Source organism: Pseudomonas sp. 25 R 14 (assembly GCF_900004755.1).
Classification (GTDB): Bacteria; Pseudomonadota; Gammaproteobacteria; order Pseudomonadales; family Pseudomonadaceae; genus Aquipseudomonas; species Aquipseudomonas brenneri.
This window is the reverse complement of the sequence record NZ_CVTS01000068.1, coordinates 224,839-270,198: the sequence shown is the minus strand read 5'-3', so window position 1 is coordinate 270,198 and position 45,360 is coordinate 224,839. Positions and strand designations below refer to the sequence as shown.

Annotated in this window: 35 protein-coding genes, 1 pseudogene and 1 riboswitch (1 of these 37 only partly in view); of the genes and pseudogenes, 23 read left to right on the top strand and 13 right to left on the bottom strand. The window is 61.6% G+C overall.

Annotated features, from left to right (window positions below):
* Both BFQ03_RS27625 and BFQ03_RS27620 read left to right on the top strand, forming a co-directional pair.
* The coding region (locus tag BFQ03_RS27625; RefSeq protein ID WP_139115752.1) for a non-ribosomal peptide synthetase at nt 1-5,657 on the top strand (5,657 nt) is incomplete at its 5' end.
* A gap of 47 nt (nt 5,658-5,704) precedes the next feature.
* Nucleotides 5,705-6,664: an alpha/beta hydrolase gene (locus BFQ03_RS27620; RefSeq protein ID WP_032857539.1), complete on the top strand. Its 960-nt coding sequence runs from the start codon at nt 5,705-5,707 to the stop codon at nt 6,662-6,664.
* 41 nt (nt 6,665-6,705) lie between these two features.
* On the opposite strand, the gene BFQ03_RS27615 is transcribed toward BFQ03_RS27620, so the two are convergent.
* From BFQ03_RS27615 to BFQ03_RS27605, 3 genes are read right to left on the bottom strand one after another with little or no spacing between them, the layout of a single operon-like run.
* A complete protein-coding gene (locus tag BFQ03_RS27615; RefSeq protein ID WP_065944445.1) occupies nt 6,706-8,100 on the bottom strand; it encodes an efflux transporter outer membrane subunit in 1,395 nt (464 codons plus the stop codon).
* A 7-nt stretch (nt 8,101-8,107) separates the two neighbouring features.
* Nucleotides 8,108-10,081: a MacB family efflux pump subunit gene (locus BFQ03_RS27610; RefSeq protein WP_032857534.1), complete on the bottom strand. Its 1,974-nt coding sequence runs from the start codon at nt 10,079-10,081 to the stop codon at nt 8,108-8,110.
* Nucleotides 10,082-11,254, bottom strand: coding sequence for an efflux RND transporter periplasmic adaptor subunit (locus BFQ03_RS27605; protein ID WP_032857532.1), 1,173 nt, complete (start codon nt 11,252-11,254; stop codon nt 10,082-10,084).
* A gap of 387 nt (nt 11,255-11,641) precedes the next feature.
* Here BFQ03_RS27605 and BFQ03_RS27600 point away from each other — a divergent pair, with 387 nt between their 5' ends.
* The 5 genes and pseudogenes from BFQ03_RS27600 (at nt 11,642) to BFQ03_RS27575 (ending at nt 19,163) form a co-directional block, all read left to right on the top strand.
* Nucleotides 11,642-12,979: a lysine N(6)-hydroxylase/L-ornithine N(5)-oxygenase family protein gene (locus tag BFQ03_RS27600; protein ID WP_032857530.1), complete on the top strand. Its 1,338-nt coding sequence runs from the start codon at nt 11,642-11,644 to the stop codon at nt 12,977-12,979.
* A 324-nt stretch (nt 12,980-13,303) separates the two neighbouring features.
* Complete coding sequence (locus tag BFQ03_RS27590) at nt 13,304-14,020, top strand: MgtC/SapB family protein (protein ID WP_032857526.1); 717 nt, start codon at nt 13,304-13,306, stop codon at nt 14,018-14,020.
* A gap of 319 nt (nt 14,021-14,339) precedes the next feature.
* On the top strand, nt 14,340-14,966 hold the full coding sequence (locus BFQ03_RS27585; protein WP_032857524.1) for a response regulator transcription factor: 627 nt from the start codon (nt 14,340-14,342) through the stop codon (nt 14,964-14,966).
* A 1-nt stretch (nt 14,967) separates the two neighbouring features.
* Nucleotides 14,968-18,607, top strand: a pseudogene (locus BFQ03_RS27580) (transporter substrate-binding domain-containing protein).
* 121 nt (nt 18,608-18,728) lie between these two features.
* Complete coding sequence (locus tag BFQ03_RS27575) at nt 18,729-19,163, top strand: ANTAR domain-containing protein (protein ID WP_032857519.1); 435 nt, start codon at nt 18,729-18,731, stop codon at nt 19,161-19,163.
* A 1-nt stretch (nt 19,164) separates the two neighbouring features.
* Here the strand turns inward: BFQ03_RS27575 and dkgB are convergent, their stop codons facing one another.
* The 4 genes from dkgB to BFQ03_RS27555 form a co-directional block, all read right to left on the bottom strand.
* Nucleotides 19,165-19,968: a 2,5-didehydrogluconate reductase DkgB gene (dkgB, locus tag BFQ03_RS27570; RefSeq protein ID WP_065944444.1), complete on the bottom strand. Its 804-nt coding sequence runs from the start codon at nt 19,966-19,968 to the stop codon at nt 19,165-19,167.
* A gap of 212 nt (nt 19,969-20,180) precedes the next feature.
* Entirely contained in the window at nt 20,181-21,095 is a 915-nt protein-coding gene (locus tag BFQ03_RS27565) for an ABC transporter substrate-binding protein (protein WP_065944443.1), read from the bottom strand.
* The gene (locus tag BFQ03_RS27560) at nt 21,092-21,451 is read right to left on the bottom strand and encodes a (2Fe-2S) ferredoxin domain-containing protein (RefSeq protein ID WP_065944442.1); all 360 of its coding nucleotides are present in this window, start codon (nt 21,449-21,451) and stop codon (nt 21,092-21,094) included. The genes BFQ03_RS27565 and BFQ03_RS27560 overlap by 4 nt, the downstream gene beginning before the upstream one ends.
* Complete coding sequence (locus BFQ03_RS27555) at nt 21,451-23,391, bottom strand: TonB-dependent receptor plug domain-containing protein (protein WP_065944441.1); 1,941 nt, start codon at nt 23,389-23,391, stop codon at nt 21,451-21,453. Before BFQ03_RS27555 ends, BFQ03_RS27560 begins: the two co-directional genes overlap by 1 nt.
* A 90-nt stretch (nt 23,392-23,481) precedes the next feature.
* Nucleotides 23,482-23,687: riboswitch (cobalamin riboswitch) on the bottom strand.
* A gap of 102 nt (nt 23,688-23,789) precedes the next feature.
* On the opposite strand from BFQ03_RS27555, the gene BFQ03_RS27550 reads away from it, so the two are divergent.
* Complete coding sequence (locus BFQ03_RS27550; protein ID WP_032857512.1) at nt 23,790-24,341, top strand: histidine phosphatase family protein; 552 nt, start codon at nt 23,790-23,792, stop codon at nt 24,339-24,341.
* Between the two features lie 47 nt (nt 24,342-24,388).
* Nucleotides 24,389-25,147, top strand: a complete 759-nt coding sequence (cobF, locus tag BFQ03_RS27545) for a precorrin-6A synthase (deacetylating) (RefSeq protein WP_032857510.1) — start codon at nt 24,389-24,391, stop codon at nt 25,145-25,147.
* A gap of 59 nt (nt 25,148-25,206) precedes the next feature.
* Here the strand turns inward: cobF and BFQ03_RS27540 are convergent, their stop codons facing one another.
* Together BFQ03_RS27540 and BFQ03_RS27535 are read right to left on the bottom strand one after the other, a co-directional pair.
* Nucleotides 25,207-25,872: a response regulator transcription factor gene (locus BFQ03_RS27540; protein WP_029296512.1), complete on the bottom strand. Its 666-nt coding sequence runs from the start codon at nt 25,870-25,872 to the stop codon at nt 25,207-25,209.
* A 27-nt stretch (nt 25,873-25,899) separates the two neighbouring features.
* Nucleotides 25,900-26,454 carry a PQQ-dependent catabolism-associated CXXCW motif protein gene (locus BFQ03_RS27535; protein ID WP_032857506.1) on the bottom strand — a complete coding sequence of 185 codons (555 nt, stop codon included), beginning with the start codon at nt 26,452-26,454 and terminating at the stop codon, nt 25,900-25,902.
* A gap of 275 nt (nt 26,455-26,729) precedes the next feature.
* Here BFQ03_RS27535 and BFQ03_RS27530 point away from each other — a divergent pair, with 275 nt between their 5' ends.
* The gene (locus BFQ03_RS27530; protein ID WP_032857504.1) at nt 26,730-27,356 is read left to right on the top strand and encodes a response regulator; all 627 of its coding nucleotides are present in this window, start codon (nt 26,730-26,732) and stop codon (nt 27,354-27,356) included.
* A 20-nt stretch (nt 27,357-27,376) separates the two neighbouring features.
* On the opposite strand, the gene BFQ03_RS27525 is transcribed toward BFQ03_RS27530, so the two are convergent.
* The gene (locus BFQ03_RS27525) at nt 27,377-28,024 is read right to left on the bottom strand and encodes a pentapeptide repeat-containing protein (RefSeq protein ID WP_032857503.1); all 648 of its coding nucleotides are present in this window, start codon (nt 28,022-28,024) and stop codon (nt 27,377-27,379) included.
* Nucleotides 28,025-28,083: 59 nt separating this feature from the next.
* The gene (exaA, locus tag BFQ03_RS27520) at nt 28,084-29,988 is read right to left on the bottom strand and encodes a quinoprotein ethanol dehydrogenase (protein ID WP_083204925.1); all 1,905 of its coding nucleotides are present in this window, start codon (nt 29,986-29,988) and stop codon (nt 28,084-28,086) included.
* A gap of 254 nt (nt 29,989-30,242) precedes the next feature.
* Between exaA and pedF the strand changes: the two genes are divergently transcribed.
* The 7 genes from pedF (at nt 30,243) to BFQ03_RS27490 (ending at nt 36,902) form a co-directional block, all read left to right on the top strand.
* Complete coding sequence (gene pedF / locus BFQ03_RS27515) at nt 30,243-30,704, top strand: cytochrome c-550 PedF (RefSeq protein WP_032857500.1); 462 nt, start codon at nt 30,243-30,245, stop codon at nt 30,702-30,704.
* Between the two features lie 3 nt (nt 30,705-30,707).
* Complete coding sequence (locus tag BFQ03_RS27510) at nt 30,708-31,463, top strand: quinoprotein dehydrogenase-associated SoxYZ-like carrier (RefSeq protein ID WP_032857499.1); 756 nt, start codon at nt 30,708-30,710, stop codon at nt 31,461-31,463.
* Entirely contained in the window at nt 31,460-32,386 is a 927-nt protein-coding gene (locus tag BFQ03_RS27505; protein WP_065944439.1) for a quinoprotein relay system zinc metallohydrolase 1, read from the top strand. Before BFQ03_RS27510 ends, BFQ03_RS27505 begins: the two co-directional genes overlap by 4 nt.
* Before the next feature lie 27 nt (nt 32,387-32,413).
* On the top strand, nt 32,414-33,934 hold the full coding sequence (locus tag BFQ03_RS27500; RefSeq protein ID WP_065944438.1) for an acetaldehyde dehydrogenase ExaC: 1,521 nt from the start codon (nt 32,414-32,416) through the stop codon (nt 33,932-33,934).
* Nucleotides 33,935-34,200: 266 nt separating this feature from the next.
* On the top strand, nt 34,201-34,272 hold the full coding sequence (gene pqqA / locus BFQ03_RS29445; RefSeq protein WP_003243383.1) for a pyrroloquinoline quinone precursor peptide PqqA: 72 nt from the start codon (nt 34,201-34,203) through the stop codon (nt 34,270-34,272).
* 103 nt (nt 34,273-34,375) lie between these two features.
* Nucleotides 34,376-35,539, top strand: coding sequence for an alcohol dehydrogenase-like regulatory protein ErcA (ercA, locus tag BFQ03_RS27495; RefSeq protein WP_065944437.1), 1,164 nt, complete (start codon nt 34,376-34,378; stop codon nt 35,537-35,539).
* On the top strand, nt 35,523-36,902 hold the full coding sequence (locus tag BFQ03_RS27490; protein WP_065944436.1) for an ATP-binding response regulator: 1,380 nt from the start codon (nt 35,523-35,525) through the stop codon (nt 36,900-36,902). The genes ercA and BFQ03_RS27490 overlap by 17 nt, the downstream gene beginning before the upstream one ends.
* Nucleotides 36,903-37,013: 111 nt before the next feature.
* Here BFQ03_RS27490 and BFQ03_RS27485 read toward each other — a convergent pair whose 3' ends face one another.
* The gene (locus tag BFQ03_RS27485) at nt 37,014-37,910 is read right to left on the bottom strand and encodes a helix-turn-helix domain-containing protein (protein ID WP_065944435.1); all 897 of its coding nucleotides are present in this window, start codon (nt 37,908-37,910) and stop codon (nt 37,014-37,016) included.
* A gap of 138 nt (nt 37,911-38,048) precedes the next feature.
* Between BFQ03_RS27485 and BFQ03_RS27480 the strand changes: the two genes are divergently transcribed.
* From BFQ03_RS27480 to BFQ03_RS27465, 4 genes are all read left to right on the top strand, one after another.
* Nucleotides 38,049-39,407, top strand: a complete 1,359-nt coding sequence (locus BFQ03_RS27480) for a glutamine synthetase family protein (protein WP_032857562.1) — start codon at nt 38,049-38,051, stop codon at nt 39,405-39,407.
* A 62-nt stretch (nt 39,408-39,469) separates the two neighbouring features.
* On the top strand, nt 39,470-40,558 hold the full coding sequence (locus BFQ03_RS27475; RefSeq protein WP_032857492.1) for a polyamine ABC transporter substrate-binding protein: 1,089 nt from the start codon (nt 39,470-39,472) through the stop codon (nt 40,556-40,558).
* Nucleotides 40,555-41,850 (top strand): NAD(P)/FAD-dependent oxidoreductase, encoded by a 1,296-nt coding sequence (locus tag BFQ03_RS27470; RefSeq protein ID WP_032857491.1) that lies wholly within the window; start codon nt 40,555-40,557, stop codon nt 41,848-41,850. Before BFQ03_RS27475 ends, BFQ03_RS27470 begins: the two co-directional genes overlap by 4 nt.
* A 97-nt stretch (nt 41,851-41,947) precedes the next feature.
* Nucleotides 41,948-43,303, top strand: coding sequence for an MATE family efflux transporter (locus BFQ03_RS27465; RefSeq protein WP_065944434.1), 1,356 nt, complete (start codon nt 41,948-41,950; stop codon nt 43,301-43,303).
* Between the two features lie 19 nt (nt 43,304-43,322).
* On the opposite strand, the gene BFQ03_RS27460 is transcribed toward BFQ03_RS27465, so the two are convergent.
* Nucleotides 43,323-43,937: a hypothetical protein gene (locus BFQ03_RS27460; RefSeq protein ID WP_065944433.1), complete on the bottom strand. Its 615-nt coding sequence runs from the start codon at nt 43,935-43,937 to the stop codon at nt 43,323-43,325.
* A gap of 145 nt (nt 43,938-44,082) precedes the next feature.
* Here BFQ03_RS27460 and BFQ03_RS27455 point away from each other — a divergent pair, with 145 nt between their 5' ends.
* The gene (locus BFQ03_RS27455; RefSeq protein ID WP_032857487.1) at nt 44,083-44,583 is read left to right on the top strand and encodes a sigma-70 family RNA polymerase sigma factor; all 501 of its coding nucleotides are present in this window, start codon (nt 44,083-44,085) and stop codon (nt 44,581-44,583) included.
* 32 nt (nt 44,584-44,615) lie between these two features.
* Nucleotides 44,616-45,360, top strand: the 5' portion of a protein-coding gene (locus BFQ03_RS27450; RefSeq protein ID WP_032857559.1) for a FecR family protein. The gene runs 224 nt beyond the window's last position; 745 of the gene's 969 nt are visible here — the first part of the coding sequence; the start codon lies at nt 44,616-44,618; the stop codon falls past the right edge of the window.

Below are 45,360 nucleotides of genomic sequence, written 5' to 3'. Positions count from 1 at the left end.
CCCGGGCCAACCAGTGGGCGCACCGCCTGCTGGAACTGGGCGTCGGCCCGGACGTGCTGGTGGGCGTGGCGGTTGAACGGTCGCTGGAAATGGTCATCGGTTTGCTGGCGGTGCTCAAGGCCGGTGGCGCCTATGTGCCGCTGGACCCGGAATACCCGCAGGATCGCCTGGGCTACATGATCGAAGACAGCGGCCTCAAGCTGCTGCTGAGCCAGGCTCATCTGGCCTTGCCAATCCCGGCTCACGTGCAGGCGTTGGACCTGGGCCAGGCCCTGAGCGGCTACAGCAGCGCAAACCCACAGGTAACGCTGGACCCGGAAAACCTCGCCTATGCGATCTACACCTCCGGCTCCACCGGCAAGCCCAAGGGCGTGATGGTGCGCCATGGCGCGCTGACCAACTTCATTGTCAGCATGGCCGCCGCGCCGGGGATCGGTGCGCAGGATCGCCTGCTGTCGCTGACCACGTTCTCTTTCGACATCTTCGGCCTGGAGCTGTACACACCGTTGATGGTCGGCGGGCGTGTGGTCCTGGCCAGCCAGGACACCCAGCGCGATCCCGAGCTGATCCTGCAACAGGTGCAAGCGCAGGGCATCACGCTGCTGCAAGCCACGCCGTCGACCTGGCGCATGCTGCTGGAAAGCCCTAACGCAGGTGCCCTGGCGGGTCGTCGCTTCCTGTGCGGCGGTGAAGCGCTGGCCGATGAACTGGCCGTGCGCATGACGGCCCTGGGGGCGCAAACCTGGAACCTCTATGGCCCGACCGAAACCACCATCTGGTCGGCCTTGCAGCCGTTGAGCAGCGAACACAGCCACCCATACCTGGGCAAGGCGATCCACAACACCTCGCTGTACATCCTTGGTGAAGACCTGGCGGCCAACCCAGTGGGGGTGGCTGGCGAGTTGCTGATCGGTGGCGATGGCCTGGCGCGGGGTTATTTCGAACGTCCGGCACTGACCGCCGAGCGCTTCCTGCCCAACCCGTATGGCGAGCCGGGCGGGCGTTTCTACCGTACTGGCGACCTGGCGCGGTATCGCGCGGACGGGGTGATCGACTACATCAGCCGGATCGACCATCAGGTGAAGATCCGCGGTTTCCGTATCGAACTGGGTGAGATCGAAGCGCGCTTGCTGGAGCAGGTCAGTGTCGTCGAGGCTGTGGTGGTTGCCGTTCCCGGCCCCACCGGGCCGCGCCTGGTAGGTTATGTGGTGCCTCAGGACCGCTTGTTGCTGGCGGCCGAACAGTCGCGCCAGGCGGATTTCGTCAGCCAGTTGAGCGAGCAATTGAGCATCCACCTGGCCGACTACATGGTGCCATCCTCCCTGGTACTGCTTGAGCGTATGCCGTTGACCCCCAACGGCAAGCTGGACCGCAAGGCGCTGCCAGTGCCGGATCAGGCACTGGCCCAACAGGCTTTCGTCGCGCCGGGCAGTGAGGTCGAACGTATCCTGGCTGATATCTGGCAAGACGTGCTGGGGCTCCGTCAGGTCGGGGTAACGGATAACTTCTTTGCCTTGGGTGGCGACTCCATCAGCTCGATCCAGGTAGTCAGCCGTGCCCGTCAGGCCGGCCTTGAGTTGAGCCCAAGGGATATTTTCCAGCACCGTAGCATCGAGGTCCTGGCCCGGCATATCCGTTGGGCGGTACCGGCGGTTGCTGCTGATAACACACTCAGCGAACAACCGTTGCATGGGCTCAACGATGAGCAGTTGCACAGCCTGGGGCTGCCTTTGGCGCGGGTCGAGCATCTGTATCCCTTGTCGCCAATGCAGCAGGGTATGTTGTTCCTGGGTCTGAACGCGCCAGATGCCGAGCTCTACATCAACCAGTTGAGCATTGCGGTGCAGGGCCTGGATGTGGAGCGCTTCAAACGCGCCTGGGGCGCGGCCTGCGAGCGCCATGCCATATTGCGCACCGGCTTTGTCTGGCAAGGCCTGGAGCAACCGCTGCAATTTGTCATGGACAGTCTTGAGTTGCCATTGGTCGAGTTGGACCTGCAAGGTGCCCACGACTTGCCCCAACGCCTGGAGCAACTGGCCCGCGATGAGCGTGAGCGCGGGTTCGATCTGGAGCGCCCGCCGTTGCAGCGCATTGTCCTGGCCCGTCTGGGTGCGGACAGCTACCAGATGGTCTGGACCTATCACCACTTGCTGATCGACGGCTGGAGCGTGTCGCAACTGTTGGGCGAAATCTTGCAGCACTACTCGGGCGTAGCGTTGCCGGAGCCTGTGGCTTATCGCAATTACATCGCGTGGCTGCGCCAGCAAGACCCGCAGGCCAGCCAGGCGTTCTGGAGCCAGCAGTTGGTACGCCTGGACGAGCCGACCTACCTGGCCAATGCGTTTGCAGGCAAGCAGCGCGGCCAAGGCCATCATGCGCTTTACAGCCGGCTGGGTGAGGCTGCGACCGAGCGTTTGAAGGGGTTTGCGCAAACCCAGCACGTCACGCTCAATACCCTGGTGCAAGCCGCTTGGCTGATGTTGCTCAGTCGCTACAGTGGCCAGAGCAGCGTGGCTTTCGGCGCCACTGTCGCCGGGCGTCCTGCGCAACTGGCCGATTCCGAACGCATGCTGGGGTTGTTCATCAACACCTTGCCCGTGATTCAAGTGATCGACCCGTCGCGTCAACTGGGGGACTGGTTACGCGACATTCAGGATTACAACCTGCAACTGCGTGAGCGCGAATACACGCCGTTGTCCGATGTTCAGCGCTGGGCCGGGCAGAGTGGCCAGGCCTTGTTCGACAGCATTATCGTGTTCGAAAACCATCCGGTCGATCAGGCCCTCAACGCGGTCAACGATCCACTGCTGCGCTTTGGCGATACCGGCAGTTATGGACGCACTAACATTCCGATGGACCTGATGGTGACGCTTGAGGACGGCTTGGTCATCGAGTACATGTATTTGCAGGAGCATTTCGACGAAGCCTCGGTACAGAGCATTCGCCGCAACATGGAAGGGCTGCTGGAACAACTGGCCAGCAATGCGCATCAGCCTTTGGGCAATATCGGTCTGCCTGAGGCTCTGGCTGGTGAGGTGCAGCCAGCCGAGCCTGAATTCGATGGCCTGTATGTTCACCAGCGCATTGCCCAGTATGCCGCTCGTACACCGCAGCAGCCCGCGGTGCTGTTTGGTCAGACGGTGTATTCCTACGCCGAACTGGACGCAGCCGCCAACCGCCTGGCTCACCTCTTGGTCGCCGAAGGCGTGGGGCCGGAAGTGCGAGTGGGCGTGGCCATGCCACGCGGCCAGTCGTTGATCGTGGCCTTGCTTGCCGTGTTTAAAGCCGGTGGCGCTTATGTGCCGCTGGACACCGGCTATCCAAAGGACCGTCTGACCTACTTGATGGAAGACTCAGGGATTGCCTTGCTGCTTACCGACACCTCGTTGCGCGAGACATTACCGGCGTTGGCGCACGTGCGCGTGCTGGAACTCGATCAATTGGACCTCGCTGACCAGCCCGTGACAGACCCACAGGTGCGGTTGCAAGCGCAAAACCTGGCCTACGTGATCTACACCTCGGGATCCACCGGCCTGCCCAAAGGCGTGGCAGTGGCACATGGTCCGCTGGCCATGCATTGCCGGGCGATTGGCGAGCGTTACACCATGAGCCCTGAGGACTGCGAATTGCTGTTTATGTCCTTTGCCTTCGACGGTGCCCATGAGCGTTGGCTGACCACGCTGACTCACGGTGGGCGCCTGCTGATTCGCGATGACAACCTGTGGACGCCGGAACAGACCTTTGAGGCCTTGCACCAGCATGGCGTAACAGTCGCGGCGTTCCCGCCGGTTTATCTGCAACAGTTGGCCGAGCACGCCGAGCGTGAAGGTAACCCGCCGGCGGTGCGTATCTACTGCTTTGGTGGTGATGCGGTACCGCAAGCCAGCCTGGCGCTGGCGCAACGCGCCTTGCAGCCCCAGTTCATCATTAACGGCTACGGCCCGACCGAAACCGTGGTCACTCCGTTGATCTGGAAGGCGGGGCCAGACGACACCTGCGGCGCGGCTTACGCGCCGATTGGCAGCAAGGTCGGTGCGCGCAGCACCTATGTACTGGACAGCGACCTGAACCCATTGCCCAAAGGCGCTGCGGGTGAGTTGTACCTGGGCGGCTATGGCATGGCCCGGGGTTACCTGGACCGTGCGGGGCTGACGGCCGAGCGTTTTGTCCTCGATCCGTTCAGCCTCGACGGTGGGCGCTTGTACCGCACCGGTGACCTAGTGCGCGAACGCCAGGATGGCGTCTTCGATTATCTGGGGCGTATCGACAATCAGGTGAAAATCCGTGGCTTTCGTATCGAACTGGGCGAAATCGAATCGCGCCTCAAGGGCTGTGCCGGGGTGCGGGATGCCGTGGTGGTCGCCCGCGAGGGTGGCAGCGGCAAGCAATTGGTCGGGTATGTGGTGGCCCAGGACAGTGGCGTTGACAGCGGCTGGTGCGACCGCCTGCGCGAACAACTGAGAGGCGAGTTGCCGGACTACATGGTGCCCGCGCACTTGATGGTGCTGGAGCGTATGCCGTTGACCCCCAATGGCAAGCTCGACCGCAAAGGCCTGCCAGACCCTGATGTCAATCAACAGCAGCGCGGTTATGTAGCACCGCGTACCGAGTTGGAGAAAGCCCTGGCGCAGATCTGGCAGACCGTGCTTAAGGTCGAGAAGGTCGGGCTGGGCGACAACTTCTTCGAGCTGGGTGGTGATTCGATCCTAAGCCTGCAAGTCGTGGCCAAGGCGCGCGCGCTGAAGGTGCATGGCTTCAGTCTGAAACTGCGTGACCTGATGCAAAAACCGACGATTGGCGAACTGACCGGCAGTGGTGAAGCACCGGCGCTTGCGGCAAAACCTGTGTCGATACTGACGATGAATCAAGGTGAGACTGAGCTGGCCCCCTTGTTCTGTGTACACGCAGGGTTTGGCACGGTATTCGATTACGAGCCCGTAGCGCGGCTGTTAGCCGGGCGCCGCTCGGTGCAGGCGATTCAGTGCCGGATGCTGCTTGACGCCAACTGGCAGGACTCGTCGCTGGAGCGCATGGCCGTGGATTACGTCGATGACCTGCGCGCCCGACAACCCCATGGGCCATACCATTTGCTGGGCTGGTCCCTGGGCGGGACGCTGGCGATATTGATGACGGCAGAGCTGGAGCGTCAGGGCCAGCAGGTCGAGTTCCTTGGTCTGATGGACAGTTTCGTTCCGGGCACCGAGCCTGCTGGCGAGATGGATGACGGCCTGGAGGATCTGCACTCGTTTATCCAGGTGATGATGCCTGGCGTGCAGGCGATACTGCCGGTCACCCTGGATGAAACCCCGGCGGGCTTGCGTCAACTGTTCGCTGGCTTGCTGGCGCAGCAGACGGTCGCTGTGGGCTCGCTGTCCCAGGTGTTGGGGGCGGATGAGCTGGGGCATATCTTCAGCGTGGCTCGGCGTCTCAAGCGTTTGTCCCTGGCGCTGACCCGTTGCCCGCAGATTCAGGCAGCACCTCATTGCTGGTGGGCCGCAGGCCATGAAGCGGCTGCCCAGGCACTAGGCCTGCAACTGGGCCAGGACGCTGCCGGGCCGAGCTTGCCTTGCGGGCACTTCGAAGTCCCTCGCAATTCACGTTTCCTTGAAAGCCTGGATCAGGCACTTACCCGGTTGCTGACCCCCATCAGCGCTTGAACCTGAACCTGGCCGGGCGAATCGCCCGGCCAGCATGGAGTTGTTTCATGTCGTTAAACCCTGATATTGCTGCATTTCTTGAACTGGTCGGTGCCGGTCGTGACAGCGGCAAGCGCACGGCCATGCATCAGTTGACCCCACAAGCCGCTCGTGAACAGTTTGATCAATCCTCCCAGTTGATGATGGCTGACTGCGAGGAGCTGCCACGGGTTGAAACCCTGTCGATTGCGGTACGTGATGGCAACCGCCTGGAGGCGCGTTTGTACAGCGCTACGCCGCCAGGCTCGACCCGTGCCGCACTGTTGTATTTTCATGGTGGTGGCTATGTGGTTGGCAGTCTCGACTCACACGATGCGCTGTGCCGCTCGTTGGCGGCCCGGGCCGGTTGTGTGGTGATTTCCGTGGGTTATCGACTGGCTCCGGAGTGGGTGTTTCCCACGGCGGTTCACGATGCACAGGATGCATGGCACTGGTTGGTACAGGAGGCTGGTGCCCTGGGTATCGATCCGGCGCGTCTGGCCGTAGCTGGCGACAGTGTTGGCGCCAGCCTGGCCACGGTGCTTTGCAACCAGTTGGCGGCTGATGGGCGCCAGGTCCAGCCGTGCTTGCAGGTGTTGATCTATCCGGTGACCGATGCGAGCCGCCCGACCGCTTCGTTGGAGCGTTATGGCTCGGGTTATCTGTTGGAGAAGGACACGTTGAGCTGGTTCTACCAGCATTACGCTGGCGAGCACAGTGATCGTCTGGACCCGCGTTTTTCACCGCTATTGGCGCAGGTTGCGCCTAACGTGGCGCCGGTGTTGCTGGCGGTGGCTGAGTGCGATCCGTTGCACGACGAAGGGGTGGCGTATGGCGCCCATTTGAAACAGGCCGGCGTGGCGGTTGATGTAAAGGTTTATGCGGGTATGACCCATGACTTTATGCGTATGGGGGCGATTATCGACGAGGCTGAAGAGGCTCTGGAGTGGATCGCCGAATCGTTACGGGTGGCTTTCGCGCGCCACTGATTGAGTACGGGACTCCCTGGCAGGAGCCGGCAAGCCGGCGCCTACAGTGCCTGCCAGCCGCCTCCCAGTGCCTTGTACAGGGCAATGCTTGCCCCCAGTCGCGCCTGACGCAGTTGCACATTCAGGTCCTGGGCGGCATACAGTGTGCGCTGGGTCTCCAAGACCGTCAGCAAGTCTTCTGCGCCGGCCTCATAGCGGCTCTGGGCGATGCGAAAAGCGGTGAGCGCCTCACTCAATTCCTCGTGCTGCCACTGGCGCTGTTCGTCCAGCCGGCGAATGCTGCTCAGGGCTTTTTCCACGTCGGCGAAGCCATTGATGATCGCTGTGCGATAGGTGTGCAGCAGCTCATCCTGGCGCGCAGTGGCCTTGTCGCGTCCGGCGCTGAGGCGGCCATTGTTGAAAATCGGCGCGATCAGCCCGCCCGCGAGGTTGTAGAACGGGTTGCGCAACATATCGGCCGCCCGGTTGGCACCAGAGCCAAGGTTGGCGGTCAGGGTGAGGGTGGGCAGCATGGCGGCGCGGGCGACGATGATGTCGGCCTGGGCAGCAGCCAGTTGTGCCTCGGCACTGGCAACGTCCGGGCGGCGGCTGAGCAGGTCGCTGGGCACTCCGGCGGTAATGCTTGGCCAGCGCAGTTGGTCAAAGGGTTGATCTGTGAACCGCAGGGTCTGCACGGGTTGGCCGAGCAGGGCCGCCAGACTGATTCGGGTTTCTTCGGCGCGTTGGCGCACTTGCGGCAGTTGCCGTTGCTGTGCGGCCACCAGGCTCTTTTGCTGCGCCAGCTCCAGGAGGGTGGCAGAGCCGGCGTCATGGCGGGTCTGTACCAGTTTGAGGACGCTCTGTGCATTGCCCAGGTTCAATTCGGCGATGCGTTGTTGTTCATGCAACGCCAGTAATTGGGTGTAGGCCATGGCGACGCCACTGAGCAGGGTCAGTTCTACCGTGGCGCGATCGAATTCGCTGGCGCGCACTGCCAGCTCCGCACTGTCGCGTGCGGCACGCTTGCCGCCCCAGAAGTCGATTTCGTAGGTGGCGGTGAGGTTCGCGCTGAAGGAGTCCACTGTGTCTTTGTTGCTATTGCTATCTTGTTGGCTATTGCCCGTGCCGCGCAGCTGTTTCTGCCGGCTGGCGTTGAGTCCACCCTTGAGCTCGGGCAGCAGTGGTGCGCCGGCGACAACGGCGTCGGCCTGGGCCTGGCGTACTCGGGCCACGGCACTAGCCAGGTCATGGCTCCCGCTACGGGCCTGTTCGATCAGTTGGTTGAGTTGCGGGCTGGCGAAGGCCGTCCACCATTGCCGGTTGATGTGCAGGGCGTTGGCCTGGCTTGCCGTGTCCCAGGTGGCAGGTACTTGCAGGCCGCTGTCCGGCCGCTGCGCCGGGCTGCTGCACGCGGCCAGCAGCAGGCTGGCGGCGATGAGGGTCAAGTGCGCTTTCATAGGGCGATCATTCACTGGTAAGGGCCGTGACCGGGTCGAGCCGGGCTGCTTTGCGGGCCGGCATAAAGCCGAAGATGACGCCGGTGACCAGCGCGCAAGCGAAGGCGCCGAGGGCGGCGGGCAAGGAGAAAGCGACGGCCACACTGCTGAGGATCAGCCCGCCGCCGACCAGCAGGGCAAGGCCGATCCCGGCCACCCCGCCGACCACTGTGAGCATCACCGCTTCGGTGAGGAACTGACGCAGGATGTCCCGCTGCCGCGCACCGGTGGCCATGCGGATGCCGATTTCCCGGGTGCGTTCGCGTACGGTCATCAGCATGATATTCATCACGCCGATGCCGCCCACCAGCAGCGAGATGGCGGCAATCGAGCCGAGCATCAGCGACAGGGTGTTCTGGGTTCGTGCTTCGGCCTGGATCATTGCAGCGTTGTTGGTCAGTTCAAAATCACGCTTGCCGTTGTGCAGGCGCAGCAGCAGCTGGTCGATGGCTTTTTCGGCCTCGTGTACCTTGCGCGCATCGGCGGCGGCAATCACCACGTACTCGGGGTTGTAGCTGCCAAACAGGCGAATACTCGCAGCGGAGTAGGGGATGGCGACACGGTCGTCGCTGTCCTTGTCGCCGGAGCTGGCACCTTTTTCGGCGAGCACGCCGATCACCTGGAAGGGCACGTTTTCGATCAGGATGTACTGGCCGATGGGGCTGGGCAGATCCTTGAACAGCTTGTCGCGCACCCGCTTGCCAATCACCGCGACGGTCGCGGCGGCGCGTTCGTCCGCTTCGGTGAAGTAGCTGCCCTCGACCACCGGCCAATTGAAAATCGCCGGGAAGTTGGTGTCGTTGCCGCCGACATAGGCCATGTGGTCGACATTGCCGAAACGCACCCCGGCCTCCGCGCCATTGACCGGCATGATGCGCTTGACCTGGGGCAGGGCGGCCATGGCGGTGACGTCGTTCATGGTGATAATGCCGGGCGGTGTGCGCGGGTTGGGCGCCGAGCCGCTGACGTAGAGAATGTTCGAGCCAAAGGCGCCCATCTGCGCCATGACCTGGCGTTTGCTGCCTTCGCCCACGGCGAGCATTACCACCACCGAGGCCACGCCGATAATGATCCCCAGCAGGGTCAGGGCCGTGCGGAAGCGGTTGATCCACATGACCCGCCAGGCCGCTTGCACCGCGTCCAGCAGTTCGGCTTTCCAGGCGCCATTGTGCTCGGCGCCGTCGGCCAGGCGTTGGCGCAGGTCTACCGCTTGCAGGGCCTTGGGGTTGGCTTCCGTGGCTGGCTGGTTGCCGGGGTTCGGGGTGTCGCTGATGATCAGGCCGTCGCGGATCTCGATGATGCGCTTGGCCCTGGCTGCCACTTCGCGGTCGTGGGTGATCAGGATCACCACGTGACCCTGGCTGGCCAATTCGTCGAGCAGGGTCATGACCTCGGCGCCGCTATGGCTGTCGAGGGCGCCGGTGGGTTCGTCGGCAAGAATGATATGCCCGCCATTCATCAGGGCGCGGGCAATCGACACCCGTTGCTGCTGGCCCCCAGACAGTTGGTGCGGACGGTTGCCGGTGCGCTCGGCCAGCCCCAGCCGGGTAAGCAGGGCGGCGGCGCGGGCGTGGCGTTCGGCGGCCGGCGTACCGGCATAGATTGCCGGCATCTCGACGTTTTCCTGGGCCGAGCCGGACGGGATCAGGTGATAGCCCTGGAACACAAAGCCAAAGGCCTCGCGGCGTAGCCAGGCCAGTTCGTCGGTGTCCAGTTGGGCGACGTTCTCCCCGGCGAACAGGTATTGGCCGACGGTAGGGCGGTCGAGGCAACCGAGGATGTTCATCAAGGTCGACTTGCCGGAGCCGGAGGCTCCGACAATCGCCACGAATTCTCCGGCATGGATCGACAGGTCGATCCCGCGCAGCACGTCGACCTGGGGCGCATCACCGCCACCGTAGGATTTGCGGATGTCCCGAAGTTCGATCAGCGGCGTCAACATTCAGCCTCCGCTGCTTTGGGCGGGGCCGATCAGCAGGTGATCGCCTTCGTTGAGGCCGTCGAGGATCTGGATGCGCAGGCGGTCACTGATACCGACCCGCACCTCACGGTCCTCGATGCTGCCGTCCTTGGCCACCACGCGGGCCAGTTGCATGTCGGGGCGGGTGCCGCCTTGCAGGGCTGCGACCGGCGCGGTCAGGGTATCGGTGGCGCGGCTGGCGACGAAAAACACCTGGGCGGTCATTTCCGCCATCAACGCGTTATCGGCATTGTCGACATCCAGCAGCACGGTGTAGAGCACCACGCGACCGCTGCCACTCTTGCTCGAACTGCTGGGGCTGCCACCGCCCTGGCTGGTTTCGTTCAGCGGCTTGGGAGGCACCGGCAGGATCTGGCGCACGGTACTGGTCCAGCGCCGTGCGCCACCGCTCAGGGTGGTGAAATACGCCTGCATGCCGGGTTTGACATGGCCGATATCGGCTTCCGAGACTTCCGCCCAGACGGTCATGGGCGACAGGTTGGCGATCCGCAGGATCAGCGGTGTCTGTTGCTGGCTGTTGAGGGTCTGGCCTTCGCGGGCATCCACGGCCACCACCGTGCCGGAAATCGGCGCATAGATGCGCGTGTAGCCAAGCTCGGCCTGGTCGACCCGCAAGCTGGCCTGGGCCTGGCTGATCTGGGCCTTGAACATGTCGATGCGCGCTTGGGTCGCATCCAGTTCGGCCTGGGCGGTCTGTACGTCTTCATCGCGGGTGGCGCCACCGGCGGCCAGTCGCTGCTGGCGCTGGTACTTTTGCCGCGCCAGGCGGTTTTGCGCGTGCTGCTCTTGCAGTTGTGCCTGCAGGTTGGCGACGGAGTAGCGGGTGGCGTCGAGTTTGGCTTGTTGGGTGGCGGGGTCTATCTCCACCAGCAGGTCGCCTTCCTTGACCTGGGCGCCGGCTTCAACGTGAATCTTGCGGATCTGCCCGGATGCCTGGGCGCCGACATCGACATAGCGTCGTGGCTGCAGTGTGCCGAGGGCGGTCACGCTGCTTTCGATATCGCCCCGGTGTACTTGCAGGGTGGCAAATTTATCCCGGCCGGGCGGGATCAGTTGCCAGGCGGCGAAGGCGGCCACCGGGATCAGGCAAAGTGCTACCAGCAGAGCGCGCCGGGTGTGTCGGGGACGGTTCATGCACGGGTTCCAGCCAGGAAAGTTCGGACCGCACAAGCGTCTGCTGGGGGGGCAGAGGCGGGTGCAGGAAGCTGTCAGGTAAACGAGGTATTTGCCCAGAAATTTAAGCGCTTACATATGCCGTTACAGCTAGGCGAAAGGCCAGTATCTGCTCACCCAGGCACGCCTTATGTAAATCTACATGAGAATTACTATAAATTAGACAGCCTCAAACTGCCATCATTGCATTGTCAGGGCAGCCGGCTCCGCGCATGCGGGGGTGAATCCTGTGCACGCCTTAAATTTTTTTTCACTGTCCTCGTTTCCTATCAACACAGGGCCTGTTGTTCAGCAGGCCGCCCAGGCTTTCCGCCCCACTGCCACGGGGCTTATCCAGAGGACACTGGAATGACACAGGCAATTGCATCGCCCGCGGTTCACGACCTGATCGGTATTGGTTTCGGTCCTTCGAACCTGGCGCTGGCCATCGCCCTGCAAGAGCGCGAGAAAGCCCAGGGCAAGCTCGATGTGCTGTTTCTCGACAAACAGGCCGACTACCGTTGGCACGGCAATACCCTGGTGAGCCAGAGTGAATTGCAGATTTCATTCCTCAAGGACCTGGTGACCCTGCGCAACCCCACCAGCCCTTATTCGTTCGTCAACTATCTCAAGGCCCACGGGCGCCTGGTGGACTTTATCAACCTGGGCACGTTCTACCCGTGCCGCATGGAGTACAACGACTACCTGCGCTGGGTCGCCGGGCAATTTACCGAGCAAAGCCGCTATGGTGAGGAAGTGCTGGCCATCGAGCCGATCCTGCATCAGCAGCAGGTCGAGGCACTGCGGGTGATCTCCCGCGATGCCCAGGGCGAGCAGCTGGTGCGCACCGCGCGCTCGGTGGTGGTCAGTGCCGGTGGTACGCCACGGATTCCCGAAGCGTTCAAGGCGCTCAAGGATGACGGCCGGGTGTTCCACCATTCCCAGTACCTGGCGCGCATGGCCCAGCAGCCGTGCGTGGAGGGTAAGCCGATGCGCATTGCGATCATCGGCGGAGGGCAGAGCGCGGCCGAGGCGTTTATTGATCTGAATGACAGCTTCCCCTCGGTGCAGGTGGATATCATTCTGCGCGGCTCGGCCCTCAAGCCGGCCGATGACAGCCCGTTCGTCAATGAAGTGTTCTCCCCGGAATTCACTGACCTGGTGTTCCAACAGCCCAGCAGCGAGCGCGAACGCCTGGTCAACGAGTACCACAACACCAACTATTCGGTGGTGGACCTGGACCTGATCGAGCGTATCTACGGGATCTTCTACCGCCAGAAAGTCTCCGGCATCGCCCGTCACGCATTCCGCACCCTGACCACCGTGGAAAAAGCCAGCGCCGGGCCCCTGGGCATCGAGTTGGTAGTACGCCATAACGCCACGGGTGAAACCGTGATCAACCACTACGACGCCGTCGTGTTGGCCACCGGTTATGAGCGCCAGATGCATCGCCAGTTGCTGGCGCCGCTCGAAGCCTATATGGGTGACTTTGAAGTGAGCCGCGACTACCGCGTGGTCACCGACGAGCGCTGCAAGGCGGGCATCTACATGCAGGGCTTCAGCCAGGCCAGCCATGGCTTGAGCGATACGTTGCTGTCGATCCTGCCGATTCGCGCCGATGAGATTGCCGCGTCGCTGCATGAACATGATCGACGCCTGGGCCAGGGGCGCTCGGTGCGTGATTTGTTGCTGGCAACCGCGAGCTGATACTGGCGACCGATCGCTCCCGCGCCTGCGGGGGCGATTGCTGGCTGAACCTTGGCTGAAGAACTTGCCGATTCGCCGTCCTGTCACTTTCCTCCCTCAGACTGCGGGCGTAAGCTGCGCCGGTTTTCATCCATAGCGCAGACTTTCGTGAACAGACTTTCGAGTGACAGTTGTCGACCAGGCTTGGCCAGCTGACGCGCATCTCCATGCCGTTGCCTCGCCGATAAAGCGAGAAGCGGTATTTCGGTGGCGAACCATTCTGGTTCCTGCCTTATCCCCCTTTTTTCGACGCGGATCCTGCGGGCAGACAAAGGGAGATTCATCATGCAAGCCCTCAATAACATCAATCTTGATTCCTTGATCGACACCGTGGTCAGCCTCAGCGCGGCCTTTATTCTGGGTGGACTGATCGGCTTTGAGCGTCAGTTCCGCCAGCGCACGGCGGGGCTGCGCACCAACGTGCTGGTGGCAGTGGGGGCGGCGATCTTTGTCGACATGGCCAACCGCCTGGCGGGGGCCGAAGGTGCCGTACGGGTGGTGGCGTACGTGGTATCCGGCATTGGCTTTCTCGGCGCCGGGGTGATCATGCGCGAGGAGGGCAATGTACGCGGGCTCAATACCGCAGCCACACTGTGGACTTCTGCCGCCGTGGGTGCGTGTGCCGGTGCCGACCTGATCCTCGAAGCGTTCCTGGGCACGATGTTTGTGCTGGCGGCCAATACGTTGCTGCGACCGATCGTCAACAACATCAACCGCCAACCCCTGGACGTGGTGTCCGCCGAGGTCACCAATATCCTCTATGTGATCACCCGGCGTACCCAGCAGCAGGCCGTGATGGCCTTATTGGAGTCGGAGCTGGCGCGTTGCAACTACCCGGCCAGCGATGTCGACGTACGGCCCTTTGGCAGTGAAGAAGTGGAGATCGAGGCCACGCTGGCGGCCAACTCGGTCGATGGTGACGAACTGGATGCCCTGGTGGCGCGGGTCTCCCAATCGGCGCTGGTGGTGCAGGCCTTCTGGAGTCCTAGCACCACCGATTGATGACCCCTTGCCTGGCCCCAAAAAAGCCGCCTCCCGTCCAGGGTGGCGGCTTTTTTTTGCTGTATTTGACTATGACTTTGCGAGGAATAATCCTACATACATGCCGGATTTTCCCTTCGGTCGAAACATCATTGCGTTGTTAATGTTGCGCCGTTGCACCTAACCAAAGTCCGTTGAAACGTTCTGTGTAGATTGTGCCGTTTGTCCGAACTGGTACTTCTCACAGGTACAGGGGTTTCGTGTGATGTGTAAGGGTATTGGTGCCTCTTGGCCGCCAATGAAGCAACTAACTAGTCGTGGTGTCTTCCCAGGGAGTCGCATGAGCAAAGCGTTAATCGTGGATGATCATCCGTTCATTCGAGCAACCGTTAAATACCTGTTGCGCCAGGAGGGCTTCGAGACGATTTTCGAGGCCGCCAATGGTGCCGATGCCTTACAGATTGCCAGGGAGGAGCGACCCGATCTGGTCATTCTGGACTTGGCGATGCCCAAACTGGGCGGGCTGGAGGTCATCAGCCGGATCAAGGCATTGGGCCTGCCCTGCAAAATCCTGGTGCTGACCTCCTATCTGGCGGTGTTCTTCTCGACGCGCTGCATGCGCGCCGGAGCGATGGGGTTTGTCGCGAAAACCGGTGAGCTGGATGAGCTGCAAAAAGCCATCAAGGCCGTCATGTCCAACTACAGTTGCTTCCCCAGTCTGCCGACCAGTTCGGTGCGCAAGGACGACTTGCAGACCACGGAACAGCAACTGGTAGAAGCGCTTTCCGACCGCGAACTGATGGTCCTGCAAAAGCTGGCACTGGGCCTGGGCAACAATGAAATCGCCAAGGACATGCTGTTGAGTCACAAGACCATCAGTACTTACAAGACCCGGTTAAAGGAGAAGCTGCGCATGTCTTCGGTGGTGCACTTATCCAAGTTCGCCCAGCGCAATCATTTGATCTGATATGTCGACAGTTCTGGGCAAGTGGCTCGCAGCCTTCTGGCTCGCGGGCCTGTCACTCACCGTCAACGTGGCTCTGGGAGAGCCACAACCCTTGCATTTGCTGGGGCATTCAAGCCTTGATGCTGCGCAGGTGCACCTCAATGAAGTGGACTGGCGCTGGCTACGCGAGCGCCGCACGCTGATAATGGGCGTTTCCGCCCCCGATTATGCCCCCTTCGACCTGACGAACAACAACGACGATCTAGAAGGGATCACCGCCGATTATGCAGCGTTGATCGCTCAGGTGTTGAACGTCACGATCCAGGTGCAGCGCTACGAGCATCGGGACGAAGTCATCGCGGCCCTCAAGCGCGGTGACGTGGACTTCCTGGGTACGGCCAATGGCTACGAGGCGGCGGACCGGGAGCTAAGGCTTTCGCGCTCGTATGCCAACGACCAGCCGACCCTGGTGACGCGTGTCGATGACAGCCAGGCATTGAGTGCGGAGCTTGAGGGCAAGCGCCTGGCCATGCTCTATCACTACATGCAGCCCGAGATAGTCGCGGCTTATTACTCCGACGCCTCATTGCAGCTTTATTCATCGACGATTGAGGCGATTGGCGCCGTAGCCTTTGGGCAGGCGGATGTTTATCTTGGCGATGCGATCAGATACCAACTATCTGATCAACAAAAACCACCTCAATAACGTGCGCATGGCTGATTTTTCCAGCCTGGAGGTCAACCCTTTTGCGTTCGCCGTTACCGGGAAAAATACCCGGTTACTGCGCATCATCAACGCTGGGCTGGCTGTGATCCCGGTCAATGAGCAAATGGAGATCCTGCGGCGTTGGAGCGCCGGCAACCTGGGGGTCGTTGGTCGTGAGCGTCTGCGCCTGAGCGCCAGTGAGCAGCGTTGGCTGGACAAACATCCGCGGGTCAAGGTGACGGCGCTGGACAAATTCATGCCATTGTCATTCTTCAACGATCGAGGGCAATTGCAGGGCTTGAGTGCCGAGATACTGGCTCAGGTCAGCTTGCGTACGGGGTTGAAGTTCGATGTGGTGCGTGGTAGTTCACTGCCTCGGCAAATCGAGCAGGTCAGCGAGGGGCGCGCGGACATGATCGCGTTCATCACGGCAAGCATGGCCAGGGAGGAAACGATCCGCTTTACCCGGCCGTACCTGAGCAACCCGTTCGTGTTGGTTACGCGCGATGATGAAAGCAACCCGGTCACCCTCGATGATATGGCGGGCAAGCGCCTGGCGGTCATCAGCCGCAGCGTGCAGCGGGAAATCATCAGCCGGGATTACCCCGCGATCGTGCTGGTAGACGTCGAAAGCTCTGCGCAGGCCATGGCGTTGGTCGCCAACGAGGGTGCAGATGCCTCGGTCAGCGCACTGATTATTGCGCGCTATATGATCGCCCATCAGTACCGTGACCGTCTGCGCATTACCAGTACGGTCGGCTCACAGCCGGCGCGAATATCCTTTGGCGTTGGTCGCGGCCAATTGGAGTTGTACTCGATCCTGGACAAGGCGCTTTTGAGCATCACCCCCCAGGAAATGGATGAGCTGACCAATCGCTGGCGTAGAGAGTTGGTGGTCGAGGACAGCTATTGGCTACGCCACCGCAACACGATTATCCAGGGGTTCTCGCTGGCCGCGGTGCTGTTGCTGATCACCCTGGGCTGGGCCATCTACCTGCGTAGCCTGATGCGCAAACGTGCACAAGCCGAGCGCGCCCTGAGCGACCAGATGCGCTTTATGAGCGTGTTGATCGACGGCACTCCGCACCCGATCTATGTGCGTGATCGCCTGGGCCGGTTGATGGCGTGCAACAGTGCCTATCTCAATGTGTTTGGCTTTCGGCTTGAAGACGTGATTGGCAAGACCGTGGTCGAGACCGACATAGGCAATCAGCCCCAGGCCCAGTCCTACCATGAAGACTACTTGCGTCTGATGGAGCGCGGAGAACCACAGATTCATGATCGTGTGCTCAAGGTGCCAGGGCGCGCGACCCTGACGATTTACCACTGGATGCTGCCGTACCGCGATGGGAACGAAAAGGTCGTGGGCATGATTGCCGGCTGGGTAGATGTCAGCGAACGCCAGCGCTTGCTGGGGCAATTGCAGGAGGCCAAGGAGGGGGCGGACGCGGCCAACCGTGCCAAGACTACCTTCCTGGCAACCATGAGCCATGAGATCCGCACGCCGATGAATGCAGTGATCGGCATGATTGAACTGGCGCTGAAAAATGCCGAACAGGGGCGTATCGACCATGGCGCCCTGGCGGTGGCCTCCGACGCTTCGCGCGGCATGCTGGAGTTGATCGGCGATATTCTCGACATTGCTCGGATCGAGTCCGGCCACTTGTCCCTGACCCTGGAGCCTTCGAACCTGCGCGAGCTGCTGGCCTCGGTGGCGCGCATCTTCGAAGGGCTGGCACGTACCAAGGGCCTGGCCTTGCAGGTGGAGCTGGACCCGTTGGTCGATCGCTATGTGTTGATCGATCCACTGCGTTTCAAACAGGTGGTTTCAAACCTGCTGAGCAATGCCATCAAGTTTACGGCCCAGGGCCATGTGCGCCTGAGTGCCAGTGGATCCCCTGCCGTTGCCAATGGCTACCTGAGCCTGCGGCTGGTGATAGAGGACAGTGGGGTGGGCATCAGTGTCGAGGACCAGATGCGTCTGTTCAACCCCTTTATTCAAGGGCGCAACACTGACCAGTCGGCGCGCAGTGGCTCGGGACTTGGGCTGGTGATCAGCCGCAGCCTGTGTGAAATGATGGGTGGCCAGCTGAAATTGAGCAGCGTGCTGGGGCAGGGCACGCGGGTGGAGGTCACATTGCCCCTGGCTGTGGCGGCCTCGGCCGGCGCACCTCCCGAGCCAGTTGCCCTGGAGGCACCGCCAGCCCATGTGTTGAATATCCTGATAGTGGACGACTATCCCGCCAACCGCCAATTGCTGACCCGCCAACTGAGTTTCCTGGGGCACCGGATCACCACCGCCAACGATGGCGTGCAGGGCCTGGAATGCTGGCGGGCCGAGCGCTTCGACGGGGTGATCACCGACTGCAATATGCCGCTGAAAAATGGCTATGACCTGGCCCGTGAAATTCGTGCCGATGAGCGTGCCCGTGGCTTGGCGCCATGCCTGTTGCTGGGGTTTACCGCCAATGCCCAGCCGGAGGAAACCGAGCGTTGCCTGGCGGCGGGAATGGATGGATGCCTGTTCAAACCCACGGGGCTGGAGGACCTGCATGCTGCGCTGGCGCCACGGACCGCCATGCCTTCGGTCAATGCCGGGAGTGAGGCTGGCGCGGGATCGGGGCTGGACTTGAGCCGCCTGTTGAAATTGACCGGCTCCGATGTGGAGGCCATCAAGGAGTTGTTGGCGCAACTGCTCGACAGCCTCGCCGCAGACCGTACGCAACTGCTGTCCTTGCTGGCACAGCACGACTACGCCCAGTTGCACGACCTGGCCCATCGCACCAAGGGTGGGGCGCGGCTGGTCGAGGCCCAGGCATTGGTGAGTCACTGCGAAGCGCTGGAAGCTGCCTGTGAACAGCGCGACCCTGAAGCGTTGGACTCTGCGGTAACAGGTGTGCAGCAAGCCATTGATCAGTTGCATCAGGCCCTGACGGACTACTGCGATCAGGCATGAGGGGCGGGTTTGGGATAACTCCTACACAGATGGGGAACTCTGCTGATTTTGTCGTCGAATTATGTCTGGAAAAGTAGGCCCCTCCTGCTTTCTACGAAAGCTGCCTGCTCAGGGACTTGCCATGCCAACCAAAGCACTGACCATCCTGATTGCCGATGAACAGCACCTGCAACGGTTGCATATCGAAAAAATGCTCAATCAGTTGGGCTACTATCGGATCGTCCCGGTGCAGACCTTCGATGAAGTGCTGATCCTGACCGCTATTCCCGCCGAGCCATTCGACGTGTTGATTATCCATTCCGGCCTGTTCGCCAGCACGGGGGGAGCGCTGGCGTTCCAGAAACAACATCCGCAGGTGCGACATGTGCTGGTATATGACGACCAGGACCTGGGCGCGCCAGTATCCCCTGCGCCTCTGGTCCTGGTGCGCTTGCCGGGATCGCCAGACAGCGTCACCCTGGAGCACTTCATGGACATCATCGACCCGCCGTCACCGGCCAGCGGCTTGCGGGTCTTGCCCTGGCTGCGGGAGCTGGCGCGCAGCCCGGCGGTTTAGCTCAGTCCCACTGCGGCGCAATACCCTTGGGGCTGGTCAGGCGATGACCACGCTCCAGGCCGGCGATTTGCGCCATATCGGCTTCGCTCAAGGTCAGTTGCACGGCCTTGAGGTTGCTGTGCAGGTTGGCGCGTTGGGTCGAGGACGGAATCACCGCATACCCCAACTGCATCGCCCAGGCCAGGGCCACCTGTGCCGGTGTGGCGTGGTTGCGTTCGGCAATCGCCTGGATCACCGGGTCTTTCAGCACTTCACCGTAGGCCAGGGTCATATAGGACGTAATGTGGATACCGTGGCGCGTGGCGAAATCCACCACAGTACGGTTTTGCAGGTACGGGTGCAGCTCGATCTGGTGGGTGGCGATGTGCTCGGCACCGACGGCGGCGATGGCCTCTTTCATCAGTGCGACGGTGAAGTTGGAGATGCCGATCTGGCGGGTCAGGCCCAGGTGCTTGGCTTCGAGCAACTGCCCCATGAACTCGGCGACGGGCACCTGGTTTTCCGGGGAGGGCCAGTGAATCAGGGTCAGGTCCAGGTAGTCGGTCTTGAGCTTGCGCAGGCTTTCCCTGAGGCTGGGGATCAACTGGCCTTGGGCAAAATTGGCGATCCAGATCTTGCTGGTGATGAACAGCTCGTCGCGGGGGATGCCGCTGTCGGCGATGGCTTGGCCGACATCCGCTTCGTTCTCGTAGATCTGTGCGGTATCGATGACCCGGTAGCCGAGGTCGAGGCCGGTGCTGACGGAATCGATGACCACCTGGCCTTGCAGGCGGAAAGTGCCAAGGCCGAATGCGGGAATAGACATAAGTGACTCCAGTTATGGCGTGGACAATGGCCTTGAGTATCGGCCGGGAACACCAGGAGAAACACCCAAGAATCTTCAAATGACTCTTGACCAGAAGTCATGAATGGCCTGACCTCCTGTAGGAGCGGGCTTGCCCGCGAAGAACGTCAACGATAACGCGTGCTTACTGAATGAATGCGGCGCCTGTAAGTTTTTCGCGAGCAAGCCCGCCCCTACAGGGCGTTGAGTTCGCGCGCCAGGTCCAGCACCACCTGGGCACTGCCGACGTTGGGCACCAGGTGCGTAAACGGGATATCGATCATGCGGTTTTCCCGCACCGCTCGCAGGCGCGACAGCACCGGGTCACGGGTCAGCAACTGGCGTTTGCGGCTGGCCGGGGACCACACGGCATCGGCCAGCAGGATCACGTCCGGGTCGCTTATCAGCAGGGTTTCACTGCTGACCGTGACCCGGTATTGATTGACCCCGGCAAACAGGTTACGTGCCCCGGCGGCGGCCAGCAGGGCGGTGACAAAGCCTTGTCCTCCTTCGCTGTCGAGGCCGTTGACTTCACTGTCGAGGTAAAACACCGACAAGGGTTTTTCCGGCCTGGCGAGTGCCTGAGCGCGGGCGAGGTCGGCGTCCAGCGCGTCAATCAGGTCGCGGGCCCGCTGCGGTTTATGCAGCAGGTTGCCCAACGTCAGCAGGTCATTGCGAATGTGGCCGAAGAAGTCCAGGGAATGCCCGGCACAGGCCGACTCCAGTAGATAGGAGCCCACCCCGTTGCCGGCCAGCCCGGTACGCGAGGTGATGCCGTTGCCAAAGGCCGTGGCAAATCCTCCCACCACCAGATCCGGCCGTTGCCCATACAGCACCTCGCTGGCCGGGTAGCGCGGCGCAATCACCGGCACACCCAAATACTGACCCAACTGATGCGCGGCACCGTTGTCATCCAGGTACGCCACGCCCACCAGTGTCGGGCCGGCGCCCAGGGCCAGCAGCATGTCGGCGGCGTGTTGGTTGAGGGCGACAATCCGCGACGGCGGCGCGTGGGGCAGGCGCCAATCCTGCTGGCAATTGCGGTAGCCGTCAGCCAGGACCGATGCACTCCACAACAGGGCGATGGCAAATCCTCCCAGGCGTTTCATGGGCGCTCCCGGATCAGCAATTCTTCAAGCACTTCGCCGCCGACCAGGTGTACATCCACCAGGCGCACGGCATCGGCCTTGCTGTGCACCCCATACCAGCAGCGCTCCGGGTAGACCGTGAGCACTGGCCCCAGGTTGCAGGGGAACTGGCAATGGGTACGTGTGAGCAGTACACCGCCGGGTACTTCAATGCGCTGGTGTTCCAACAGGCGCCGGCGCAAGGTCTTCCACAGCTGCAAGGCGCCGCGCTGGGTGCAGCGCGGGCCGGTACACAGCAGCACATGGCGGGCATGATCGGGGATACAGGACCAGTCGGGGTGCGTGTCCACCCCGTCGATTTGCGTGATCTCAGTCATCAGAAGCGATACGTATAACGCACCTCAGAAGTGAACGGTCGGCCCAGGTTGTCGACGTTACTGGAGCGACTGGTGACGTAGTCACGGTCGAACAGGTTTTCCACCAGCAGGCTCACCCGGTGTTGATGGGCGTTGTCGAGGTAGCGGTAGGCATCGGCATCCACCACCGAGTAGTGGCCGTACTCGACTTTTTTCGAACTGATCACATCGTGGATGTAGCGGATAGCCGCGCCGGCGCCCCATAGGCGATTCTGCGACTCAAAGCCCACACGTGAACGGGCGAAGAAGCTCGGCACATCATTGATGGTCACGCCGGCACGGGACTCGGTGAGGTTGCGGGTCATGTCCGCTTGCAGGTTCCATTGCTCGTTGAGCGCCAGCTTGGCGTCGACCTCGAAACCGCGCATCTGGATCTGCCCCTGGCCGTTGACCCACTGGGCATCGTCGACGGTGATCAGGTGGGTGATCTTGCGCTTGAACAGGGTCACGCTGGCGCTGAAGTCGCGATCGGCCAGCAGGCCCTTGTAGTCCAGGCCCAGCTCGGCGTTGCGGCTTTTTTCCGGCTTGAGGTTACGGTTGCCGATCTCGTCGCCGGGCTCGTTGACGAACAGTTGCTCGGCGTTCGGCAGCTTGTACGCCGTGCCGTACTGGCCGCGCAAGGCCCAGTTGGCATTGAGGTCATAGAGCGAGGTGAGCATGCCAACGGTGGCACTGTCACCGCCGCTCATGGCTTCGTGGCGCACGCCAATGCTCGGGTGCCAGTCGGGCAGGGCGTCTATCTGCGGGCGCAACTGGGTGTACAAGGCGTGGGCCTCGGCCTTGTTGTTGTCGATGACCATCACGTCGTCCTGGCCCTTGAACCACTGGTTGTCAGAGCCGAACACCAGCACATGGCCGCCCTCAAGCTCGGCCTTGCCTTCGGCCTGCACGCCCCAGTCAGTGAAGCCCCAGTAGTCATCGTGATTGCGCACCAGGGTGCCGCCGTCGGCGGTGTTGTTGACCCGTGAGTAGCGGGTGTCCCAATCGTTGATATGGCCCTTGACGAAGTAGCTCAACCGCTCGTTGAGGCGTTGTTCGAAGGTCGCCGTGGCAATCTGCTGCACGCGGTCGTTGGTGGTCTTGCGGTTGTTGGTGGCGCCGGCGAAGTCCAGGTTGGCGTCGGTGTACTGGTAAAACAGCTCCAGGCGCGAGTCATCGCCCAAGGACTGGATGGCCTTGGCGCCGAGGGTGGTGACTTCGTAGGAACGTTTCTTGTCGGTGACGTTGCTCATGTCGCGGTTGCGAAACGGCTGGTAGCCCTCGGACACGTTATGGCTGACGTAGGCCAGCAGGCCCAGGTCGCCCAGGCCATTGCTGAAAATCCGCTCGGCCCGGGCATCGCCGGTGGTGCCGCCAAAGGTATCGACGCCCAGGTTGGTCTCGCCGGATACGTCACGGGTTTGCGGGCTGCGTGTGACGATGTTGATGACCCCCGCCACGGCCTGGGTGCCGAACAACAGGCTCTGGCCACCCTTGAGCACTTCGATGCGCTCCACGGCGTTGGCCGGCAAGGTATCCAGGTACAGGCCTCCGTACAGGCGGTTGTTCAGGCGTACGCCGTCAAGCAGGATCAGGGTGTCGTCATTGCGCCCGCCCAGCAGGGAGTAGGTGCCGTAGTCGAACGGGCCGTTTTTCGGGGCGACGTAGAAACCGGGGATGAACATCTGCATCGCCCGCGTGATATCCGCGCTGGGGCCGGCGCGTTCGATCTGCTCGCGGGTGACAATCTCGACCTTGCTGCCGTACTGGGCCATGTCGGCCACGGTGGTGGATTCCACCGACGGCGCGGAAACGGTCTGCGGCTTGAGTTCCAGGGCACGGTTGTCGGCGAGTAGCAGGGGGCTGAACAGGCAACCCAGCAGCAGGCTAGGACCCGCTGTGACGCAACGTTGAAAAATCATAGTCTTCCCGAAAGTATCTTCGCAGAAGCACGCAGGAGAAGGCATCGAGCACACGCCAATACCGGCCCATGCCCGCCCACCGCAGGATTTTGCCAAACAGAAATTCCAGGCCGGTCTCCGGGCTCACGCGTATCGAACTCTTCACCTTCCCATGGCGTTCTGGCCACAGTGGTGTGTCGAAGAGCTCACGCGTATACCGTTGCGGGGGCAGCACCGGACTTGCTCGATCGAGCGTACCGGTTTCCCGTTTCACCCCATGCGCGGCGGCATGAGGCACCTGAAACAGGACGGCATCTGAACATTCCCGCGACTGTTGGTCAACTTCTCTAGTGTTCGGTCCCGTGAGGCCAGATCGTTGTAATATATTTTCTTCGCTTGATCACCAGAGCCGCATTTTCATGCAGAGCACCCGATTGACGCTGATTTGCCATGGTATGACCCGTGCGCAAAAGCTTGGGCATTTTGCCCTTGATGAAGCCCTGGAAACGCCTCCGTCGCCCTTGAGGCTGGCCGCGCGCTTTAAAAAAACGCCACGCCTGTTATGCGGGCCTGAGACCAGGGCCCGGCAAACGGCGACGCTGTTCGGCAAGCACGCAACGATTGATGACGGGTTGCGCGACATGGATGTAGGTCATTGGCGCGGTCTGGACATCAATGACATCGACCGCGACGAACTGATGACCTGGCTCACCGACAGCGCCAGTGCGCCTCATCGTGGTGAGTCAGTGGTGCAGTTGTGCGAGCGCGTCAGCCAGTGGATGCAAAACCTCGCAGAGCAGCCCGGCCATGTGCTGGCGGTGACGCATCCGGCGGTGATTCGTGCGGCTTTGCTGCATGCAATGCAATCACCCGTCGCCATGTTTTACCTGATCGACGTGGAGCCGCTGTCGTCCACCGAACTGCGTTTCAACAACGTCTGGCGCCTGCGCCTGGAAACGCGCGAGACCTGAGCGGCACGAACATGGCAAAATCCCGGCCCCGCACTGAGAACACCTTCATGAAAAAGATCCTGATCATCGGCATTGGCGCCGGCAACCCCGACTACATCACCATGCAGGCGGTGAAGGCGCTGAACCGCACCGATGTGTTTTTCCTGATGGACAAGGGCCAGAGCAAGGACAAGTTGATCGACCTGCGTCGGGAGATCTGCCAGACCTATATCGACGCTGGGCATGCCTACCGCTTTGTCGAGGCCGACTGCCCCGAGCGTGTGCGTGGCGAGATCGACTACACCACGGCCGTGCAGGATCTGAACCGCGACAAGCAACAGACATTTGAGCGGATGATCAACGAACAAATGGCCGACGGCGAAGTAGGGGCCTTTCTGGCCTGGGGCGATCCGGCGTTGTACGACAGTACCATCCGCATCCTGCAGGCGATCCTGGCCAGTGGCAGCAGTGTGTTTGAGTTCGAGGTCATCCCCGGGATCACCAGCGTCCAGGCCTTGGCGGCCCAGCACAAGGTGCCACTGAACCGCATCGGCCGTTCCATCGAGATCACCACCGGGCGTCGGCTCGCGGCGGGGCAGGTCGGTGATGCCGATACGCTGGTGGTGATGCTGGATGCCGAGGACTCTTACCGCAGCGTCGCGGATCAGGACCTGGAAATCTATTGGGGTGCGTACCTGGGCACGCCGGATGAAATCCTGATCAGCGGCAAGGTGGCTGAGGTGGCCGAGGAAATCGAACGCGTGCGCAAGACAGCGCGCCAGGCCAATGGCTGGATCATGGACACTTACTTGCTACGCAAGCCCTGATTGCTGTAGGAGCGCGGTCATCAAGCCCGCTCCCACATTGAGCTCATTGCTCAGGGGAATCAGCGCCGCAGGTAGGAGCCAAAATCGATATCCCCGGCGCTGAGAATCGCCTGTACCCGGTTGTGCACATTCAGTTTGCGCAGGATCGCCGACACATGGGCCTTCACCGTCGTCTCGGCAATCTCCAGGGTGTAGGCAATCTGCTTGTTCGACTCGCCCTTGGTCATTCGCTCCAGTACCAGTAATTGCTTGCGTGTCAGGGCCTGGAGCAGTTCCGGGGCGAAGGCCGGATTGTCGTGCATGCGCCGCTGGCCGGGGTTTTTCTGGGTGCGGATGATGTCTGGCGGCAGGTAGACGTTGCCATTGAGAATCTGCTGGATCGCCTCGGTCATCTGCGCCCGTGGCGAGGATTTGGTGATGAAACCGACCGCGCCATAGGTAATGGCTTGCAGCACGATTTGCTTGTCCTGCTCGGCCGAGACAATCACCACTGGAATGGTCGGCGCTTCGTTGCGCAGGTTGATCAGGCCATTGAGGCCGTGCATGCCGGGCATGTTCAGGTCCAGCAGGATCAGGTCGAGGTCGTCGTGCTCCTGGGTCAGGGCCAGGGCGCTGTCCAGGTCGGCGGTTTCCATCACTTCGCTACCGGCAAAGCCATCGCTGATGACGTTATGGATCGCTTCGCGAAACAGCGGGTGATCGTCGGCAATCAGAATTTTGTACATGGCCGTTCACCTTTTTATTGTGATTGTTCAGTGGGCAAGTTCAAAGGGCTCAGGGTGTGCTGCGGCGACTGGCAGCTTGGCTGCCTCCCACGCGTCCAGGCCCTCGCGATACCAATACACAGCGGTATAACCCAAGGCATTGGCCCGTTTTACCGCGTTCCAACTCAGCCAGCAATCGGAGCGGCAGTAGAACACCAACGGTTGCGCCAGGTTACCGCCACTGTAGGCATACAGGTGGCGGGCAAAGTAGCTTTGCCACTCGGGCGTCAGCTCACCATCGCCCGTATTGGCCAGCCAGTGGCTGCCGGGCAGGTTGGCATGGGGCTGGTCTTCGATGAACTGGCCGTGCAGCCATTGCCGGCGGTAGACGTCGATCAGCACCGGGCGCGGCTGTTGTGTCAGTAGGGTTTGCAAGGCCTGGGTATCGACGATGGTCGCGCCCGGCAAGTGTTCTGGGGTGGGGCTGCGGTAGAGGTTGATGCGGTAGCCGTCGCGGGAAAACAGCGCGGTTGGCGGTTGGGCAGCCGCCAGCAGCGGAGTCAGCGACAGCACGGCAACCAGAGTCAGTCGGGCGGGCAGCATGGCAGGTTCGATCCTTATAGTTATGCGCCCATTACATGCCAGTCGCGCTGCCTTGGGAATGCGACGATAGACAGCAAAACCAGTACCAAAGTAGTAAATCGCCTGTTGCTTGAGGGCTCTAGCATGAACGCAACGGTCATCCTCAGGAGTTGTACGATCATGCGAATCCTCAAGGCGCTGCTCTTGCCGTTTTTGCTGATCCTCAGCCTGATCGGGGTCGACAAGCTCCACGGCCCGCGACCGTCGCCCACTGCGATGATGCAAGTGCATGCACCATGAATATCCTACTGGTGGACAAACATGCGGTAGTGCGGCTCGGCTACGCCAGCCTGTTGCGGGCGCAGTTGCCGGGCGTCGAAGTGCGCGAAGCGGGCAGTGGTGAAGATGCACTGCTGCGGGTGCAGGAAGCAGTGCCGAACCTGGTGATCACAGGTGTCGGCCTGCCAGGCATCAGCGGCCTGGAAACCACCCGCCGCCTGCGCCAGCGCCTGCCGCAATTGCGCGTGTTGTTTTTCAGCCAGCACGATGAGTTGCCCCTGGTGCGCCAGGCCCTGGAGGCCGGTGCATCGGGCTATATCACCAAGGGCGCAACGCCTGCGGTGATGAATGAAGCCGTGCAGCGCCTCCTCGACGGCCACACCTATATCGAGCAGGTCCTGGCCACGGAGTTGGCCTTTCATCCGAGTGATCATCGGTTGCAGGGCATGACGGCCCGTGAGCTGGAGATTTTCCTGATGCTGGCCAAGGGCACGCCTACCCGTTCGATCGCCGATCAACTGAGTATCAGCAGCAAGACCGTGTCCAATTACCTGACGTTGCTCAAGAGCAAATTGCAGGTTACGTCCCATGCCGAATTGGTACATGTAGGGATTGACCTGGGAGTGGTGCGGGCGGCGGGATGATCCACACCGCCCACTGGCGGTCAGCGATCCCAAGTGGTGGGGCAGTCCTTGCAGCCTTCCATATTCGCATCCTGGAAATTGGCATAGTGCTGGCGGGTGCCGCTGAGGGTGGCCCGTTCCAGGTTGCTTTCACCGAACTTGGCTTCTTGCAGGTTGGCATCGCTCAGGTCCGCCCCTTGCAGGTCGGCCTTGCTCAACCAGGTCATTTCCAGGTCCGCCGCACGCAGGTTGGCTTTGTGCAGCTTGGCCCCAGACAACCGCGCAAATTGCAGGTAAGCGCCGCTGAGGTTGGCGTTTTCGAACTGTGCGCCCTGGGCGAACATGCCCCAGCCTTGCACCGCCATCAATGTGGCACCGCTGAAATCTGCCAGGCGCAGGTTGGCTTGTTGCAGGCTCGCGCGGGTCAGGTTGGCGCCTTGCAGTTGGGCTTTTTCCAGGTTGGCCAGGTCGATGTTGGCGTGGCGCAGGTCGGCCTCGCGCAGGTCAGCCCCGGCCAGGTTCATTTTGCTCAAGTCCTGGTTGCGCAGGTTGGCGCCCTTGAGGTTGGCGCCGGGGCATTGGCTGTGGGGCGCGATGGTGCAACCGTTGATAACCAGCGGTTGATCGTCACCCTCGTCAGCGTAGGCCTGGGGCAACGCGAGCAGTAGCAATAAAGGCAGGTATTTCATCACAAGACCTCGAAGGTGGAAGGGGCTGCCCAAAGCAGCCCCTCTTGCCATCAGATGGATTATTTTTGGGCGGTCTTGTTATCCCAGCTCGGGATCTTGAACACCCAGAACGACCCGCCTTGTGCCACCGGTTTGGTCAGCTCGGCCATGTCGCCGCCCCACAACGGCACCGCGCCGCCGTAGCCCACGGTCACGCCGATGTACTGCTCGCCATCCTGTTCCCAGGTAACCGGCGGGGAGACGATGCCGCTGCCGGTCTGGAACTTCCACAGCTCCTTGCCGGTTTTTGCATCGAAGGCCTTGAAGAAACCATCCCCCGTGCCGGTGAACACCAGGTTGCCCTTGGTCGCCAGCACGCCGGCCCACAGCGGCAGGGCCTCTTTGTGCTCCCACACCACCTTGCCGGTGGTCGGGTTCATCGCGCGCAAGGTGCCGACGTGGTCGTCATACATGCGCTTGATACGAAAGCCCATGCCCAGGTACGCCGAGCCCTTTTTGTAGTTGACCTCCTCGGTCCAGTATTCCTCTTTCCACTGGTTGCCCGGGATATAGAACAGGCCTGTGTCCTGGCTGTACGCCATGGGGTTCCAGTTCTTGCCACCGAGGAACGGCGGCGAGACTTCCACCGGCTTGCCCTTGGTTTCACCCGGCAATGGCTTGGCCGGACGCTGGCCTTCGTTTTCCACGGGGCGGCCAGTCTTGAGGTCGATATGGCTGGCCCAGGTGATGTTGTCGACAAACGGGAAGGCGTTCTGCAGCTTGCCGTTGTTGCGGTCCACTACGTAGAAGAAACCGTTGCGATCGGCGTGGCCGGTGGCCTTGACCACTTTGCCGTCCTTGTCCTTGTAGTCGAACAGCACCAGCTCGTTGTTGCCGGAGAAGTCCCAGGCATCGTTTGGCGTGTGCTGGTAGAACCATTTCACTTCGCCGGTGCTTGGGTCGACACCAACCTGGCCTGAGGTGTAGAGGCTGTCGAAGTCGTGGGGATTGCCGTCCTTGGAGGTACGCGCCCAGGTGTTCCATGGGCCGGGGTTGCCGGCACCGACGATGATGGTGTTGGTCTCGGCATCGAAACTGGCGCTCTGCCAAGGCGCGCCGCCGCCGTGGCTCCAGGCCTCGACCTTGCCGGTTTCGGTGGTCGGATCATCCGGCCACGAAGGCGCTTTCACATCGCCGGTGGTGGTGCTGTCCTTGCCATTGAGGCGGCCCATGTGGCCTTCGACAAACGGACGCATCCACACTTCTTCGCCGGTGTCCGGGTCGCGGGCAAACAGCTGGCCAACCACGCCGAACTCATCACCGGAGCTACCGTGGATCAGCAGGACCTTGCCGGTGACCTTGTCTTTGATCAGCACCGGGGCGCCGGTCATGGTGTAGCCGGCGGCGTGGTCGCCGAATTTCTTGTTCCACACCACTTTGCCGGTGTTTTTGTCGAGGGCGATCAGGCGCGCATCGAGGGTGCCGAAGTAGATCTTGTCGCCGAAGATCGCCGCACCGCGGTTGACCACGTCACAGCACGGGCGAATGTTGTCGGGCAGGCGGTGGTTGTAGGTCCACAGGCGTTTGCCGGTCTTGGCGTCGAGGGCGAAGACCCGGGAGTAGGAACCAGTGACGTAGACCACGCCGTCGCTGACGATGGCCTGGGATTCCTGGCCGCGCTGCTTCTCGTCACCGAACGAGTAGGACCAGGCTGGCGTCAGCTTGAATACGTTCTTGTCGTTGACCTGGGCCAGCGGGCTCCAGCGTTGGGCATTGGTGCCCATGCCGTATTGCAGCACGTCCTTGGTGGTCAGGTGGTCGTTGGCAATGTCTTCCCAGGTGATGTTGCGCATGCTCTTGGATGAGTGTGCAGAAGGATCGGTAGCGGCGAAGCCGAGCGCACTCAAGGACAGGCTGCCGACCAGCAGGAAAGCCTGCACGGCAAGGCTCAGCGGCGAGAGGGCGGGTAGCGATCTTATTGTCATGGTTGCAGTTCCCAGTGGAGGTTTTGGCCTGCACAGGTTGCTGCGTGGACGGGGCACACGGATACGGAAAATATCCCGGTGTGGCCGGGACAATTTCCCGAACCGCACCTGATTTAGCAGTGCCTCGCAAGCCTTACTACCAAGGGAGTAGACCCCGGCCACCAAAGCAGCATACGGCCCTTGGCGAGGCGTTCCTAAGATGGTTGCCATAGCCTCTGCAAAGGGGTTTTGCGTGCAATCCTGAGGGAAAAACAATGACAACAAAACGCAACGCCTTGCTGTTGGCTGGCCTCTTGGTCGGCGTGATCGGCACAGGCACCGCCTGGGCTCATGGCAACGTGACACCCACTGCCGTGGAAACCAAGGGACTGACGCCGATCAAGGATGCCGGCGTGACACTGGATGCCGATGGTTGGGCGGCGGTGAACCCGTATCGCCAGTCGCCGCAACGCGATAAGGCCGTGGAAGTCGGCGCCTCGGCCTATAACCAGAACTGCGCCGCATGCCACGGCCTGGAGGCCAAGTCAGGTGGGATTGCGCCTGACCTGCGCATGCTTGATGAGGGCGATGCCGGGGACGAGTGGTTTGTGGAGCGGGTGCGCCACGGCGCCGTGCGCGATGGCCGGGTGTATATGCCGAAGATGGCCGACTACCTGAGCCAGGAAGCCTTGTGGGCGGTGCGCACCTATCTTGATAGCGTGCACGTCGAGGAGTAAGCCATGGGCTGGCGCGCACGTTGGCTGTTGGCCTGCTGGTTGCCACTGGCCGCCTACGGGATGGACCCCGGCAAAGACCCGGTGCCGTCGGTGATGTGGAGCTACTACCACAAGCAGTATCTGGACAATGCCCCGTTCATCTTTGATGAACGGGTCAAGTTGCTGGCGCCGCCATTTGCCGAAGATGCGCGCCAGGTGCCGCTGGAAGTCGACGCCCGCGCCTTCAAGGGCGAGGTGGTGAAAATCATCGCCTGGGCCGAACTCAATCCACTGCCGAAAATCGTCGATTTTCAACCGGGCGAGGGCGTGTTGCCGTGGTTGGCGATCCGCATTCGTATCGAACAGGCCACGCCGCTGCGCGCCGCCGTATTGACCAAGGATGGCCTGTGGCATGTCGGCTCGACCCTGATCGACGCCGCCGGCGGTGGCTGCACGGCGCCCAGCGTGGTGCGCAGCCAGCCGGGCTGGGAAGAGCATTTGGGCGAGGTGTTGGGCGGTCGTTACCCACGCAGCGATTTCAGCCGGTTGCGCCTGCAAGTGGCGCACCCGATGGACAATGGCATGGTCAGCGGCATTCCCGAGTTCTATATCAACCATGCCGAGCTGCGCGACGCCCAGGATCGGGTGCTGGCACGCCTGGAGTTGTTTGCAGCGGTCAGCGAGAACCCCGACCTGGCGTTTGACCTGCAAGGGCCAGGGCCGGTGCGCCTGCTGCTGCGCGACACCAGCGGCAGCCAATTCGAAGGGGCGATCCCATGAGACTGCTCCTGTGGCTATTGCTTGGCCTGAGCCTGCCGGCGCTGGCGGACCTGGACTACGCCCTCAAGCCCCGGCAGATCGCCACCGATACCTGGCTGCTGGAAGGCAGCACCGATAATTTCGCCAGGGACAACGGCGGCAATATCGTCAATACCGGGTTTATCGTCACCCAGGCGGGGGTAGTGGTGATCGACACCGGCCCGTCCCGGCGCTACGGCGAGGCATTGCGCCAGGCGATTGCCACGGTCACTGAAAAGCCGGTGATCCAGGTCCTGTTGACCCATCACCATCCCGACCATGTGCTGGGCAATCAAGCGTTCAAGGACGTGCCCATCGGCGCCCTGCAAGGCACCACTACGCTGCTGCGCGAGCAGGGCGACGTCATGGCGCAAAATATGTACCGCATGGTCGGCGACTGGATGCGTGGCACCGAAGTACTGCTGCCGAACCACACCGTAACGCCCGGCGTGCAGACCTTCGGCAGTCATCGTTTGCGCTTGTTGGCCTTGAGTGGCCACACGGGTGCCGATCTGGCGATTCTCGATGAAACAACCGGTGTGCTGTTTGCCGGCGACCTGGTGTTTTACCAGCGTGCCCTGACCACGCCCAACACACCAGGCCTGTCGGTATGGCTGGCGGATATCGCCACCCTGCAAGGCCTGCCCTGGAAGGTGATCGTGCCTGGTCACGGCCCAGTGGCAACCGACACCCAACCCTTCGCCCAAATGCGTGACTACCTGGGCTGGCTCGACCAGCTCATGGCCACCGGTGCCGCCAACGGCAGCGCCATGGGCGAGATGATCCGCAGCCCCATCCCCGAACGTTTCGCGGCCATCAGCCTGGGCCGCTACGAACTGATCCGCAGTGTCAGTCACCTGTATCCCCGCTATGAACGCGGGCAGATGCAACGGATAGATCAATAACAACATCACACCGAAAGAGGCCTCATCATGATCTACGCACAACCTGGCACCCCCGGCGCCATCGTCACTTTCAAGCCGCGCTACGGTAACTTCATCGGTGGCGAGTTTGTGGCCCCGGTCAACGGTGAGTACTTCACCAACACCTCGCCGGTCACCGGGGAAGTGATCGCTGAGTTTCCGCGCTCCAGCGCCGCCGATATCGACAAGGCACTGGACGCTGCCCACGCTGCCGCCGACGCCTGGGGCAAGACCTCGGCCCAGGACCGCTCCCTGGTGCTGCTGAAAATTGCCGACCGTATCGAGCAGCACCTGGAAGTGCTGGCCGTCACCGAAACCTGGGACAACGGCAAGGCCGTGCGCGAAACCCTGAATGCCGACGTACCGCTGGCCGCCGACCATTTCCGTTACTTCGCCGGCTGCATCCGCGCCCAGGAAGGCGGCGCCGCCGAGATCAACGAGCTGACCACGGCCTATCACTTCCACGAGCCCCTGGGCGTGGTTGGGCAGATCATCCCGTGGAACTTCCCGCTGCTGATGGCCGCCTGGAAACTCGCGCCGGCCCTGGCCGCCGGCAACTGCATCGTGCTCAAGCCCGCCGAGCAGACGCCGTTGTCGATCATGGTGTTTGCCGAGCTGATTGCCGACCTGCTGCCGGCCGGCGTGCTGAACATTGTCCAGGGCTTTGGCCGTGAAGCCGGCGAGGCCCTGGCCACCAGCAAGCGCATCGCCAAGATTGCCTTTACCGGCTCCACCCCGGTGGGCGCGCACATCATGCACGCGGCGGCCGAGAATATTATTCCGTCCACCGTCGAGCTGGGCGGCAAGTCACCGAATATCTTCTTTGAAGACATCATGCAGGCGGAACCGGCCTTTATCGAGAAAGCCGCCGAGGGCCTGGTGCTGGCGTTCTTCAACCAAGGTGAGGTGTGCACCTGCCCGTCGCGGGCGCTGGTGCAGGAATCGATCTACGAACCGTTCATGGCCGAGGTGATGAAGAAGATCGTCAAGATCAAGCGTGGCAACCCGCTGGACACCGAGACCATGGTTGGCGCCCAGGCGTCCGAGCAACAGTACGACAAGATCCTCTCGTACCTGACCATCGCCCAGGAGGAGGGTGCCGAACTGCTGGCCGGTGGCGCTGCCGAACACCTGGAGGGCGACCTGTCCAGCGGCTATTACATCCAGCCGACCCTGCTCAAGGGCCACAACAAAATGCGCGTGTTCCAGGAAGAAATCTTCGGTCCGGTGGTGGGCGTGACCACCTTCAAGGACGAAGCCGAAGCCCTGGCGATTGCCAACGACAGCGAATTCGGCCTGGGTGCGGGGCTGTGGACCCGCGACATCAACCGCGCCTACCGCATGGGCCGGGCGATCAAGGCCGGGCGGGTGTGGACCAACTGTTATCACCTGTACCCGGCGCATGCGGCGTTTGGTGGTTACAAGAAGTCGGGCGTGGGGCGTGAGAACCACAAGATGATGTTGGATCATTACCAGCAGACCAAGAACCTGCTGGTGAGCTACGATATCAACCCGCTGGGGTTCTTCTGATCTAACGCGGTCAAAAAAGTGGGAGTGGGCTTGCTCGCGATAGCGGTGAAGCAGTGACAGGGTTGCTGGCTGTCACACCGCCATCGCAGCCTCGCCGGTGCTCGACAGCTCCCACATAGAGGTAGTGGGGACTCCCACATTTTTATGGGGGTACACCCGCGACCATTGCAGGTTGCCGGCTCGTTCGAAAGTAGCATTCGCCTGTCAGCCCAGCCATGCATTAATGCCTTCACCGGACTCTCCCGGCATAACAAGAGGATCGCCCCATGTGGACCAAACCCGCCTACACCGACCTGCGTATTGGCTTTGAAGTGACTATGTATTTCGCCAACCGCTGAAAATTCAGCGGGGATGCGGGCCACCCATTGGTCTGATTGCATTCGCCAGCGGATGCGTTAGTGTGGCCCGTATCTTCCAAAAACAATAAAAACAGGCTTACCAATGAGCCAAAGTCTCAGCCAACTGCGTAAATTCGTCTCCCCGGAAATCATCTTCGGTGCCGGCTCCCGGCACAATGTCGGCAATTACGCCAAGACCTTTGGTGCACGCAAGGTCCTGGTGGTCAGCGACCCTGGCGTGGTCGCCGCTGGTTGGGTCGCGGATGTCGAGGCCAGCCTGCAGGCCCTGGGTATCGAATACTGCCTGTACACCGCTGTATCGCCCAACCCGCGTGTCGAAGAAGTGATGCAGGGCGCCGAGGTCTACCGCGAGAATCATTGCGACGTGATCGTCGCGGTCGGTGGTGGCAGCCCGATGGATTGCGGCAAGGCCATCGGCATTGTGGTTGCCCACGGGCGCAGCATTCTTGAGTTCGAAGGGGTGGACACCATTCGCGTGCCCAGCCCGCCGCTGATCCTGATCCCGACCACCGCCGGCACCTCGGCCGACGTCTCGCAGTTCGTGATCATTTCCAACCAGCAGGAACGCATGAAGTTCTCCATCGTCAGCAAGACGGTGGTGCCGGATGTATCGCTGATCGACCCGGAAACCACGGCCAGCATGGACCCGTTCCTGTCGGCCTGTACCGGCATCGACGCGTTGGTGCATGCCATCGAGGCCTTTGTGTCCACCGGTCACGGGCCGCTGACCGACCCCCATGCGCTGGAAGCCATGCGCCTGATCAACGGCAACCTGGTGCAGATGATCGCCAACCCCGGCGATATCGCCTTGCGCGAGAAAATCATGCTGGGCAGCATGCAGGCCGGCCTGGCGTTTTCCAATGCGATTCTCGGCGCGGTACATGCCATGTCCCACAGCCTCGGCGGTTTTCTCGACCTGCCCCATGGCTTGTGCAATGCGGTGCTGGTCGAGCACGTGGTGGCGTTCAACTACAATTCGGCGCCGGAGCGCTTCAAGGTGATTGCCGAGACCTTCGGCATCGACTGCCGGGGTCTCAATCACCGGCAGATCTGCGGGCGGCTGGTGGAACATCTGATTGCGCTCAAGCACGCGATTGGTTTCCATGAAACCCTCGGTCTGCACGGGGTGCGGCTGGCGGATATCCCGTTCCTGTCGCAACACGCCATGCATGATCCGTGCATCCTGACCAACCCCCGCGAGTCGAGCCAGCGTGACGTCGAGGTCGTCTATGGCGAAGCTCTCTGATGATCAGCAACGGGCGCTGGCCGGGCTGCTCGGGCTGGGCGACCACTCGGCGCGCAAGAGCCATTATCCGGAGCTGACGGCGCGTCTGGATGAGCTGGAGGCCGAGCGCAAACGCTATATCCGTCTCAACGACGAACTGGAGCAACGGGTCGCCGCGCGCACCGATGAATTGCTCGACACCAACCGCAACCTGCAACAGCAGATCGCCCGGCGCGAGCGCATCGAGCAGGACCTGCGCGACGCCCGCGACGCGGCGCAGGCCGCCAACCGCAGCAAGGACAAATACCTGGCCGCCGCCAGCCACGACCTGCTGCAACCGCTCAATGCGGCGCGGCTGTTGATTTCGACCTTGCGCGAGCGGGACTTGCCGAGTGTGGAAAAGGTCCTGGTGGAGCGCACGCATCAGGCCCTGGAAGGTGCCGAGGATCTGCTGGCGGACTTGCTGGATATTTCCCGTCTCGATCAGGCTGCGGTAAAACCAGATTTCGCCGTGTATCGCCTCGACGAACTGCTGGCGCCGCTGGTCTCGGAGTTTCAGTCGGTGGCCGCAGCGGCGGGCCTGAATTTGCGCGTGCATATGGGACGTTATGCACTGCGCACCGACCTGCGCTTGCTCACGCGTATCCTGCGTAACTTTCTCAGCAATGCCTGCCGTTATACCGACGCTGGGTGCATCCTGTTGGGCGCGCGCCGACGGGGTGATCGCTTGCGCCTGGAAGTGTGGGACACCGGTCGTGGGATTGCCGCCGATAGCCTGGAGTCGATCTTCCTGGAGTTCAACCAACTGGATGTGGGCCGTGCGGCAGACCGCAAGGGCGTCGGGCTGGGGCTGGCGATTGTCGAGCGCATCGCGAAGATCCTCGGTTGCCAGGTGCTGGTGCGTTCGTGGCCGGGGCGCGGATCGATGTTCAGCATCGAGGTGCCGCTGTCGGATGAAATGCCGCTGCCTATCAGCCAGGCAGCGCCCCAGGCCGGCACCGGCAACCCGCTGCCGGGGCGCCGCCTGTTGGTGCTGGATAACGAAGTCAGCATCTTGGAAAGCATGCGCGCGTTGCTGGGGCAGTGGGGCTGCGAGGTGGTGACTGCGACGGATCAGGCGGGTGCTTTGAAGGCGTTGCAGGGCCGGGCACCGGAGCTGATCCTGGCGGACTACCATCTTGACCATGGCGTGGTTGGCTGCGATGTGGTCAGGCAGTTGCGCGCGCATTTTGCGTTGAAGATCCCCGCCGTGATCATCACTGCCGACCGCACCGACCAGTGCCGACGCTCGTTGCAGCGCCTGGAAGCGCCGTTGCTCAACAAACCGGTCAAGCCGGGCAAGCTGCGGGCGGTCTTGAGCCAACTGCTGGGCGCCACTTTCTAAATGTAGGCGCTGGCTTGCCCGCGAACATCGTTAACGATAACGCAGCACTAAAAATCAACCCGAGGTGCCTGTGGGATTTTTGTCGGAACACTGCTCACAGTAGATTGCATTTCAGCAGTGGCGTTTGCGGGTTTCGCTGGGCAGTTCCTTGAATAACGCACGGTAGCTGTTGGAGAACCGTCCCAAATGCCAGAACGACCAGTTCATCGCGACCTCGGCCACGGTGGTCTGGGCTGTGCTCAACAGCTCGCGCCGCGCACCGTTCAACCGGCGCAGGCGCAACCACTGCGCCGGGCTCATCCCGGTGTAGGTCTTGAAGCCTTGCTGCAGCTGGCGCAGCGGCACACCGGCAATCTGCGCCAGTTGCAGCAGGTTGACGGTCTCGTCTGGCACATCCGCTGCCCACTCGCCGATACGCGCCATCAGGCTGCGCTCTGCGTTGCGCCGGCGCAGCGAACCCTGGTCCAGACACACGCAGGCGTTGTCGAGGATGAACAGGCAGTCGTCCAGCAGTTGCCGGGTGAGGGTGTCGCGGCTGATCGGGTCGATCACGCTGGACAAGCGCGTCAGGGTGCCACTGAGCCAGCGGCTGAACAGGGCGTTTTGTTGGCAGGTCAATGGCGCCATGAACAAACCTTCGAGTTTTTCCACGTCCAGGCCATGGCGTTGCACGAACTGCGGGCCGAACACCACCGCCACTTCACGGTAGTTTTCCGGGGTGATCCAGGTGTTGCGGCTTTCGCCATTGAGCAGGTAGAGCGCGTTATCACTGCCGTCGAAACAGAACGCCAGGGAGCCTTTTGGCGCGTTGAAATTCTGCTCTATCCGCGTGTTCATCCGCTCTTCGTACACTTCCACGCCTTGCAGGTCGAGGTAGCGGACCTGCCCGGAAAAATGCCCTGGGGACATCTGCTGGTACTGCTGCACCCAGCCGGGTGTCGCACTGCATTGAGCGGCCACATCACCGGTGGTGAAGGCCTGTACGCGCAAAGCTGTTGCCTGTGTCATGGGTGATCCGTGCGCACTCTATTGGTGCGTTGTGGTTCGTGCAAAGTGGATAGATGCCGTTTGAAGGCTGGCCCAAGATAGACCTCAATGCACCGGGAGTACAAGCCGGTGCAGCACCCAACCCATGCCGAGGTCTTTATGAATGCCCCTTTCGATCAGCTGTCTGCCTGGCTGAAAGAACACAAGATTACCGAAGTCGAATGCGTGATCAGCGACCTGACGGGCATCGCCCGCGGCAAGATTGCGCCCACCAACAAGTTCCTGCATGAGCGCGGCATGCGCCTGCCGGAAAGTGTGTTGCTGCAAACGGTAACCGGGGATTTTGTCGACGACGACATCTATTATGACCTGCTGGACCCGGCCGATATCGACATGATCTGCCGCCCGGTGGCCAACGCCACCTACGTAGTGCCGTGGGCCATCGAACCCACCGCCATCGTGATCCACGACACCTTCGACAAGCAGGGCAACCCCATCGAACTGTCGCCGCGCAATGTGCTGAAAAAAGTCCTGCAGCTCTACACCGAGCAGGGCTGGCAGCCGATTGTCGCGCCGGAGATGGAGTTCTACCTGACCCAGCGCTGCGAGGACCCGGACCTGCCGCTGAAAACCCCAGTGGGCCGTTCCGGTCGCGCCGAGACCGGGCGCCAGTCGTTCTCCATTGACGCGGCCAACGAGTTCGACCCGCTGTTCGAAGATGTCTACGACTGGTGTGAAGCCCAGGGCCTGGACCTCGACACGCTGATCCACGAAGACGGCCCGGCGCAGATGGAAATCAACTTCCGTCACGGCGACGCTCTGGACCTGGCCGACCAGATCACCGTATTCAAGCGCACCCTGCGCGAAGCCGCGCTCAAGCACAATGTGGCCGCGACCTTCATGGCCAAGCCTGTGGCCGACGAGCCGGGCAGCGCCATGCACTTGCACCAGAGCGTGGTGGATATTGCTACGGGCAAGCCGGTGTTTGTCGATGCCGAGGGGCAGATGAGCCAGCTGTTCCTGCATCACATTGGCGGTTTGCAGAAATACATTCCGATGCTGTTGCCGATGTTCGCGCCCAACGTCAACTCGTTCCGCCGCTTTTTGCCGGACACCTCGGCCCCGGTCAACGTGGAGTGGGGCGAAGAAAACCGCACCGTCGGCCTGCGGGTGCCGACCTCCAGCCCCGATGCCATGCGCGTGGAAAACCGCCTGCCGGGAGCCGATGCCAACCCGTACCTGGCCATCGCCGCCAGCCTGTTGTGCGGCTACCTGGGGATGATCGAGAAGATCGAGCCGAGTGCTCCGGTGGAAGGCCGCGCCTATGAACGCCGCAACCTGCGCCTGCCGATCACCATCGAAGATGCGCTGGCAAGAATGGAGGCCTGCGACACGGTCAAGCAGTACCTGGGGGACAAGTTTGTGCGTGGCTATGTCGCGGTGAAACGCGCCGAGCACGAGAACTTCAAGCGTGTAATCAGCTCCTGGGAGCGTGAGTTCCTGTTGCTGAGCGTCTGACGCTTTGTAGGAGCCGGCTTGGGTTGATCTAACAATAATTAATCATGCAAAGGGGTGTCGATATGCGTCTCGTCAAACAGCTTCTCCCACTGGCCCTGGCTGCGGTATTCAGCAGTGCCAGCCAGGCTGCACCGAGTGTCAGCGTCTATAACTGGACCGACTACATTGGCGAGACCACCTTGGCTGACTTCCAGGCCAAGACCGGGATCAAGGTGGTCTACGACGTGTTCGACTCCAACGAAACCCTGGAGGGTAAATTACTGGCGGGGCGTACCGGGTATGACGTGGTGGTGCCGTCCAATCACTTCCTGGCGCGCCAGGTCAAGGCCGGTGCCTTCTTGAAGCTGGACCGCGCGCAGCTGCCCAATTACCAGAACCTGGACCCCAAACTGCTGAAATTGCTGGAGCAGAACGACCCGGGTAATGCGCATTCGGTGCCGTACCTGTGGGGCACCAATGGCATCGGCTACAACGTCGATAAGGTCAAGCAAGTGCTGGGGGTGGACCACATTGATTCGTGGGCGGTGATGTTCGAGCCCGAGAACCTGAAGAAGCTGCAGCAATGTGGCGTGGCATTCCTGGACTCGGCGGACGAGGCGTTCCCGGCGATCCTCAACTATATGGGCATGGACCCGCGCAGCGAGAAGGTCGGCGATTACGAAAAGGCCGAAGCCAAGTTGCTGACCCTGCGCCCGTACATCACCTATTTCCACTCCTCCAAATACATCTCGGACCTGGCCAACGGCGATATCTGCGTGGCCTTCGGTTATTCCGGCGACGTGTTCCAGGCGGCCAACCGTGCCAAGGAAGCCAAGAACGGCGTGAACATCGCCTATTCGATTCCCAAGGAGGGCAGCAACCTGTGGTTCGACTTACTGGCGATCCCTGCGGACGCCACCAACCCCAAGCAAGCCCACGCGTTTATCAACTACCTGCTGGACCCCGAGGTGATTGCCAAGGTCAGCACCTACGTCGGCTACGCCAATCCCAACCTGGCGGCAAAGGCCTTCATGGAGCCGGAACTGGTGAACAATCCTGAGGTGTACCCACCCCAGGATGTGCTCGACAAACTGTATATTTCCACCACCCCCAGCCCGGCCATCATGCGTGTGATGACCCGGGCCTGGAGCAAAGTGAAGTCCAACCGATGAATCAGTCCCAAGACCACGCCCGTTCCTACTACCTGGCGTCGGCCAATGCCATGGTGCAACGCCCAACATTGTCCGCGGACCTGAGTGCCGATGTGTGTGTGATCGGCGGCGGGTTTACCGGCGTCAACACGGCCATCGAACTGGCCCAGCGCGGCCTTTCGGTGATCCTGCTGGAAGCCCGGCGCATTGGCTGGGGCGCCAGCGGGCGCAATGGTGGGCAGTTGATCCGGGGGATCGGCCATGATGTCTCGGGGTTTGCCCGGCATGTGGGCGAGGAGGGCGTGCGTTACCTGCAACGGGCCGGGATCGAGTCGGTGGCGTTGGTGGGGGAGCGCATTCGCGAACACGCCATCGACTGTGACCTGCGCTGGGGTTTTTGTGAATTGGCCAATACGCCGGCGCAATTTGCCGCGTTCAAGGGCGAGCAGGATAGCCTGGCCGCCTTGGGTTATGTGCCTGAAACCCGACTGATAGCGGCGCAGGATATGGCGCAGGTGGTCGGTTCGCAGGTGTATGCCGGGGGCTTGGTGGACATGGGCTCGGGCCACTTGCATCCGTTGAACCTGGTCCTGGGCGAAGCCCGCGTGGCCGAGGCCCTTGGCGTGCGGATCTTCGAGCACACTCCAGTGCTGGAATTGATTCATGGCGAGACCGTGCAGGTGCGCTCTGCCAGCGGCACCGTACGGGCCGCTAGCCTGGTCTTGGCGTGCAATGCGCATCTGGAAGAACTGGAGCCGCGCTTGAGTGGCAAAGTGCTGCCTGCTGGCAGCTACATCATCGCCACCGAGCCGTTATCCGATGAAATGGCCAACCAGTTGATCCCGCAAAACCTGGCATTGTGCGACCAGAAAGTCGGCCTGGATTACTACCGGCTTTCGGCAGACCGGCGGCTGCTGTTCGGTGGCGCCTGTCATTACTCGGGACGTGACCCGGTGGACATCGCCGCTTATATGCGGCCGAAGATGCTCAAGGTCTTCCCGCAGTTGGCCGACACCGCCATCGAGTTCCAATGGGGCGGCAAGATTGGTATTACTGCCAATCGTTTCCCCCAGGTCGGCCGGTTACAGCAGTACCCCAACGTGTTCTACGCCCAAGGCTATTCGGGACACGGGTTGAACGTCACCCACTGGTGTGCGCGTTTGCTGGCCGAAGCTATTCACGCAGGCGTCAGCCCGGGCCTGGATACCTTCAGCCGGGTGCCGCACATGACGTTCCCCGGTGGCAAGGCATTGCGCTCGCCATTACTGGCACTGGGCATGTTGTGGTACAGGCTTCGGGAAATGCTGGGTTAGAGGGTGTTCGCGGGGGGCGTGATTTAAAACACAGCAAGATCGGATCCAATACGCTATAACCCCTCGGTCGCTGTGTACTCCAAAGGCCCCGTTTTTCATGCAAAACCCTGTGCAACGCCCGCTGTGGCAGGTCTACCTGTTCTTTCTTGCGCCGATGGTGCTGTCCAACTTCCTCCAGAGCTTTTCCGGCACTCTCAATGGCATCTATGTCGGGCAGATGCTCGGCACCCAGGCGCTGGCGGCGGTGTCGGGGATGTTTCCCATTGTGTTCTTTTTCATCGCGTTGGTGATTGGCCTGGGGGCGGGCGCTTCGGTGCTGATTGGCCAGGCTTGGGGGGCGCGGGAGACCGCGCTGGTCAAGGTCATCACCGGTGCGACCCTGACCCTGGGCGCATTGATCGGGGTGATTGCGGCCGTGCTCGGCAGCCTGTTCGCGCGTGGGGCCATGCAGGCGCTGGGCACGCCGCTGGATGTGCTGGACGAAGCCGTCGGCTATGCCCAGGTGATGATGCTGATCATGCCGCTGCTGCTGGTGTTCATCCTCTATACCCAACTGCTGCGGGGTGTGAGCGATACGATTTCGCCGTTATTGGCGTTGATGGTCTCGACGGTGGTCGGCCTGTTGTTGACCCCGGCGCTGATCCGCGGGTGGCTGGGGTTGCCGCCCATGGGCATCCAGAGTGCGGCCTATGCAGGGTTAGTGGCCAACGCCGTGGCGATGCTGTTTCTGGTGCTGCGCCTGCGCCATAAAAAGCATGTGATGGCACCGGATCGCGCGTTGCTGGCAGCCTTGCGCCTGGACCGGGCGGTCCTCGGCAAGGTCCTGCGCATCGGCCTGCCCACGGGGTTGCAGATGGTGGTGCTGTCCCTGTCGGAGCTGGTCATCCTGGCGTTGGTCAATGGCCACGGCTCTCAGGCGACGGCGGCGTATGGCGCGGTGACGCAGATCGTCAACTACGTACAGTTCCCGGCACTGTCGATTGCCATCACCGCCTCGATCCTCGGCGCCCAGGCCATTGGCGCCGGACGCCTGGAACGCATCGGCCCGATCCTGCGCACCGGGCTTGCCATCAACCTGTGCCTGACGGGTGGCCTGATCCTGCTCGGCTACGCCTTGTCCCACTGGCTACTGGGTCTGTTCATCACTGATGTACAGGCACGGGTCCAGGCCGAACACCTGCTGCACATCATGCTCTGGAGCATTCTGGTGTTTGGCTTCCAGGCGGTGATTGGCGGCATCATGCGCGCCAGTGGCGTGGTGCTGATGCCGGTGGCGATCTCGATCTTCTGCGTGCTGGGCGTGGAGTTGCCGGTGGCGTATCTGCTCAATGCACGCTTTGGCCTGGAAGGGGTGTGGATGGCGTTTCCGGTGACCTACCTGGTGATGCTCGGGTTGCAGGCCGCGTATTACCGGTTGGTGTGGCGGCATAAGCAGATCAAGCGGTTGGTGTGAGAACCGTCGGCGTCTCAGGTCAGCCTTTGAGTGCTTTATTCACCCAGTGCCACTGATTAAACCCAGGGTCAACATCTGCCACTTCAAAGATAATCATAGGGTCTTTGGCTGCAGCGACTTTCCCGGTGGCAGGGGTCGAGTCGATGCTTTCCCCTTGCGCATCCTTAATTTTTTGGGCTTTGGCCGAAGATAGGATCTGCGCTTTAGTGGCACGCGCCGCAACTGCCTGGACCATTTTTTTTTCGTAGATATCCTTCACTTGATTTGAGCTGAGTATGTAATACCTGGGAGCTGCCGCAGCGTTTTCTGCAGCTTGTGCAGGACTGATGGTGTCGGCAGGTTCGGGAAGATAGACGAACACCCATACAATATGAGATGCCGCTTGCAGTGCTTGTTTGCCAACAATCCAGGTCTGGATTGAGGCGGACTTGACCTCAACCCGTGCTGCCCTGTTACCGGTGGGCGAAAACACAACGACATCAGCACTCTTGGCGTTTCCATAGGTAATCGACGCTTGAATGTGATGACGGTACAGCTCTGAGGTTACGCCGAATTCGCCGGACATCTGAACGAATTGTTTATTCGACTTGGTTGTCTTTGTTGTCTTTGTTGTCTTTGTTTTTTTGGTTGTCATGGAGGCTTGCACCTGAGGAAAACTGGATAGTGGCACACTGGTATGGTCATTGTCAGAGGCGATTATCAGGGATAACGACGGGAAGCAATTGCTCCGCTTAATAGGAAGCATTACTATTCACGCCCCGCCTACCCAGTGCATCCCGATGACTCCCCAGCCGCCCCGCAGACCAGGCTTTTTCGCGTACTACGAAGAGTTGGTCGGGACGTGGACGCGGCGCCTGCGTAATCGCCAGCAGGCCGAGGACCTGGCCCACGATACGTTTGTGCGGGTTCTGGAGTCCAAGTCGGCGCTGGTCGAGCAGCCGCGTGCCTATTTGCACCAGACGGCGCGCAATATTGCGGTGGATGCCTATCGTCGCGAAGATCGTCGCGGGGCAATGGAGCTGCAAGCCTTTGATCAGAGTATGTCGCCTAATGGCGACCCGGAGCATTTCATGCACGCGTTCCAGCTCGCAGACTCCATCGAGCGGGCCCTGGCCGAATTGCCGCTCAATTGCCGCAAGATCTTCATCTGGCAAAAGATCGAGGGCTTGACCCAGCAGGAAATCGCCGAGCGCCTGGGGCTTTCTAAAAACATGGTGGAAAAGTATATGATCCGCACCCTGCGGCATCTGCGTGACCGCCTGGACGCGCTGGCACCATGACCAATGCCCGCTTTGAAACAGGATCTTCCATGATGGATACCCGTGAGTGTGCCTGTGGCAGCGTAACGGTGCGTGACGAGGCGGCGCAGTGGTTCGTGCGTTTGCAGGGCCGCCCGGTGAGTGTCGAAGACCAGCGTCTTTTCGATGACTGGTGCAGGGAACATCCTGAGCACCAGTATGAATTCGAGGTACTGCAAGGGCTGTGGAACGCCACCGATCTGCTGCCCAAGGGCCGTTTGCAGGCGCTGTGTGATGAGCCGGCCGTACGCAAGCGGCGCTCGGTCGTGCGTTATGCCATGGCGGCCAGTGTATTGGCGGTGGCCGTTGGCCTTGGGCTGTTCAGTGGCCTGGATCATCCGGCGGCGTATGACGCTCAATTCAGCACCGTATTGGGGGAGCGTCGCCAGGTGGCGCTGCCTGATGGTTCGCTGATGGATCTGAACAGTCGCAGTGTGGTGGTGGTGCATTACGAAAAGGGGCGGCGCGGTATCGAGCTCAAGCAGGGCGAAGCGATGTTCAGCGTTGAACACGACACCAGCCGGCCCTTCGTGGTGCAGGCCGGGGTAGGGCAGGTGACGGTCACCGGGACGCGTTTTGATGTGCGCCGTGACGATGACCGAACCCGGGTGGTGGTCGAGGCGGGGACGGTCAAGGTGCAAGGGCATGCGGCGCAGCCAGCGGTCACACTGACGGCTGGCCTGGGTACAACCGTCGATAGCCAGGGCGCGGTGGCGGCGGCCTATGCGGTCAACCCGCAAGAGCTGACGGCCTGGCGTA

Bases quoted from the DNA above. Each gene is read 5' to 3' on its own strand.
- BFQ03_RS27620 (WP_032857539.1), top strand. From the start codon at position 5,705: ATGTCGTTAAACCCTGATATTGCTGCATTTCTTGAACTGGTCGGTGCC.
- BFQ03_RS27615 (WP_065944445.1), bottom strand. From the start codon at position 8,100: ATGAAAGCGCACTTGACCCTCATCGCCGCCAGCCTGCTGCTGGCCGCG.
- BFQ03_RS27610 (WP_032857534.1), bottom strand. From the start codon at position 10,081: ATGTTGACGCCGCTGATCGAACTTCGGGACATCCGCAAATCCTACGGT.
- BFQ03_RS27605 (WP_032857532.1), bottom strand. From the start codon at position 11,254: ATGAACCGTCCCCGACACACCCGGCGCGCTCTGCTGGTAGCACTTTGC.
- BFQ03_RS27600 (WP_032857530.1), top strand. From the start codon at position 11,642: ATGACACAGGCAATTGCATCGCCCGCGGTTCACGACCTGATCGGTATT.
- BFQ03_RS27590 (WP_032857526.1), top strand. From the start codon at position 13,304: ATGCAAGCCCTCAATAACATCAATCTTGATTCCTTGATCGACACCGTG.
- BFQ03_RS27585 (WP_032857524.1), top strand. From the start codon at position 14,340: ATGAGCAAAGCGTTAATCGTGGATGATCATCCGTTCATTCGAGCAACC.
- BFQ03_RS27575 (WP_032857519.1), top strand. From the start codon at position 18,729: ATGCCAACCAAAGCACTGACCATCCTGATTGCCGATGAACAGCACCTG.
- dkgB (WP_065944444.1), bottom strand. From the start codon at position 19,968: ATGTCTATTCCCGCATTCGGCCTTGGCACTTTCCGCCTGCAAGGCCAG.
- BFQ03_RS27565 (WP_065944443.1), bottom strand. From the start codon at position 21,095: ATGAAACGCCTGGGAGGATTTGCCATCGCCCTGTTGTGGAGTGCATCG.
- BFQ03_RS27560 (WP_065944442.1), bottom strand. From the start codon at position 21,451: ATGACTGAGATCACGCAAATCGACGGGGTGGACACGCACCCCGACTGG.
- BFQ03_RS27555 (WP_065944441.1), bottom strand. From the start codon at position 23,391: ATGATTTTTCAACGTTGCGTCACAGCGGGTCCTAGCCTGCTGCTGGGT.
- BFQ03_RS27550 (WP_032857512.1), top strand. From the start codon at position 23,790: ATGCAGAGCACCCGATTGACGCTGATTTGCCATGGTATGACCCGTGCG.
- cobF (WP_032857510.1), top strand. From the start codon at position 24,389: ATGAAAAAGATCCTGATCATCGGCATTGGCGCCGGCAACCCCGACTAC.
- BFQ03_RS27540 (WP_029296512.1), bottom strand. From the start codon at position 25,872: ATGTACAAAATTCTGATTGCCGACGATCACCCGCTGTTTCGCGAAGCG.
- BFQ03_RS27535 (WP_032857506.1), bottom strand. From the start codon at position 26,454: ATGCTGCCCGCCCGACTGACTCTGGTTGCCGTGCTGTCGCTGACTCCG.
- BFQ03_RS27530 (WP_032857504.1), top strand. From the start codon at position 26,730: ATGAATATCCTACTGGTGGACAAACATGCGGTAGTGCGGCTCGGCTAC.
- BFQ03_RS27525 (WP_032857503.1), bottom strand. From the start codon at position 28,024: ATGAAATACCTGCCTTTATTGCTACTGCTCGCGTTGCCCCAGGCCTAC.
- exaA (WP_083204925.1), bottom strand. From the start codon at position 29,988: ATGACAATAAGATCGCTACCCGCCCTCTCGCCGCTGAGCCTTGCCGTG.
- pedF (WP_032857500.1), top strand. From the start codon at position 30,243: ATGACAACAAAACGCAACGCCTTGCTGTTGGCTGGCCTCTTGGTCGGC.
- BFQ03_RS27510 (WP_032857499.1), top strand. From the start codon at position 30,708: ATGGGCTGGCGCGCACGTTGGCTGTTGGCCTGCTGGTTGCCACTGGCC.
- BFQ03_RS27505 (WP_065944439.1), top strand. From the start codon at position 31,460: ATGAGACTGCTCCTGTGGCTATTGCTTGGCCTGAGCCTGCCGGCGCTG.
- BFQ03_RS27500 (WP_065944438.1), top strand. From the start codon at position 32,414: ATGATCTACGCACAACCTGGCACCCCCGGCGCCATCGTCACTTTCAAG.
- ercA (WP_065944437.1), top strand. From the start codon at position 34,376: ATGAGCCAAAGTCTCAGCCAACTGCGTAAATTCGTCTCCCCGGAAATC.
- BFQ03_RS27490 (WP_065944436.1), top strand. From the start codon at position 35,523: ATGGCGAAGCTCTCTGATGATCAGCAACGGGCGCTGGCCGGGCTGCTC.
- BFQ03_RS27485 (WP_065944435.1), bottom strand. From the start codon at position 37,910: ATGACACAGGCAACAGCTTTGCGCGTACAGGCCTTCACCACCGGTGAT.
- BFQ03_RS27480 (WP_032857562.1), top strand. From the start codon at position 38,049: ATGAATGCCCCTTTCGATCAGCTGTCTGCCTGGCTGAAAGAACACAAG.
- BFQ03_RS27475 (WP_032857492.1), top strand. From the start codon at position 39,470: ATGCGTCTCGTCAAACAGCTTCTCCCACTGGCCCTGGCTGCGGTATTC.
- BFQ03_RS27470 (WP_032857491.1), top strand. From the start codon at position 40,555: ATGAATCAGTCCCAAGACCACGCCCGTTCCTACTACCTGGCGTCGGCC.
- BFQ03_RS27465 (WP_065944434.1), top strand. From the start codon at position 41,948: ATGCAAAACCCTGTGCAACGCCCGCTGTGGCAGGTCTACCTGTTCTTT.
- BFQ03_RS27460 (WP_065944433.1), bottom strand. From the start codon at position 43,937: ATGACAACCAAAAAAACAAAGACAACAAAGACAACAAAGACAACCAAG.
- BFQ03_RS27455 (WP_032857487.1), top strand. From the start codon at position 44,083: ATGACTCCCCAGCCGCCCCGCAGACCAGGCTTTTTCGCGTACTACGAA.